This is a genomic window from Nostoc sp. WHI (assembly GCF_015714725.1).
In the GTDB taxonomy this organism is placed as follows: domain Bacteria; phylum Cyanobacteriota; class Cyanobacteriia; order Cyanobacteriales; family Nostocaceae; genus Nostoc.
Genome location: NZ_WBKM01000039.1, coordinates 1 through 52,951 on the forward strand (window position 1 = coordinate 1; position 52,951 = coordinate 52,951).

At 42.9% G+C, this 52,951-nt stretch carries 37 protein-coding genes, 1 tRNA gene and 6 pseudogenes; 25 read left to right on the forward strand and 19 right to left on the reverse strand.

The features are described 5' to 3' along the window. Both F8S12_RS03795 and dprA read left to right on the forward strand, forming a co-directional pair. Positions 1 to 326 (forward strand): annotated as a pseudogene (locus tag F8S12_RS03795) (IS4 family transposase); the annotation flags it as partial. A 332-nt stretch (positions 327 to 658) separates the two neighbouring features. Further along, positions 659 to 1,777, forward strand: coding sequence for a DNA-processing protein DprA (dprA, locus tag F8S12_RS03800; RefSeq protein WP_196514885.1), 1,119 nt, complete (start codon positions 659 to 661; stop codon positions 1,775 to 1,777). 3 nt (positions 1,778 to 1,780) lie between these two features. Here the strand turns inward: dprA and F8S12_RS03805 are convergent, their stop codons facing one another. The 6 genes from F8S12_RS03805 to dpdE all read right to left on the reverse strand — a co-directional run bounded on the left by F8S12_RS03805 (position 1,781) and on the right by dpdE (position 14,442). Further along, positions 1,781 to 1,921, reverse strand: a complete 141-nt coding sequence (locus tag F8S12_RS03805) for a hypothetical protein (RefSeq protein WP_196514886.1) — start codon at positions 1,919 to 1,921, stop codon at positions 1,781 to 1,783. Positions 1,922 to 1,972: 51 nt separating this feature from the next. After that, the gene (locus F8S12_RS03810) at positions 1,973 to 7,360 is read right to left on the reverse strand and encodes an ATP-binding sensor histidine kinase (protein ID WP_196514887.1); all 5,388 of its coding nucleotides are present in this window, start codon (positions 7,358 to 7,360) and stop codon (positions 1,973 to 1,975) included. Positions 7,361 to 7,954: 594 nt separating this feature from the next. Next, a complete protein-coding gene (locus F8S12_RS03815) occupies positions 7,955 to 9,430 on the reverse strand; it encodes a serine hydrolase (RefSeq protein ID WP_196514888.1) in 1,476 nt (491 codons plus the stop codon). A gap of 330 nt (positions 9,431 to 9,760) precedes the next feature. Continuing rightward, the gene (locus F8S12_RS03820; RefSeq protein WP_196514889.1) at positions 9,761 to 10,501 is read right to left on the reverse strand and encodes an RNA methyltransferase; all 741 of its coding nucleotides are present in this window, start codon (positions 10,499 to 10,501) and stop codon (positions 9,761 to 9,763) included. Between the two features lie 244 nt (positions 10,502 to 10,745). Beyond that, positions 10,746 to 11,066 (reverse strand): hypothetical protein, encoded by a 321-nt coding sequence (locus F8S12_RS03825; protein WP_196514890.1) that lies wholly within the window; start codon positions 11,064 to 11,066, stop codon positions 10,746 to 10,748. A gap of 64 nt (positions 11,067 to 11,130) precedes the next feature. Continuing rightward, positions 11,131 to 14,442: a protein DpdE gene (gene dpdE, locus F8S12_RS03830; protein WP_196514891.1), complete on the reverse strand. Its 3,312-nt coding sequence runs from the start codon at positions 14,440 to 14,442 to the stop codon at positions 11,131 to 11,133. Positions 14,443 to 14,728: 286 nt separating this feature from the next. On the opposite strand from dpdE, the gene F8S12_RS03835 reads away from it, so the two are divergent. From F8S12_RS03835 to F8S12_RS03860, 6 genes are all read left to right on the forward strand, one after another. Further along, a complete protein-coding gene (locus F8S12_RS03835) occupies positions 14,729 to 14,980 on the forward strand; it encodes an RNA-binding S4 domain-containing protein (RefSeq protein WP_196514893.1) in 252 nt (83 codons plus the stop codon). 55 nt (positions 14,981 to 15,035) lie between these two features. After that, a complete protein-coding gene (gene arfB / locus F8S12_RS03840; RefSeq protein ID WP_196514895.1) occupies positions 15,036 to 15,452 on the forward strand; it encodes an alternative ribosome rescue aminoacyl-tRNA hydrolase ArfB in 417 nt (138 codons plus the stop codon). Positions 15,453 to 15,591: 139 nt separating this feature from the next. After that, a complete protein-coding gene (locus F8S12_RS03845) occupies positions 15,592 to 15,762 on the forward strand; it encodes a hypothetical protein (RefSeq protein ID WP_196514897.1) in 171 nt (56 codons plus the stop codon). Between the two features lie 558 nt (positions 15,763 to 16,320). Beyond that, positions 16,321 to 17,403: a photosystem II q(b) protein gene (gene psbA, locus F8S12_RS03850; RefSeq protein ID WP_196514899.1), complete on the forward strand. Its 1,083-nt coding sequence runs from the start codon at positions 16,321 to 16,323 to the stop codon at positions 17,401 to 17,403. 466 nt (positions 17,404 to 17,869) lie between these two features. Then, a complete protein-coding gene (gene aroC / locus F8S12_RS03855) occupies positions 17,870 to 18,958 on the forward strand; it encodes a chorismate synthase (protein WP_196514907.1) in 1,089 nt (362 codons plus the stop codon). A gap of 345 nt (positions 18,959 to 19,303) precedes the next feature. Further along, complete coding sequence (locus tag F8S12_RS03860; protein ID WP_331001342.1) at positions 19,304 to 20,878, forward strand: hypothetical protein; 1,575 nt, start codon at positions 19,304 to 19,306, stop codon at positions 20,876 to 20,878. A 160-nt stretch (positions 20,879 to 21,038) separates the two neighbouring features. Here F8S12_RS03860 and F8S12_RS03865 read toward each other — a convergent pair whose 3' ends face one another. From F8S12_RS03865 to F8S12_RS03890, 6 genes and pseudogenes are all read right to left on the reverse strand, one after another. Continuing rightward, complete coding sequence (locus F8S12_RS03865) at positions 21,039 to 22,052, reverse strand: LysR substrate-binding domain-containing protein (protein WP_196514911.1); 1,014 nt, start codon at positions 22,050 to 22,052, stop codon at positions 21,039 to 21,041. Between the two features lie 569 nt (positions 22,053 to 22,621). Then, a complete protein-coding gene (locus F8S12_RS03870; protein ID WP_196514913.1) occupies positions 22,622 to 23,344 on the reverse strand; it encodes a class I SAM-dependent methyltransferase in 723 nt (240 codons plus the stop codon). Between the two features lie 231 nt (positions 23,345 to 23,575). After that, positions 23,576 to 24,187: a hypothetical protein gene (locus tag F8S12_RS03875; RefSeq protein WP_196514915.1), complete on the reverse strand. Its 612-nt coding sequence runs from the start codon at positions 24,185 to 24,187 to the stop codon at positions 23,576 to 23,578. Between the two features lie 230 nt (positions 24,188 to 24,417). After that, complete coding sequence (locus F8S12_RS03880) at positions 24,418 to 25,134, reverse strand: pirin family protein (protein WP_196514916.1); 717 nt, start codon at positions 25,132 to 25,134, stop codon at positions 24,418 to 24,420. A gap of 625 nt (positions 25,135 to 25,759) precedes the next feature. Beyond that, on the reverse strand, positions 25,760 to 26,332 hold the full coding sequence (dps, locus tag F8S12_RS03885; protein WP_196514918.1) for a DNA starvation/stationary phase protection protein Dps: 573 nt from the start codon (positions 26,330 to 26,332) through the stop codon (positions 25,760 to 25,762). A 115-nt stretch (positions 26,333 to 26,447) separates the two neighbouring features. Continuing rightward, positions 26,448 to 26,822 (reverse strand): annotated as a pseudogene (locus F8S12_RS03890) (aldo/keto reductase); the annotation flags it as partial. 188 nt (positions 26,823 to 27,010) lie between these two features. Here F8S12_RS03890 and F8S12_RS03895 point away from each other — a divergent pair. From F8S12_RS03895 to F8S12_RS03925, 7 genes and pseudogenes are all read left to right on the forward strand, one after another. Next, complete coding sequence (locus F8S12_RS03895) at positions 27,011 to 27,430, forward strand: thiol-disulfide oxidoreductase DCC family protein (RefSeq protein WP_196514920.1); 420 nt, start codon at positions 27,011 to 27,013, stop codon at positions 27,428 to 27,430. 236 nt (positions 27,431 to 27,666) lie between these two features. Continuing rightward, positions 27,667 to 28,044 carry a DUF433 domain-containing protein gene (locus tag F8S12_RS03900; protein ID WP_196514922.1) on the forward strand — a complete coding sequence of 126 codons (378 nt, stop codon included), beginning with the start codon at positions 27,667 to 27,669 and terminating at the stop codon, positions 28,042 to 28,044. Next, a pseudogene (locus tag F8S12_RS03905) lies at positions 28,041 to 28,460 on the forward strand (ACP S-malonyltransferase). The gene F8S12_RS03900 and the pseudogene F8S12_RS03905 overlap by 4 nt, the downstream one beginning before the upstream one ends. A 259-nt stretch (positions 28,461 to 28,719) precedes the next feature. Then, positions 28,720 to 30,570, forward strand: a complete 1,851-nt coding sequence (treZ, locus tag F8S12_RS03910; RefSeq protein ID WP_196514924.1) for a malto-oligosyltrehalose trehalohydrolase — start codon at positions 28,720 to 28,722, stop codon at positions 30,568 to 30,570. Positions 30,571 to 30,738: 168 nt separating this feature from the next. After that, positions 30,739 to 30,951, forward strand: a complete 213-nt coding sequence (locus F8S12_RS03915; RefSeq protein ID WP_196514926.1) for a hypothetical protein — start codon at positions 30,739 to 30,741, stop codon at positions 30,949 to 30,951. 6 nt (positions 30,952 to 30,957) lie between these two features. After that, positions 30,958 to 33,744: a malto-oligosyltrehalose synthase gene (gene treY, locus F8S12_RS03920; RefSeq protein ID WP_196514927.1), complete on the forward strand. Its 2,787-nt coding sequence runs from the start codon at positions 30,958 to 30,960 to the stop codon at positions 33,742 to 33,744. A 55-nt stretch (positions 33,745 to 33,799) separates the two neighbouring features. Then, on the forward strand, positions 33,800 to 35,308 hold the full coding sequence (locus F8S12_RS03925; RefSeq protein ID WP_196514929.1) for a trehalase family glycosidase: 1,509 nt from the start codon (positions 33,800 to 33,802) through the stop codon (positions 35,306 to 35,308). Here F8S12_RS03925 and F8S12_RS03930 read toward each other — a convergent pair. After that, positions 35,303 to 35,548 (reverse strand): annotated as a pseudogene (locus F8S12_RS03930) (1-acyl-sn-glycerol-3-phosphate acyltransferase); the annotation flags it as partial. The gene F8S12_RS03925 and the pseudogene F8S12_RS03930 overlap by 6 nt on opposite strands. A 127-nt stretch (positions 35,549 to 35,675) precedes the next feature. Between F8S12_RS03930 and F8S12_RS03935 the strand changes: the two are divergent. The 6 genes and pseudogenes from F8S12_RS03935 to F8S12_RS03960 all read left to right on the forward strand — a co-directional run. Beyond that, positions 35,676 to 36,146, forward strand: a pseudogene (locus F8S12_RS03935) (serine/threonine protein kinase); the annotation flags it as partial. Between the two features lie 115 nt (positions 36,147 to 36,261). Further along, entirely contained in the window at positions 36,262 to 37,632 is a 1,371-nt protein-coding gene (locus tag F8S12_RS03940) for an SDR family oxidoreductase (RefSeq protein ID WP_196514930.1), read from the forward strand. A 200-nt stretch (positions 37,633 to 37,832) separates the two neighbouring features. Beyond that, the gene (locus F8S12_RS03945) at positions 37,833 to 38,015 is read left to right on the forward strand and encodes a hypothetical protein (RefSeq protein WP_196514931.1); all 183 of its coding nucleotides are present in this window, start codon (positions 37,833 to 37,835) and stop codon (positions 38,013 to 38,015) included. Positions 38,016 to 38,218: 203 nt separating this feature from the next. Then, entirely contained in the window at positions 38,219 to 38,932 is a 714-nt protein-coding gene (locus tag F8S12_RS03950; RefSeq protein WP_196514932.1) for an SDR family NAD(P)-dependent oxidoreductase, read from the forward strand. A gap of 86 nt (positions 38,933 to 39,018) precedes the next feature. Then, positions 39,019 to 39,678, forward strand: coding sequence for a VOC family protein (locus tag F8S12_RS03955; protein ID WP_230967769.1), 660 nt, complete (start codon positions 39,019 to 39,021; stop codon positions 39,676 to 39,678). A 194-nt stretch (positions 39,679 to 39,872) separates the two neighbouring features. After that, positions 39,873 to 41,249, forward strand: coding sequence for an epoxide hydrolase family protein (locus F8S12_RS03960; protein ID WP_196514933.1), 1,377 nt, complete (start codon positions 39,873 to 39,875; stop codon positions 41,247 to 41,249). Between the two features lie 284 nt (positions 41,250 to 41,533). Here F8S12_RS03960 and F8S12_RS03965 read toward each other — a convergent pair whose 3' ends face one another. After that, positions 41,534 to 41,785, reverse strand: a complete 252-nt coding sequence (locus tag F8S12_RS03965; RefSeq protein WP_196514946.1) for a hypothetical protein — start codon at positions 41,783 to 41,785, stop codon at positions 41,534 to 41,536. 213 nt (positions 41,786 to 41,998) lie between these two features. Beyond that, positions 41,999 to 42,071 (reverse strand) — tRNA-Ala (locus tag F8S12_RS03970). 71 nt (positions 42,072 to 42,142) lie between these two features. Here F8S12_RS03970 and trhO point away from each other — a divergent pair. After that, entirely contained in the window at positions 42,143 to 43,063 is a 921-nt protein-coding gene (gene trhO / locus F8S12_RS03975; protein ID WP_196514934.1) for an oxygen-dependent tRNA uridine(34) hydroxylase TrhO, read from the forward strand. A gap of 142 nt (positions 43,064 to 43,205) precedes the next feature. Here the strand turns inward: trhO and F8S12_RS03980 are convergent, their stop codons facing one another. Together F8S12_RS03980 and F8S12_RS03985 are read right to left on the reverse strand one after the other, a co-directional pair. Then, entirely contained in the window at positions 43,206 to 43,484 is a 279-nt protein-coding gene (locus F8S12_RS03980; RefSeq protein ID WP_196514935.1) for a hypothetical protein, read from the reverse strand. 223 nt (positions 43,485 to 43,707) lie between these two features. Beyond that, the gene (locus F8S12_RS03985; protein ID WP_196514937.1) at positions 43,708 to 44,220 is read right to left on the reverse strand and encodes a hypothetical protein; all 513 of its coding nucleotides are present in this window, start codon (positions 44,218 to 44,220) and stop codon (positions 43,708 to 43,710) included. A 316-nt stretch (positions 44,221 to 44,536) separates the two neighbouring features. Here F8S12_RS03985 and F8S12_RS03990 point away from each other — a divergent pair, with 316 nt between their 5' ends. From F8S12_RS03990 to F8S12_RS04000, 3 genes are all read left to right on the forward strand, one after another. Further along, the gene (locus F8S12_RS03990; protein ID WP_196514939.1) at positions 44,537 to 45,271 is read left to right on the forward strand and encodes a hypothetical protein; all 735 of its coding nucleotides are present in this window, start codon (positions 44,537 to 44,539) and stop codon (positions 45,269 to 45,271) included. A gap of 117 nt (positions 45,272 to 45,388) precedes the next feature. Continuing rightward, a complete protein-coding gene (locus F8S12_RS03995; protein ID WP_196514940.1) occupies positions 45,389 to 49,615 on the forward strand; it encodes a CARDB domain-containing protein in 4,227 nt (1,408 codons plus the stop codon). 54 nt (positions 49,616 to 49,669) lie between these two features. Then, positions 49,670 to 50,401, forward strand: a complete 732-nt coding sequence (locus tag F8S12_RS04000; RefSeq protein WP_196514941.1) for a PEP-CTERM sorting domain-containing protein — start codon at positions 49,670 to 49,672, stop codon at positions 50,399 to 50,401. 100 nt (positions 50,402 to 50,501) lie between these two features. Here the strand turns inward: F8S12_RS04000 and murJ are convergent, their stop codons facing one another. Further along, positions 50,502 to 52,106, reverse strand: a complete 1,605-nt coding sequence (gene murJ / locus F8S12_RS04005) for a murein biosynthesis integral membrane protein MurJ (protein ID WP_196514942.1) — start codon at positions 52,104 to 52,106, stop codon at positions 50,502 to 50,504. 437 nt (positions 52,107 to 52,543) lie between these two features. After that, positions 52,544 to 52,951 (reverse strand): annotated as a pseudogene (locus tag F8S12_RS40240) (ISH3 family transposase); the annotation flags it as partial.

Genomic DNA, 52,951 nt, shown 5'->3' on the forward strand with positions numbered 1-52,951 from the left:
GTTATAACTTAGAAGATACTAAGGCATCAGGAAAACGGTTAATTTCTCTAATTTTATTAATCTCGCTTGCCTATACATCTGCAACTATATCTGGTCAAGAAATTAAACGTATGGGTGTTCAAAAATATGTCGGTCGAATTAAAGAATCGGGGCGGACAGTTCGCCGTCATAGCAGTTTTTATATTGGATTATATGGAGCTAACTGGGTCAATTTTATGGAAAATTCTTACGAACTGGTGGCGGAGTTAATGACATTAGCTCCTAATAAGCGAAAGTATTATCAACAAGGAGAAAGGGCTATGAGGCTTATTTTATCTGCATTCTAGCCCTTTTTGTCCCCCCGTAAGCAATACTTCACTCCGAACATAGACATTTCCGCTTTTGACAAAACAACCATACCCAATCGAGGGCAGATGTGATCTCAATACGTTTCGGTTAAGGTTTTTTAATGAAAATTCTAGCTCGGTAAGACGCGATAAATCGTCGTCACGACGAAAGATTGATTATTGTAGAGACGGCGATTTATCGCGTCTCTTGCCTTAACCGAAACGTATTGGATGTGATCTCTGGCTGTCTAATAAGCATTTTATTTCCCCTCGACATCAACAGCCAAACCTAAATTTGGGAATACTCAATTTAGTGGCTTGAGGATGAAACTGTGGTAGAAGAAGGTGCATATTGGCTAGCTTGGGCGCAAATTTCTGGAATTGGCCCGGTATTGCTGCAACGACTGCAACAGCATTTTGGCAGCCTGTCAACAGCTTGGAACGCTACCAAGGTACAGTTAGGAGAAGTAGAAGGTTTTGGTTTTCAGACTCTAGAAAAAGTAGTACAACAGCGATCGCGTTTACACCCACAAGAACTATTCACCAAGCATCAGCAAGAAAATCCCCATTTTTGGACACCAGCAGATGCAGATTATCCCCGTTTACTGCTGGAAACACCGAGTCCGCCACCGATTTTATACTATCGCGGTGAAGTCGAACTCCAAGAAAATCTCGGACAAAAACCGATGGTTGGGATTGTCGGAACCCGCCAACCCTCAGAATACGGTATCCGTTGGACTCGCCAAATTAGTACAGCTTTGGCTAAAAATGGTTTTACAGTTGTTTCTGGTATGGCAGAGGGAATTGACACAGAAAGCCACATCGCCGCCATGAAAGCAGGTGGACGCACGATCGCAGTTTTGGGGACTGGTGTAGATGTGATCTATCCACATAAAAATCGGGATTTGTACAAGCAAATTTTGACGGCTGGGTTAGTTGTGAGTGAGTACCCCACAAAAACCCCACCCGATCGCACCCACTTTCCCCGCCGCAACCGAATCATTGCAGGTTTAAGCCGCGCCATCTTGGTAATGGAAGCCCCGTTAAAATCTGGGGCTTTAATAACAGCCACCTATGCAAATGAATTTGGCAGAGATGTCTATGCATTACCTGGAAGACTGGACGATCACCCATCTCAAGGGTGCTTAAAGTTACTGAGTCAGGGAGCTTCTTTCATTCTCAAGGAATTAGACGAACTCTTAACAATGCTGGGAGCAATACCACAAATTGATCGAGTTGATGCTTCTGAAACAGCAGAACAATTAAGTTTACCTGATTTATCACCAGAATTGCAACGGGTAATAAATACATTTGCTTGTGATGCTTTAACTTTCGATTTTATTGTCCAACAAACGGACATGGCTGCTGGCTCAGTTTCCGGTGCTTTGTTACAGTTGGAACTTATGGGTTTAGTTTCGCAACTGCCAGGAATGCGGTATCAAAAAAGTTAAGATTTAGGGACTAATACCAATTCGTAATTCGTAATTCGTAATTCGTAATTCGTAATTAAGTAAGCCGGATGTATCCTGGGTTTGGTGGTTTGGATCTGTTGCTTGATTGTAGAGAATTGGTATAACAAAAAATAAATTATCCAAAATTATTTGTCCATTTTTAGGAAAGCAAGGAATTGAGTTCCTTGAACAGTTTCAAACCCCGATTGCGATCGCAAATTCTGTTCCTTTCCCTACCTCAGACTGCACACTGATTTGACCACCGTGTTCTTCTACCACAATCTGACGGGCGATCGCTAATCCTAAACCCGTTCCTTTACCAACAGATTTAGTAGTAAATAAATGGTCAAATATTTTTTGTTTAACTTGTTCAGTCATCCCCATAGCATTATCAGCAATTACAACTTGAATTTGGTGATCTTTGAGAATGGTTTTAATAATAATCCGGTTGGGATTGGCTTGAATTTCTTTAAAACTGCGTCCATTATTTGATTCTTCTAATGCGTCAATGGCATTCGCCAAAATATTCATGAATACCTGATTTAATTGACCAGGGAAACATTCAATTTGGGGCAAATCACCATACTCAGTGATCACATTAATATCAGGGCGTTGTTCGTTGGCTTTGAGACGATGTTTGAGAATCAAAATTGTGCTATCAATGCCCTCGTGGATATTAAACGGCACTTTATAATCTTTATCAGCACGAGAGAAAGTGCGGAGACCGGTGCTGATATTTTTCAGGCGATCGCACGCCATCACCATCGCATCAATTATTTTGGGTAAATCTGCTAAACTATAATCCAGGTCGATTGACTCGGCGTGGTCGATAATTTTCTCGTCCGGTGATGGTACAGTTTCTTGATATAGCTTCAAGTGTTGACAAATATCAGCAATCATCGGTTTAACTAGTTGGAGACTAGCAGAAATAAAACCCAAAGGATTATTCATTTCATGAGCTACTCCAGCAACCAAATTACCCAATGCAGACATTTTTTCACTTTGGATAATTTGTAATTGAGCTTGCCCGGCTTGTTGGTAAAGTCTGGCATTTTCCAGGGAGATTGCAGCTTGGGAAGACAGTAGATTAATGACGCTGAGGCGATCGCTAGTAAAAACCCCTTGAGTTAAGCTATTTTCTAGGTAGAGAATTCCCACCAAATGCCCTTGATTAATAATGGGTGTACATAATACACTCTGGGGTTGATGTTCCAACATATATTCCCCAATTAACCCAGGAATATCTGTTTTGCAATTATTTATAATAACTGTTTGTTGGCTATTTTTAACGTAATTGATAATCTTTATGGGAATATCTGGACAATAGTCTAGTGATTGTGAACTGAGGATAGTTTGTATTTCCTCATAATTAATAAAAGTAATTGCTTTAACTTGCCAAGTACCTTCTAAGGGAAGAACTAGGACAGACTTTTTCGCGCCAGAGTTTTCGAGGATAATCCGAGTAAGGCTGGTGATGAGTGGATCTAATTCCAAAGAACTAGAAATAGCTTGAGCAGCTTTGAGGACAGAGGTAAAATCTAAAGTATCGGAAATGTTAGTACTGCCAATATTAGAAGCGTGAGTGCATGAAGAAATCACACCAGAGGAAATAGTTTCCAAGGGGTTGAAGTTGATTCGTTGCTGTTGCAGGATGGATTGGAGTAGTTGGGGATAGGTTTTTTCTAGGTGATTAACTTTGGCTTTTGCTCCCCAACGGGCATAGCAATAGTAAGCTTCTTGCATATATACTTGGGCTACCTTTTCTTTGCCCCAGTCAAGGTAGAATTTAGCTGCGAGTTCGTTAGCTAAGGCTTCTTCTTGGATGTATTCGTTTTCCTTGGCAAGAGAAATTGCGCGATCAAATAGCTCGATGGCTTCCGTCTTTTGTCCTAAAAACCGATGCTTTTCTGCTTCAACTAAATGGTATTTGTGTAGAAGATTCATTGGAGCATAAACTGCCCATTTTTTCATCTTCTCCTGATTGGCAGTCACTTGATTTAGCAAAACATCTCGTTCCGAATTTGCTAGATCAGTTAGTAAAGCTAACCGGACTAGAGAATCGTAAAAATGGAATATCGGAACAGCAAACATTCCTATGACTCCATCTAAATATTGTCCTGCTTTTTCAGCATTTTCTAAAGCTAATAAATACTCTCCAAATAGATAGCAAAGAGTAACTTTGTTTGAATAAAATATATGAAGCCCTAGTCGATCATTAGCTTGAGTAATAATCGGCAGTAATAGCTTTTCATCGTAGGCTTCGCCTTGTAAGTAGCACAAATTTGTAGACTCACCTAGCAAGTTCAAAATTAACTGCCGATACATTTCATTCCAAGAAAAGGGATTTTCTTGCCTCAGTTTATGGATAGCATGGCTATAGCTTGCAATATTCCTGTTTGTTTCTGTAAGCTCCTTGCCCATATAGTAAGAATGACAACATTGAAAAAATCCAGAATAAGCTGCAAATTCTAAATCTCCTGTTTCTAATCCGCTTTGATATGCCGATTGCAAGATAGATAATGTAATTTTTAGATGCTCTTTCCAATGTTTGATATAGCCACAATTCATAGAATTAATTTTGGCTTTAAGTTCTGGAATATTTAATTTAAATAGCAGTTGATTTGCCAATTGACCAAATTTATAACCAGAATCAATATCTTGAACGACACCACATAAAATTAGTCCATAGCCAACATAAGCAAATGCCGAGAAAGAAGCATTACCGTATTTAATAGATAAATTTACTTGTGTAAACACAATTAAGGGATATAGAGCCGGAAAAGTTTTAAATACAACAGGAGCTACACTTGTTAATATCTGCATAGCTGCCAAATTTTCTGGAGTAGTCATTTCTGGCAAAGCAATTAATCTTTCTACATTTATTTCCTGCAAATTTACTGATGTCTCAGCTAAACCATTTTGAATATCAACTAATGTTGGCTGCTCAGGAAAAGTTACTCCTAATAAACGCAAAAACTTTAGTCCGATGTTGGCTGATTCTTGGAGTTGGTTTTCTGCTGCATAGAATAAAATTTTTACTTCAAAAACTTTCACTTTATCCAACAAAGTTTTAGCGTATTTGATTACCTCTTCGGCAAATCTATCAATCTGTTCAAAATTAGTACTGAGATAAGCTGTTTCACTTGCTTTTACATATAGAGTTAGGGTTAGATCATAATGAGTTTGCCAGCTATCAGCAGCCAGAAGTTCTATTCCCAAATTTAAATATCTCAATGCAGCAACATAAGCAGTTGCAGCTGTAGCTTTTTTGCCAGCTATTAAATTTAACTGTGCTAATTCGTTGCGTTCCGTTTGCTCAAAAATCAAGCTCACCCCAACATTCAACTGATTAACAATCTCGAAAATATTATCTTCTTGTAGTGTTGCAGGAGTGTTTTGTAGAAGTAACTGCCCAATTCTGAGGTGAGTAACTTGTTTCTGCTCTTCTGGAATCAAAGAATAGGCAGCTTGCTGCACCCGATCATGCAGAAATTTATATATAACTATCTGTGAATCTGGCTTTAACTCTTGTGTTTCTCGTCCTACATAAAACTTGTATATTTCACTTTGAGGTAAGATGAACCCCTCTTGTAACGCTCTCCACAAATCTGATGCAGTTTCAAGTTCTGACTGTTTAGAAATCATTGCTAGATTCGCTAAATCAAATTGATTACCAATACAAGCTGCAAGTTTCAAAACATTTTGTGTTGCTTCTGGCAGCTTTTGCAATTGCAATGCCATAAATTCAACCACATCATCAGTAATACTTAAGGCTTTTAATGCTGCAATATCACATTGCCAGTAACCTTCTTTAGTGTTAAAGACAATCAACTTATCTTCATAGAGAGCCTTGAGAAATTGTGTACTAAAAAATGGGTTGCCTTTACTCTTTTGATAAACAAGTTGAGTTAATGGTTGAGCAGTTTCTAGGAAGCAGCTGAGGGTATCAGCCACCAATTGATTTAAACTTGATAGACTCAAGGGAGCTAATGTAATCGTGTTAATAGTGGTCTTTGCTTTTCTAATCTCCTCTAAAGTAAACATCAAAGGATGGGCAGCAGAAACTTCATTATCTCGATAAGCACCAATTAATAATAAATATCCACTTGCTGATTCACTCATTAGCAATTGCATCAAATTCAAAGATGCTGAATCTGCCCACTGCAAATCATCTAAGAAAATCACTAAAGGATGTTTCTTAGTTGTGAATACTTGTATAAACTTCTGAAATAATAAATTAAACCGATTCTGCGCTGCATTCCCTGAAAGTTCTGGTACGGCTGATTGTTGACCAATAATTTGTTCTAATTCAGGAGTAACCTCAATAATCACTTGTCCGTTCTCGCCTACAGCTTCCAGAATTTTTGATTTCCATTCTTGCAGTTGCTTGTCATTTTCGGTTAACAACTGCATCATTAAATCACGGAAGGCTTGTACAAAAGCCGAGAAGGGAATATTCCGATTGAATTGGTCAAATTTTCCTTTGATAAAATAGCCACGTTGCCTAACAATTGGTTTATGAACTTCATTAACAATTGCTGTTTTACCAATACCAGAAAAACCCGCTACTAACATGATTTCTGTCTGATGATTCGTAACCCGTTCAAAAGCTGCTAATAAAGTTTGAACTTCGTGTTCACGACCATAGAGTTTTTCTGGGATAATGAAGCGATCGCACAAATCCCATTGAGCAATAGGAAAGTATACAATTTTGCCTGTTTCTTTGACTTGAGTCAAACAATTTTCTAAATCATGTTTCAAGCCTAAAGCACTCTGATAACGGTCTTCAGCATTTTTTGCCATCAATTTGATCACGATGTCACAGATAACTTGGGGAATCAGTTCTCCATTTTTGAATTTTGAATTTTGAATTTTGAATTTATCTGGTTGTTTAGCAATATGACAATGTACCAATTCCATTGGATCTTTTGATGAAAATGGTAATTCTCCTGTCAATAACTCATAGAAAGTAACACCTAAAGAATAAAAATCAGTGCGATAGTCAACCCCGCGATTCATTCTGCCAGTTTGTTCTGGTGATAAATAAGCAAGTGTTCCTTCTAAGACATTGGGATTTTTAATTTCCTGGGTTTCTTTAGGTAACAGTGAGGCAATACTAAAGTCGATGATTTTGACTTGCTTTGTCTGGGGGTGAATTAGAATGTTTGCAGGTTTGATATCTTTGTGGATCACCTGGTGATGGTGCAGATGGTTGAGGATGTCGGCCAGTTGTAGGGCGATCGCTAAAAACTCTGTTAGCGCCAGTGGTTGGGTGGGAAAATAGTCCCGTAGTGAAATGCCCCCAAAATCTTCCATCACCAGTGCATAACTATTGCGGTAAAATTCTAGGGTGTACGGCTGAATAGTCCCCGTTATATCTAAATTTTTAGCGATCGTATACTGGTTGCGAAACTGCAATAATTCACTAATGGTTGGGTACTCACGGTTGAGCAATTTGACAACAACTGCAAGCTTGTCTGTTTGGCGAATACCGCGATAGACCACGGTTTTAGAGCCAGTATAAAGCTGTTCTATTAGGTGATATCCAGGAATTACTACCGTCGTATCCACGGGAACGTTCATCTTTACTTACCTCAACACAAAAATTTCGTTGCGGAAATTGATAAGCTTAGTATTCCCGTGGCTTGAGTACTTTATAACGTTTCGTGGAAGTCCCCTACCTCAATATATTCATAGCCTGAGGATTGTGAGCGGGTATTGAAGATTACATAGAATATTTACTAACTTTTTAGCCTACAAACTAGAATGTAATGGTGCAAAGTTAGTTGAGATTGATACTAAGCTAATGTATTTTTAATTTGCATAAGCAGGGCGATTAAGATGCCATTGGTGTCAACTTAAGCTAAAATCCCTTTTAAACCTCGTTTCTAGCCAGAGGCTAGAAATGCTGCTCATCGGGCTGCTGCCGCAAGTCTTGAGGCGGAGCCTCCCGTTAGGCATTCCCAGTCGGAGACTGGGAACGAGACAAAAGATTGATTATTGTAGAGACGGCGATTTATCGCGTCTCTTGTCTTAACCGAACCGTATTGGAACGCTGCCCACCCGACGATATTGGATAATTTATTTATTGTAAATCCCTAATTATTGCGTTCACCCCACACCAATACTTTTCGGATTGAGGTTGGAGCAAGGAAATATCGGTATTTCATCCTTTTTTTATCTTGGGGGATAATACTGCGGATTTATAACTGGAGATTGATAACTATTTGCGGGTACAGGACTAACAACAGGGGGCTGATAACCATTTGCGGGTATAGTGCTTGTGACACTGTTGGGGATCACAGCATTTTGGCTAAACTCTTGGTAGGCAGCACGAGAAATTGAGCTAATCAATTTTTCGGCGCGAGGATCGTTATTGGGGCGTTGTACCATGACAGCAGCTACATAGCGCTTGCCAGTTGGAACAACAATTAACCCTGCATCTGCCAGGATAGTACCAATATCACCCGTTTTATGGTATATTCTCGCGCCTGTTCCCAAACCTGATGGTAGCAGAGTGTCTCTCTGAGTGCGACGCAAGATGTCGAGCATGAGATCACGTGAGGGCACACTCACTAAATTTCCCTGACTCACAATAGCCATCAAATTCGCCAATTCCCTGGGACTAGTGGTGTTTGTCCCTGGTAAATCTGGGAGTTGATTGCGAATTATTGTGGCTGTCAATCCCCAACTGCGGAAACGCTGGTTTAAAGCGTCTATGCCTCCCAATCGGGCAATCAGCATGTTTGTAGCTGTGTTATCGCTAATTGTAATCATTTTAGTGGCAACTTCCAGAGCTGCGTACTGGGTTCCGGGTGGTTTGTATTGCAAATTTCCAGAACCGCCACCTACCATATCCTGTTGCATGGTCAGCATTTCATCCAGGCGGATTTTTCCTGCATCCAAATCCTGAAAAAAGGCAATTAGAATCGGCACCTTAATTGTGCTAGCCGCCGGAAAACTGGCGGAGCCATTGAAATCTACATAATTACCAGTATCTAAATCTACTAAGAAAACTCCGGGTGTAAGATTTGGGTTAGTCGCCGCCAAATTTTGTACGGCATTTTTCAAGGTGATAATTTCCTGGGATAGGTACAGGCTCGAAACTGTAACTGGAGGAGTTTGGGTAGGTTGTGGCTGCGATCGCGCCACATTACTATTAGATTGGAGTGTAGAATTTGTGGTTATCCGATTAGCAGGGTCTAATACTGACAACACCGTGCCAACAATTGCACCCATCCCAACACCGACAATCAACAACCGCACAATATACAACATAGTTTTGGCCATTGGCTTTAACCGCGTCTTCCGCGATGAGCGCCTGCCTATTTTTGGCTCTTCCATCCGCACTGTTTTAACCATCACAGCACCTGGTCGGAAGGGAGGAATTTTTCCCTTTACAGTAGGTATTGGTTTTACTGCCCCTGGCATGACTAAACCCGATTTGACCCTGCGTGTAGCACCAGGGTTTGGGGGAGGACTGATTCGATTTTTTGAGCGTGTTAGCGCCGCTTCTCCTGCCTTCGCACCTGGCTGCTGGCTTTTAACTTTCACTTTCTTTTGTGCCACTTTCTGAACCTTTTGTGGATGCTGGCGGCGATTTAAGGATTGACGCCGCGAGAAAGCTGTTAGTTCGTCACTTGACTCTGACACCGTTACTCCTTGTGACCCACTTGACCCTCCGAATTTTAGATTTTAAATTTTGGATTTTGGATTGTTTTCGGTTCAAGCTCCGCTCCTTGTGGGCGGAATGAATCTAAAATTCCCAAGCTGCAATCCAAGAGTAGGTGCAGTAAATCTAAAATCTAAAATCCAAAATCCAAAATTGTTTGACTGTTTTCTTGCAGACTCCTGACCCAAACCTTAATCTTTAAGCAATATTAATACTTAAATTACACTTTGCCACTAAGTAGCATTTTTGGGTTTAGTTTAAGGCATATTAATTATTTTAGTGGGATGATTGCGTATATATTAAACGAATTATTATAACTTTTCACTACTACTCTGGTTTTTAATCGCCCATTCTACCTGCTGCAAAATTCCTCGCAGCATGGCTACTTCCCCAGTTTTCAGGTGAGCGCGATTATAGAGTTGGCGAAATTTTTCCATGCGACTAGCTGCTGTATGCGGATACACATAACCAATTTTCAGTAATAATGATTCTAATTGCTGGTAGTATGCTTCCACAATATCTAAAGGTGCGAGTTCGGTTTGGGGTAAGGTTTGAGTTTCAGATGGCTGTGCAGATTGCGACAGTTCATAACAGCAGATTCCTACGGCCGTAGCTAAATTTAGGATTAAATAATCTTGATTTGTGGGAATGCAAACAAACCGATGTGCATAATTTAATTCTTCATTGGTTAATCCCCGGTCTTCCCTGCCAAAGATTAGTGCTGCGGGTTTTTCTGGTTCCTCTACTAACCAGGGTAGTGCAGTTCGGGGGGTTTCTAAAGGTGTTTGCAAACTCCGAAAGCGACCGGTAGTAGCGATCGCCCTTACACATCCATGCAATGCTTCTGGTAATGTTGCCACTAATACCGCAGATTCTAAAATTTCCTTAGCATGAACAGCCATCACCAAAGCTTCTGCCGACAGATGATCGCATTGGGGGTTTACTAATACTAAATTATATAGCCCGAAATTTTTCATGACTCTAGCGATCGCTCCGACATTTATCGGCCCAGCTGGTTCTACCAACACAATTCTTAATCCAGCCAAGCTCATTTTTTGCCTCCTGCGATCGCACCAGATAATACTTACAAGCTAATTCTCAACATTATATGTTCTGCTGAAAAATTTCCTTAAGATCATTGTAACTTTGCAAGTAAATGCCTACGGTAGATTCACCAAGTAGGTTACTGAATTTACATCTGAACTCTTCTTTCTACCTTTGCGCCTTTGCGCCTTTGCGTGAGCTTTTCATATACCAGTCGGCGAAGATTAACCGGAATATAGGTTCCACTCACGATCAACTGGTCAAATAAGATAAGTTATCTGCTTTAATCATCACAACTAAGTGTTCAATACGTTCATACTCATCTAGTTCTTTTAACTCTGTGGGTGTAAGTTCATCTGCTTTACTGCGTGTTAACAAGGTATGCAATCGTTCTTGCATTTCGGGGGTGGGTTTAAATTCAGTAATTTGTTCAGGAGTGGGGTTGCTGGCCAGAAAATCCAGGATATATCGGTAAACTTGTGCTGGTACATCTGGTTGTTGGAGGCTCAGATCGCCTACCTGTGCTAATTGTTGAGATAATTCTTCTGATACTTCCAGAATGATTCTCGGCATGGGTACTTTCCTGCTGATTGCATTGGAAATTGACTAAATATGACTACTTAATTTCAAGATAATATCACTCGAAATGCATCAGCGATCGCCCAGATACAACAATAAAACCAACAGAATCAAGCTTAATTTGCGGCTGGCGAATTCCCTCTAAAATGGCTGTATTTAAAGCACTTTCTATTTTCAATTCTTCAGCGAGTGCATTATCTGAAGTTTGCTGGTTTAGACGCAGGCGTAATTGTTCTACTCTATTCTCTAATTTTTTCTCGGCAACCTTAGCAGAACTTTGGCACAAGTCAACAAAATCGGCACTATTGGCAAGTAATGCTAAAGAAGTATTACGCACTTGATAGCAAAAGTTTTGCCATTTACTAGGGTCAACAAAATCGTCAATAATTCCTAAGCGTTCTTTTGCCAGATTGTAATCTCGTTGTTGATTAGTGTTTTTATCTTTATATGGACGTTTCAAGATATTCAACAGCACTTTATCTTCAACAACACATATTGACTCGTTGCGACCATCAACATAGATAGTTTCTATAATTGGCGCAAATAAAGCATCGGCACGTCGCTGCAAGATTTTGAATTGAGAATTATCTAGTTTGTAATCGATTAAAACTTGTTTGGCAATTTTTAAATTTGTCTCGACTACATAATTGTATTGGAAACCAAACCACTCCATCCCTTGTTTAGCATCCCAAGATGCATCAGTGCGCCACATAGCAAAGGCTTGACCTCGATCATCACAGTCTATATAGTTTAAAAGCGCTTCTACAAATCCTTCCCCAACCCGAAATAGTTTAATACCAGAATTCTGATTTGCTATCCTGCGATTGTAAGTACCAAATTGGTCTAGATAACTATCAGAAAAACGGGTTTTTAACTCATTTATGGGAACCAAGGTACGCGTTGAAGGTTGATAACGTCGCATTTCTGATGAATCTGGGTTATTGAGTGCCCTGAATCCCAGGGCGTCACAAATCCAGCCTTCAATTGCTCGCTTAATTTCTAGATGACAAGCATCGTAATTATCTAAATCTTGAAAATACTGAGTTGCAATTTCATCGTTAGCGTCAATTTCATCTAAAGCATTCTGTTCGCTAATCTTTGCTATTTCAGCTTCAATTTGCTTTTGAATTGGCGAAACCATCTCCAACAGTCCAGCAGCACTTGATTGAAACAAAACTGTTTCTAATTCTGAAAGCTTTTCATGCACATAAAACTGTAAACTGGCAATTGATTGTTGGAAAATACCAAACCCATCTTTCAAAACTTGATACCAAGCATTGTGAGGACTATCTGGCAAATAAGGGCCAATCAATACACAAGATTGGATTCCAATTTTGCTACCAATGCGGTCAAGTCTGCCAATTCTCTGTTCTAATTGATTAGGCGACCAAGGAAGGTCAAAATGAATTAACCAATCGGCAAACTGAAGGTTACGCCCTTCTTCTCCAGAGCGATCGCATACTAAAATAAAACAGTTTGGGTTATTCTTGAACCTATTTAAGCCTTCCTCAACCTTCTCTGGTGATTCTCCAAATTGATGACTGGCTACTGTCTCTACACCAAAGCTATCAGACAAATACCGGACAATTTCTGCACAAGTTTGGACAAAATTGGTAAATATAATAAATTTAGGCAGAATATCCCCAGTAATTGGTCTACGAACTCTCTGCTGTATTCTCGTTAGAAACTCGTTTTTATTCTTCCGAACGTTTGCGGGAATTTTGAAATATATCCCTACCTGATTCAGCAGTACTGTTCTCAGATTTTCCGTGCGTTCTCCATCCTCTTGAGGTTGACGAATAATTTTTAGTAATGATTGGAGAATCTCTTCTTCCCCTGAAAATTTGGGGGTTGTAGTTAATATCCGAATATCATCTTCTTTAAACTCTTGGATGAGTTTAGAATGAGGTTTGCCAGTTAAACGTGCGGAAATTACTTGCTCTAAAATGCTTAACCAAGTACCAGAAGCTAGGAATAACAGCAGAAAAATTTGCTGATATTGCTGTTCATGAGGAGCGGTAGTCCGCCATTCATTGATGAGTTCGTAAATATCAGGCGATCGCTCATCCAAATCATACTCTTCTTTCGGCGTAAAGTTGCGGTCAAATATCACATCTTCCACCGCAGCCCGACGGTTCCGAAGCATTCGTCGATGCAGTCGATAAGTATCGCTGATGTGTGTCCGAATCCCTTGGACTATTTGCTCTTGCTCAGTGGAATTTGCTTGTAAACAATTTTCTAAATCATCTGCCAGATTCAATAAATATTTATCCTCAGCAAAGAGGTTTCGCAATTGCTGCAAGTTGTTTTTAAGAACAAGAGGCTCTGCATCTTCTTTAAAAGCAAGGAGAACTTTACCAATTTGCTGACGGCTTTCAATTTTGGTGCGAAAACCTGCTAAATCATCAAGTTTATAGGTTGTCGGGTCGAGCAAATGCAACATTGCCAGAAAATCTTGCTCATGGTTAAGAACAGGAGTAGCGGATAATAAAAGTAAGCGATCGCTTTTATGGGCAAGTTGTTTGCAAGTCTCAAAACGCTGGCGCACCGTTGCATCTTTAGAGGTCGCCATTGCTGCGATGTGATGAGCTTCATCTAAAATTAAGCAGCCTATTTTCGCTTTGAGGTTGACTTTATGGATATTTTCAACCGCCAGCACCGCTACCCGTTTCGGAAAATGAGAGATGTAAAACTTGTTTTCTAACTCCAACTGCCATTGTTTGAGCAAATATTGTGGAACTATGACCACCGCACCTTTTTTCGGTTCATCAAGGAGGAATTGACGGAGAATCGCACCTGCTTCGATGGTTTTTCCTAGTCCCACCTCGTCTGCTAGCAAATAGCGTTGAATTGGGTCTTCCAGCACCCGCCTTACTACTTCAACTTGGTGAGGATAAAGATCAATATTTGCCGAAATTAGTCCCGTCATTCCCCGACTTACAGCGCGTTGCTGAATTAAGGATTTGACGAAAGCCAATCTTTTGTCGTGGAAGTACGGCGTTTCGTGACCCTTCATTGCCAGAGTTTCAATGGGGTCAGTGTTGGGTAAATTGCAACGGACGTAAATTTCTTCTTCAGTAACAATTGCAGTTTTCTTGTCTGGTAAATCAATTTGATACATTTCTGTATCTTCATCCCAGATGAAAATTCTGCCAATTATCCATTGATCTTGGGTTCCCGATCTGATATAACATCGAGCCTGGGGTTCAAGCCTGACTTCAGAGAGCGAACTTAAAGGTAACGTTTTTTGAAGACGTTGCCCTATGGAGCAGAAATACTCAACGATCGCATTGGTATCAGATATTTCCGTAACTTTTCCGATACCCAAATAGTTATTCTGGGACTGTACCAATAAACCAAGCTTAATCATAGATCCAGTCACCTGAACACACTAAAAGAACCTTCCAGACAGTTTTTTAATCCAATCTGGCAATTTTGTCGATCAACATTATAAATAATAAACTGGCATCACAGTTTTATTATGGCGATCGCTCCATGCTTCAGCACATTTTCTCTAAGTATAAAATCTCGCCAATTAGTAACTAATTCTCTGCGTACCTTTGCGTTTCCCTCCGCGCCCCTTTGCGTTAAAATCCCCTTTTAACATTGACTTGATCACGCCACGATACAATTAAAATCATGTATCTTTACAACTTATGAAAATCAGAGACAACACAATTAAGTTAAATCAATATTTAAAATTGATGGGTATAGTACCAACTGGAGGGCAAGCCAAGCTGATGATTCAAGGAGGCGATGTCCAAGTAAACGGTATGCTTGAAACCCGACGAGGGCGGCGACTAGTACCAGGTGATAAAATAACAATAGAAGGACAGACTTTTGAGGTGAATTTGAACAACAGTGAAGACCAAGATATAGTAACAGATTTGCCCGAAGAAACTGAGTAAAATATTTTTCTGCCAAACTTGCAAGTCCCTCTAGTTCTCTTTTGTATTGTGAGTAATGCTACAAATTTCCAACAAAGTTATAATCCCCCAGAGCGATATTGAAATGACTGCGATTCGCTCACAAGGAGCAGGAGGTCAAAATGTGAATAAGGTTTCCACCGCTATTCATTTGCGTTTTGACATTGCGGCTTCATCATTACCGGATTATTATAAACAACAACTTTTAAAGCTGAATGATCGACGCATTACCCAAGAAGGAGTTGTGGTAATCAAAGCGCAGGAACACCGAAGCCAAGAGAACAATCGGGAGTCAGCTTTGAGACGACTTCAAGAACTTATTCAAAGCGCAGTTGTACTGACGAGAAAACGCAAACCCACCAAACCAACTTGCAGTTCTCAAAGAAAGCGCCTTGACTACAAAAGTAAGCATGGACAGATCAAGTCCAATAGAGGACAGGTGACAGATTGCTGATTTATCAATTAAACTTTGACACTCAATTTGGTTACAAAATCTTACCAGAGAATTAAGAATAATTTCTACTATTGACTCTGGTCATTTTTATGATTTAGTTGGTTAACTTGAGAATAGCAACTATTAAAGGTGAAAAAAGATGAATAAGACATTACTAACGATTTTGATGCTTGCACTCTTACTCTTATTCATTATCTCTCCCTTTGCTGCCCTTGCTAGTTTAATGATGATAGTGTTAGTTTCGGCGTTTTTCTCTTTAATAGGAAACTTGTTCCAAGCAATAATTGGTGGTGACACCAACCCAGGGTGAGCGCATCATGTCAATAAGAACAGTTCATTTGTAGTCTGTCTGGTTTTTTGTTTACTGCACAGAATGAATTAACTACAAAAACGAACCCGCATTGCTTGGCAGCCGTCAGCTGCCACAAACTCTCCATATTACAACGATTATCATTCTTATTCGAGTTCCTACCTAATTTTCTGAAACTCTTGTGTGATGGAGTCTTAGAGTATTGCACCTTGATCATTAATCTTTGATATTTAGATGCCTTTGCCCTGGACACCAACCCTAAAGGGAATTATTGTGATGTTACACGAAAAAGCCACTTGCAAGGGGCGATCGCTTTGGTACATTCCTTAAGAACACCGTTGCCTCATGGCGGAATAAATACCTCACTTATATATGGACGATGCCTGGGTTGATCTACATCTAGGCATTTCTAGTCTTTAGATAAGTAAAACTAATACTTTGTATCAGTTTTATCAAAGTAATAAAACTTGATTAAAAATTGTAAAGCAGTGTAAAGTAGTTTCACAGGCGAAAACAAAACCGCCTGATTCATTCACAAATAATCGCACTTATAAAACAATGACAGCAACCATTCAACGTCGCGAAAGCGCCAACACCTGGGAGCGGTTTTGTAGCTGGATCACCAGCACCAACAACCGCCTATACATCGGCTGGTTCGGCGTAGTAATGATCCCTACCTTGTTAGCCGCCACCGCTTGCTTCGTAATCGCCTTCATCGCCGCTCCACCAGTAGACATCGATGGTATCCGCGAACCAGTCGCAGGTTCCTTAATCTACGGAAACAACATCATTTCCGGTGCAGTAGTACCTTCCTCCAACGCTATCGGCTTGCACTTCTACCCAATTTGGGAAGCAGCATCTCTAGATGAGTGGCTGTACAACGGTGGCCCTTACCAATTGGTAGTATTCCACTTCCTGATTGGCGTATTCTGCTACTTAGGTCGTGAATGGGAACTATCCTACCGCTTAGGAATGCGTCCTTGGATTGCGATCGCTTACTCTGCACCAGTAGCAGCAGCATCAGCAGTATTCTTGGTATACCCCATCGGACAAGGTTCCTTCTCAGATGGTATGCCCTTGGGTATCTCTGGAACATTCAACTTCATGATTGTGTTCCAAGCAGAACATAACATCTTGATGCACCCCTTCCACCAATTAGGTGTAGCAGGTGTATTCGGCGGAAGCTTATTCTCAGCAATGCACGGTTCCTTGGTAACTTCTTCATTAGTGCGTGAAACCACCGAAAACGAATCACAAAACTACGGATACAAGTTCGGTCAAGAAGAAGAAACCTACAACATCGTTGCAGCCCACGGCTACTTTGGTCGTCTAATTTTCCAATACGCTTCCTTCAACAACAGCCGTTCACTGCACTTCTTACTCGCAGCATGGCCTGTAATCGGCATCTGGTTCACCGCCTTGGGTGTAAGCACAATGGCGTTCAACTTGAACGGTTTCAACTTCAACCAATCAATCATTGATTCTCAAGGTCGTGTGATCGGTACTTGGGCTGATGTAATCAACCGCGCTAACTTGGGTATGGAAGTAATGCACGAGCGCAACGCTCATAACTTCCCCTTAGATTTGGCTGCTGGTGATGTTGCTCCTGTAGCTCTAACCGCTCCTGCTATCAACGGTTAATTCTCTTTCTTTAGTTAAATAAAAAGCGCTCTCCTAGATAAGGAGAGCGCTTTTTGTTTTTGTGGGTTTTGTTAAGTCAAAAAGTTTCTTTAAATTTTCTATGGTATAGAATTAACTAAGTTAATGGTAAAGAAGGGAAAGCAAATAGTGGCGAATTTGTAGTAAAATTTGATGTATGGGATGATGTTTTTGGTGGTGGTTATCACTTAAATATAGAAAATGGTTCTGAGGAAAAAGAAGAAGTTGATGAACATACAGAGTCGCCAACATTTTCCGTTAATGAATATAAGTTAATCCAGGAGTATTTAAAAAAGCTTGATGCAGCAAAATGGCAAACTAAGTCATTTACCTGAATAAATTAGATTTGATATATCTTAATAGTATAAATTTTAGCTAACCTCTTGGACATTAACTTTTACGAAAACTCTAGATAAAATATTAAACCTCACCCTTTTTACTCAAGATTATGGGCAACACTTTTGGTCATTTATTTCGCATCACTACTTTTGGCGAGTCTCACGGCGGCGGTGTGGGGGTTGTGATTGATGGTTGTCCTCCACAACTAGAAATTTCCGCAGAAGAAATTCAAGTAGAACTAGATAGAAGGCGTCCAGGACAAAGTAAAATTACGACCCCTCGTAAAGAAGCGGATACCTGCGAGATTTTATCTGGGTTATTTGAAGGCAAAACTCTGGGAACGCCTATAGCAATTTTGGTACGAAACAAAGACACTCGTCCCCAAGATTACGACGAGATGGCTGAGAAATATCGTCCTTCTCATGCAGATGCAACTTATGATGCAAAATATGGCATTCGCAATTGGCAGGGTGGTGGTAGGTCGTCTGCGCGTGAGACAATTGGAAGAGTCGCAGCAGGTGCGATCGCTAAAAAAATTCTCCGTCAAGTTGCCAATATTGAAGTTATCGCTTACGTCAAGCGCATCAAAGACTTGGAAGGCGTAGTTGATCCAAATACTGTCACCTTAGAACAAGTGGAAAGCAACATCGTTCGCTGTCCCGATGCTGAATGTGGCGATCGCATGATTGAATTAATTGAAGAAGTTGGTAGACTTGGTGATTCTATCGGCGGTGTAGTGGAATGTGTAGCGCGAAATGTGCCCAAAGGTTTGGGCGAACCAGTATTTGATAAATTGGAAGCTGACATCGCTAAGGGTGTCATGTCTCTCCCCGCTAGCAAAGGTTTTGAAATTGGTTCCGGTTTTGGCGGGACGCTGTTAACGGGAATTGAGCATAACGACGAATATTATATGGATGAAAATGGTGAAGTCCGTACAGTAACTAACCGTTCTGGTGGTATTCAAGGAGGAATTTCCAACGGAGAAAATATTATTTTACGAGTTGCATTTAAGCCGACAGCAACAATTAGAAAAGAGCAAAAGACAGTAACTCGTGAAGGTGAAGAAACGTCATTAGCAGCGAAAGGACGGCATGATCCTTGTGTGTTACCGCGTGCAGTTCCAATGGTTGAGGCGATGGTGGCGTTAGTCTTGTGTGACCATTTGTTACGGCATCATGGGCAGTGTAAAGTCTTGTAGGGACTACGCTAGGAAGTACAGAAAATATTTATGCTTCGGGGGTGAGTTGTCTGACTCGCCCTTTTTTATTGGTATTGCTATAGTAGCGGATAACACATTTAACTACGTGCGATCGCATCTACTATCAATATGGCTAAAGAGTCTCAAAATCGGTCAAAACACTTCGCTGCTTTAAAGTCCAAGTACCAAGCAACTCAATATCAAGATTCATCACCCGCTAGTCTGCTGTATCTCATACTACGAAAACTTGACTTAGGAATTGAACTCACTGACTTAGAATTTAATTGGTTACAAGAGCATGAGCTTTTTGAAACCATTGAAATTATCTGGCTACAACAATTTAGGATGGGAGAATCAAAAAGACTAGAAGCTGAATTTTCTCATCTTAAAGCTAAGTATAAAGTTGCCAAAAATTTGGAATCATCAGTAGGCAGTGTTTTGTATCCGATACTTTGGAAACTTGAATCAGAGAATAGTTTGACTGATTCAGAAGTCAAATTATTGCAAGATAATAATCTTACTCAAATAGTTACAATTGCTCAAGATATAAAACGTTTTGCAGAACTAAAGAAAAAATATCAAGCTACTAAGTATCAAGATTCACATCCTGATAGCCGACTATATAGAATACTAAAAAAGCTAGATACAGAAGCAAGTTTAAATGATAATGAATACGAGTGGCTGTTAAATAATGAACTTTTTGAAGCTATAGAAATTTTTGAAAAACAAGACTCTGCAACACGAGCTAAATTTACCCAGCTAAAGAGTAAGTATCAAGCAAGCCAACACCCAGACACATCCTTATCAAGTCCATTATATCAAATACTGCAAAAACTTGATGCAGACGAAAAATTAATTGATTCAGAAATTGACTGGCTAGAAAGCCAAGGACTTACTGAAACAATTGCTATTGCTGAGGAACTCGAACGAAAACGAGAATATATTGCATTGAAGGCAAAGTATAAAGCTAGCCAATATGAAGATTTATCATCTGATAATTATTTATATGCAATTCTGAAAAAACTTGATTCAGAAACTCATTTAAATGAGCAAGATATTAATTTTTTAAGGCAGTCTCAATTGCCTGAAACAATTAAAATTGCTAATGATAAATATGCTTTTATCTTGAAGGCAAAGATAGTGTCATTAATCGTTATAAGCGATTCAGAAATTGACTGGCTGAAAAATAATGAATATGAAGATATCATTATTTTAGCCCAACACAAGCACTTTGCAGCGCTCAAGAGAAAATATGGATTGGTAGATCCTTTACTTCGGCTAGAGCCATTTTACGCAATCATGGTCAAACTAGAGAAAAAAGAACGGTTAGATCCTAAGTTTGTTTTTCAGCTTATGGAAGAGGGACTATTATCTAATGATGGGAAAATTGCTCTCGCCTATTACAAACTTGAAGCAGAGTTTTATGAGCAAGAATTTCACCGCACTGGACATAAATGGAATATTCCCACCGCTAGTGGTTATTGGCGCAAAGCAGATGAACCACAACAGGCTTTAAAACTTACTAACCTGGACTTAAATAGAGTCAACGACAGTAATCTAAAATCAGCTATTTTAGTCACTAGAGGAGCAGCATTCAGAGATATGGAGAACTTAGCTGATGCAGAAAGTTGTGCGAAAAAAGCTATGGAGTATCAGCCTGATAGTCATCAACCTTATACCTTAATGGGTGCTATATGTTATGACAGATATGACTATGAGCAAGGTAATTATTGGTTTGAACAAGCCATTCAACGTGGGGCTGAAACTGAAGATATAGATGCTGAAATCAAACGAGTAATCAGGAGTACAAAAGATGAGAAAAAACGACATGAAGCAGCAGAATATTTACTGAGAAAAGATGCACAACGCTATGCTTGGGCTAAATCTTATCTCAAAAAATCGCAAGATAATAGTAAATAAACTGGTTTGCATCGCTGAAATTTAAACAAATCACCAGATTGATTGATAGGTTTTGCTAGTGTTTATCATATATCCTTTAAGGGCGTAACGTCAGCGCTGGTAAGAGCGACGATGTTCATCATTTACAACTATTTAAGCCTTAATCCAAACGTATTGGATTTTAACCTTTAATCTTTCCGCTTTTATCTTTTGTTATATGTTGATGTGATTCATCTAACGTGCATGATGTCAACATTTGTTCAAAGACTTTGGAGATGGCAGTTTGAAAACGCTGACGATGCTTAAGTTTGAAAAAAGGTCGAATTATTTCTGCGTAGCTTGGCTCAGTGACCACCGTAGGCATCGTACCATAGCCCTTTCTATTATCAATAACTCGAATTGCTCGCAAAGTTCCCAACTGGATTTCTTTTTTTACCATTAATTCAGAAATTCCAATTGCACCTAAACCATTTTCAATCGCTGCTTTTGTCATCTCTCCACTGTTGAATACTAAAATTACATTGAGTTCACTGAGATTGATTCCCCAATTTTGTAGGGCTTCCTCAAACCTTTGCTGGGTACCAGAACCTGGTTCTCGCATCACCCAGGGAGTTTTAGTTAGTTGTGTTAAATCAATTTCTCCCCACTCAAACCAAGGGTGAGTTTGTCCCACCACAATTTGTAAGCGATCGCTCCCCACAATTTCGTATTCTAGAGTACTCTGAAGCGCTGGCTTAACATCTCCTTCTACCAAACCCAAATCAAACTGCCCTGTCGCCGTTCCTACACAAATCTCTTCTGTATTCGCCAGGCTACAGTTAATTTGAATGCTGGGATATCGACTCTTAAACTCACTAATCTTACTTGGTAGCCAGTAGTTACCAATTGTCAGACTCGACCCTAATTTCAACTCACCCCGTTGTAGATTGTTCAATTCCCGCAATCCCCTTTCAGTCAAAGTTACTTGATCGAGAATTTTCTGCGCTTCCACTTGGAGTAATCTACCAGCCTCAGCAATTTCAACATGGCGGCCAATTCGATGGAACAGTTTCACACCGTATTCTTGCTCTAAGTTGTGGATTGCAGCACTAACAGCAGGTTGTGTAATATAAAGCTCTTCTGCTGCACGAGTAAAGTGTAAGTGATGCGCCACAGCCAAAAATATTTTTAGCTGCTCAAGTGTCATCCCTGCCATTTATGTATTCCTAAGACTTGGTATCTAAATTTTAATCACTTACATTTATCATTTTGGCAAAAAAAAACATTTAATTCTATCGGTAAGTTCTTTTAAAGTATCAATACCTTTGCCAATTTACGAGGGTGAGTTGATATCTGAACTCCCTTTTCTCTGAGGCTTGGCAAAAACAATAAGTCCTAAAAATTCCTTCAAGGTTTCCCACAAGGTTTTTTAACGTATTGTCCGTAGTATCAAGGGTTTGATATTCCAAGCTACCTTATAAGCTAAACGCTTATGTATGGGTCATTTTGCCATTTTTGCCCAAATTTTTGTTGGCTCTTATTTTGGCAAAGGTATTGAAGTATAAATCATGCTTTCGACACGGATTCAAACAGTCAAAGCAGTGAAGTGTGTGAGGCCATTGTTCACCAGAAACAGAAGATATTGAATAAATTTATGAAGTAAAAATAAAAAGATTTTTTTAGGGGACACCCAGTGCGATCGCGTAGCGTCCCGTAGACAAAAAAGGTGTCCTTGTTTGAAACCCCTAAATTTCTTTATGGGTTTCCCTTCTGCGAATGTTCTTTTCAAAACCGAACCTTGTACAACTCGAATAATTCGGTTGATTTCTGCGTTATTACTTTAGCACCAGTAGCTTTAATCGTTTTTTCCCACTCAGCTAAAGGTTCTAGAAACACCTCAGCCCCCAGATAGGTTTCTAAAACAGCCCAATCCTCCGCTAAAGGCTGTTCTGGATTAAGGATGTCAAATACAAAATGGCCACCTGGTTTCAACACCCGCTTGACTTCTATCAGTACAGCATTCCAATATTCAAGGGGAAAATAACAACTAAATCCCGTTGCGATCGCAAGATCAAATTGCTCTGATGAATAGCTTAACTGATCAGCTGCTCCCAATTCAACACCTTTGAACAGCTTGGAATTCAATTGCGGCCCACGGGAGTTAAGGGTATCCCGTGCCACATTACTGATTTCTTGCCCATGAAAAAATGCTTGCCAATCCCGCCAAGGATAAATTAAAAAGCTGATACCACAGCCAATATCTATACAATGCTGATTTTTTTGAGGTTGAGCAATTTCCCAGAAACGGGAAGCAATTCTTCCTGAGAAACTACCTCCAATCCACTCCCGAAATATCGGCATCGCTTGTACTTCTGTTGGCAGTTCAAAGGTTTCACCTTGATACTCTCGGTTAAAGCGATAGGCTATTTGGGCTAATCTTTCGTCCCAGTTGGTTGATTTTTGTGAAGTAAAGAGATTTTGGAACTGCGAATCGGACTTTTTAGACATTTAGGTTTTTGCTGCTCTTTCTAAGGATTGTAGTCAAATTCGCAGTGCGATCGCATCTCCTGCTGCGGTTTGTCCCACTTCGTAGGTGTAGCCAACATCCCAAAAGCTGATACTGTAGTCAGTGCTTGTAGCAAAGCAGAATAAAAATTCTAGATCGGTAAAACGCGATAAATCGTCGTCACGACGAAAGATTGATTATTGTAGAGACGGCGATTTATCGCGTCTTTTGCCTTAACCGAAACGTATTGATTGAAATGGTTGCAACAAAATACCACTAATTTTATCAACATCATTGATGTAGTATTCAACTATATCAATGTATGCTGTTACTCCTTCCAACATTAAAAACCGCCAGTTGGTTCCACTAGTGACAACTCCATAGATTGTCTTAACTTCTTGTTGAGCATTTTGATTGAATAATTGGGCAGCTATCATAGTGGCAATACATTGTCCTAAACCACCTTTGATATTTTCATTTTTTGCCTCAATAATTGTAAGCACAGGCGCTTTAATGTAAAACTGTTCTTCCGAACCACAGAGAATGAAATCACAAAATCCATTCAATCCTTTACTACTATCTACATCAAAATCTGTTCCAGAAAACAGTGATATTTGATAACTTAACTGTCGTCTAACTTCCGTCAGAACTGGCATAATTAGTAATTCTGAACGGGCTTTTTCCGTGTTGATGGCAGTTGCTAGTTGAGTATATTCTTCTAAGAGCGTTGTTAAGCTAGCGGAAGGTTGAATAGGCAATACATCTTTGAATAGATTCCGCTTTTCATCAATTACAAGTTGAAACGTTTCTCGAACTTTGATAAGTGTGAAATCACTGTATGCCATCTGCAACATCCTCAATTATTCACAACTAAACTATAGCGGTTGTGCGGACAATCTGGTTGCTATCTTGAGTAGTTCTTACGTAAGTCCTGCGCTAATCGGTCGTGCTGTTGCAAGATTTCATCAATATACAGTAATCCTATTTGATTTGTAAGAATTGCAAGCCACAGATCCCCGACTTCTCAAAGAAGTCGGGGATCTTGTTTCTGCGCGTTTAATTCAGGATTGCTATATCACGCTAAATCGAAAAGCAAGATTTCGCCGCCGATGTTGGTGCTAATTTCTAGCTGTTCTTCGCCATTGATTTGCACACCATCGCCTGCTCTGAGTTCCTCTCCGTTTAAGTTGACTACACCTTGCGCTATTTGTAACCAGGCGTAACGATGAGGTTTTACTTGATAATTGACAACATCACCATCCTTTAAAACAGATACGTATAAATCAACATCCTGGTAAATTCTTACAGCACCATCGCGCGCATCTTTAGCAGCAATTAAGCAGAGTTTGCCTTGCTTTTCTTCGAGGGAAAAGTTTTTCTGTTCATACCTTGGTTTCAACCCTTGCTGCTCAGGTAAAATCCAGATTTGTAGCAAGTGGAGAGCTTCCGTAGGTGAGGGATTAAATTCGCTGTGGCTGATCCCAGTTCCAGCGCTCATAATCTGTGCGTCACCGGGACGAATCACTGACCCTGTACCCAAGCTATCTTTATGCTCTACTGCACCTTCTAAGACGTATGTGAGGATTTCCATGTCTTTATGACTATGGGTAGGAAATCCAGCACCAGGGGCAATGCGATCGTCGTTGATCACCCGCAGAGAGCGAAATCCCATGCGGTTAGGATCGTAAAAACTACCGAAGGAAAATGTATGATAACTATCGAGCCAGCCTATTTGAGCATGACCACGTGCATTTCGATCATGAATTAGGTGATTAATTGTACTTTGAGCCATAGATTTACCTCGCAGTTAATTATTTTTTAGTAGAGAATTCAAAAGTTAGAATTCTTACTAGACCTCTTGCATAAATGCTTAAATTGTCATGTTAAGCAGAGCTAAACATAGGAGTGAGATTTTTCTCTCTACTGCCTTCCGCTCAGAATGACATTCCTGATTTTTTGATTTTTGCAAGAGGTCTATTGATTAAACGTATTTTTGAACTATTTAGATAGTAAAGCATATACATATCAAATGAAAAGTACGCACTTTAAAGTAACGTACTTACCAAAAAGATACTGTGAGATTTTAAGTTAAATCATTGAATAATAAAATTTTGGACTTCTTAAAGAAACCATTTTGCTAGGATGTGTTAGGCGCATCTTTCGATATAATTTTTCACGAAAGAAAATGTAATCCAATACATTGACCAATCATATACACGAATAACCCTTAATTGAACCGGATTTAAATATAATCAAAGCGCTTAACGTACCGCTATATAATATGGTGCGTTAGGCTGAAGCCCTTCGGGTTTGCCAGTCGCTTCAAGTCTGTAAACCCGCCCACGGCGTTGACCACCATAACGCACCATACTTAAGATTTAACTAAATTTGAGAAAGGCTACTTTTCTCAGAAGTGCTTATTTGACAGCAGCAGGTATCTTTTGAGTTTTAGTAGTATCCGCTTTTCCATTCTCTGCCTTAATTTCTGCTACTTGCAGATGAGCTTCTAAGAACCAGAGTCGTTTATCAATGGTGCGGGAAATTTCGGTGTAAAGATCAGCCGTATCAGCATCATCTAATTCATCAGTTGTAGCGATCGCTCCCCGGATATGTTTAGCATAAAGTGCAAAGCGATCTGACAACGCTGTTACGTGGTCTTTGCCATCCAAAACATCTAAGGCATATTCTGGCAGAATTGAATTACTAGCAGCAGCGCGGACTGTTCCAAAAGCGTATCCACCTAAAGCTGTGATCCGTTCAGCTACCATATCGATGTACTCTTCCAATTCCCCAGCAAGTTCATCAAATAACAGGTGTAGCTGGTAGAAGTCAGTTCCTTTAACATTCCAGTGCGCTTGCTTTGCTTGGGTTTTCAGATCCGAAGTAGCTGCCAAGGTTTGGTTAAGAAGTACTACAATTTGCACTCGCGCTTCGGCAGGAATGTCAATGCGGGTAGGGTATAGACGTGATGAAATGGTGTTGTCGCTCATAATTCTACGTTAGTGGCTTTTACAATTAACTCTACAGATACTTGTGGGCTATGCGAAACTCTCTGACGACAGATGGAATTAACGCTTGAATATGTTAAGGTTTATGACTAGTAGGTTAGACACGATGGTTTTCTATGGTATTGAATGTACCACCGAAAAGGCGTAGGCGCAGCCCGCCGCAGGCATCGCGAATTGCATCACTTTGTAAGAAGTCATGGGGAAAGCCTAGTTCAATTTGACTCACTTCATTTAAGCGTTGCAAATGTTCTGGTGAGAGCGTGACATTTAGAGAAGCTAAGTTGTCTTGAAACTGAGTTAATTTACGTGCCCCAATAATCGGAATAATCACCCCACTTTGAGCGCGTAACCAAGCTAATGCTACCTGTGAAGGTGTGTGTCCAATTTCTGCTGCAACTTGGCTAACTAATTTTGCGATCGCTAAATTTCTGAGATAAATTTCTCCGCCAAAAGTTGCGAGTCGCCCTTGTTCGCCAACTTCTTTCGGATATCTTGCCAAATTTACAACTTAAACTCGACGACATTATACATATTTAACCATCGCCACAGTATCGGAAAGCAAGTGAATAAAGTAGCGATCGCTACGGTTTTCTAAGCTAGAATACCAAAGTTGTGTTTAGACACATCTGACAAGTAAATTGCAAAAGAGCTATTATTTTTATGACTTACTACGTAATCTACGATGGCAATTGTAATCTCTGCGTTACCTCAGTACAATTGCTTGAAACTTTAGACAAAGGAAAGCTGTTTCTCTACGCTCCCATGCAAGACGAGCAGACCCTTTTACAATGGGGAATTACAGCCCAAGACTGTGAACAGGGGATGATTTTAATTGATGGTAATCAACCCCAAAGACGTTGGCAAGGCAGTAACGCAGTAGAAAAAATTGGGCGATTATTGCCAGCAGGAAGCATATTTGTAGACGCTTATCGAGCATTACCGGGGATGAAGTGGGCAGGCGATCGCTTTTACGAACAAATCCGCGATAATCGTTACACCATCTTTGGTAAGCGTTCTAATACTTATCAATCTTCATACTGCGTGGATGGTAGCTGTAAAACAGGTAATGAGCAATTTTGAGCCTGAGCTAGCATTTAGTCCAAATTAGATGGTGGTTTGGATCATTTATTTCTTGGATTACTCTAAGTCAGCAATTGCTGGACAAAACTACACTGAATGATACATTGGAGCAGTTTACAAATACCCAAATCAACTGACCAACTGTACTAGGCTAATTGCGAAGTCGTGGGGTGGGCGTTGCTCACCTTGCTTTTTCTGTAAGATACCATAAAGATAGACTCTAGGAGGTGATGGGTATGACTTCGGCAACCAATCAGCAGGCACTTATTATTCCTACCGAGCGTGGACTCACGATCGCTGGCACGCGCACTAGCCTTTATGATGTGATCGATCTCTTGAAGGCTCATTATCCTCCTAAACTGATTCGTGACACGTTTAACCTCACGGACGCACAAATTAATGCAGCTTTGTCCTACATTAAGGCAAATCAGTCTCAAGTCGAGGCTGAGTATCAGGAGGTTCTTCAAAACAGAGAAGAAATTCGTCGGTACTGGGAAGATCGCAACCGTGAACGCTTTGCTCGAATCGCAACAATGCCACATAAACCAGGGCAAGAAGGGTTTTGGGCAAAGCTTGAGGAGCAGAGAGCGAGACGTGCTGCACAAAAACAATGACTTTCTTAGTTGACTACAATCTCGACGGTTACGCGCTGATTTTTCTCGGTATATTGGCAAAACGTGGTTGGCTAGAGTTCCAATCTGTCCAATTTGTCACCTTTAGAGAGGCTGAACTGTCAATGGAAAGTAGTGATGTCTAACGACAAGCCGCTTCGCGTCTACGCGTAGTCTGGCGTTATGCTCAAGAGCATCAGATGATGATCCTCACTGCTAACCGAAATATGAAGGGTGAGGATTCACTTGAGCAGGTTATGCGGGAAAAGAATACAGAGAACTCGTTTCCAGTGTTGACGATTGGGAATCTCGATCGTTTGAGTGAAGCTGAATATCGAGAGTGTTGTGCTGAACGGCTGATCGAAATCGCTGTAGATCTTGATAATTACAAAGGGGTTGGTCGGCTGTTCATTCCATGATATCGTCGGCTACGCTTAAGAATTAAAGCGATCGCAGTCTTGTCGGTGAGAAGCACGGCATAACATGAGTGGGCGTTAGATGATAAATAGCTAATTAGACAGAATTTGTCTTGATAAAAAATCCGCCTCCAGGTGCTAGCAAAAACTCTGCTAGACCAACCATTATGCTATCTGGCGCGTTTGTAAACATTGTGCAATCAATGACATTTGCGATCGCACCACAATTTGGCATAACACTGAACTGACGGGAGGATACTGCGTGAGAATTGGTGCTAACTACTTGGGTGACGGAGAGTGTGAATTTACAGTTTGGTCGCCGCTACTAGATGGCGTCACGGTACAAATTTTAACCCCAGAACAGCAGCTAATTCCCCTCAAGCCGCAGTCTGAGGGATATTGGCATACAAAAGTCAACGATGTCTATCCAGGTACACTTTACCAATATGTCTTGAATGGTCAAGACGCCTTTCCCGATCCGGCATCGCAGTATCAACCTGAAGGGGTACACGGGCCGTCTCAAATTGTCGATCAACAGTTTGAGTGGACTGATGAAGCATGGGCTGGCATTCCTTTGGAGTCGATGATTTTCTATGAACTCCATGTTGGGACATTTACGCCTGAAGGAAGTTTTACCGCCATCATTCCCCGCTTACCGGAACTGAGGGAGCTGGGAATTAACGCTATTGAAATCATGCCTATCTCCCAGTTTCCGGGAGATATTCATATTGAGGCTTCTTTGACATACCGCAACTGGGGTTATGACGGCGTTTACCATTTTGCTGTCCAAAATTCCTACGGTAGTCCAGCCGAACTGAAGCAACTAGTGAATGCTTGCCACCAACACGACATTGCTGTTGTATTGGATGTGGTGTATAACCACTTTGGACCAGAAGGCAACTATATGAATCAGTTCGCGCCCTATTTTACTAAAAGTTATAAAACGCCGTGGGGCGATGCGATGAATTTCGACGATGCCCATAGTCAGGGCGTGCGAAACTATTTCATTGAAAATGCGCTTTACTGGTTAGGCGAATTCCACATTGATGCATTGCGGCTCGATGCTATTCAGGCAATTTACGACATGGGCGCGAAGCATTTTTTATGGGAACTGGCCCAAGCGGTTCATAATTTATCACAACAAGGGCAAACATGGAAACGCCATCTAATTGCTGAAAGTGATCTGAATAATCCGCAAATAATTCGTCCAGCAGAATTGGGTGGGTATGGAATCGATGCTCAGTGGAATGATGATTTTCACCATGCATTACATACACTTTTAACAGGCGATCGCCAAGGATATTATCAGGATTTTGGGCAATGTGCTGATTTGGCGAAAGCTTATAATGATACTTTTATCTACGATTGGAAGTACTCGCCCGATCGCAAACGATTTCATGGTATACCTTGTGGCGATCGCTCGCCATCACAATTTTCTGTCTGCATTCAGAATCACGACCAAATCGGCAATCAACTCAAAGGAGAACGCCTCAGCCAGCGCATCTCTTTTGAGGGATTAAAGTTAGCTGCTGGCGCTGTGTTGCTGTCACCCAATTTACCCCTGTTGTTTATGGGAGAAGAATATGGGGAAACAGCACCCTTCACTTACTTTGTCAGTCACTCCGATCCCGATTTAATTCAAGCTGTTCGAGCCGGGCGCAAAGAAGAGTTTGAACCATTTCACTATGCCGATGATCCCCCAGATCCCGAAGCAGCAGAAACTTTTCTGCGTTCTAAACTTAATTGGCAATTACGCAATGACGGCAACCACAAAGTTTTGTGGGATTGGTATCGTCACTTAATTAATTTACGCAAGACGCATCCAGTACTTTTGAAGCAAGACCGCAACTTCATCGAAGCGACTAGCGATGAAGATAAGCGGTTGGTTGTTGTGCGTCGTTGGTGCGAATCGAGCGAATTAATATTTGTGATGAATTTTAATTCGTCTCCAGTGACAGTGACTCTGCCAATTGAGCGCAATGCTCATAAGCTATTAGATTCAGCAGGTACCTCATGGTCTGGTACTGGTTCTGAAACTTCTGAATATTTATCTGCGGGACAAGAACTGAGAATAAAAGCCACTAGTATAATCCTGTATGAAGTGGAAAGTTAGAACTTGAAGTTTTGGCGTTGCTGATTGAGAATAGGAATTTGCCGGGCTACGCCCCGCTAACACGCAGAGGCGCCTACAGTGTACACACAAGTCGAAAAAAGCTCGATTTCCTCGTTCCCAGGCTCCGCCTGGGAATGACTGATTAGAGGCTCTGCCTCCAGTCAGACATTGAGCCAGAGACTCAACGAATGCGTTCCCAGGCTCCGCCTGGGAACGAGGAATTTCAGCAACGCCAAAGTTTTAAGCTCAGAAGGTCAACTTCCACCCTCAGAAGGTCAACTTCCACCCTCAGAGGCTCAACTTCCACCCTCAGAGGCTCAACTTCCACCCTCAGAAGGTCAACTTCCACCCTCAGAGGCTCAAACTCCACATTACGAATAAAAAAATATGCGAATTCCTACCGCTACCTATCGAATTCAGTTCACACCTCAGTTTGGCTTTGACAACGCTAAAGCGATCGCTTCTTATCTAGCAGATTTAGGTGTTTCCGATTTATATGCCTCCCCGATTTTCAAGGCACGCTCCGGGAGTACGCATGGCTACGATATAGTAGATGCTACTCAATTAAACCCAGAACTAGGAACTAATGAGTCCTTTGATGCCTTAGTTGCTGAAGTTCAATCTCTTGGTATGGGTTGGTTACAAGATATTGTGCCAAACCACATGGCTTATACCAGCGAAAACGATTATTTAATGGATGTATTGGAACACGGGCCAGATTCCACGTATACCGATTACTTCGACCTTTCTTGGAATGCTCCCTTTGGCGATCGCCAAGAGCGAGTTCTAGCACCGCTCCTGGGAGACTTCTATGGTGCATCCTTAGAAAACGGACACATTCAACTGGAATACGAACAAAACGGTTTAACTGTAAATTATTACAGCTTGAAACTGCCACTGCGGTTAGAGTCTTACACAAAATTTATCACTCATAATTTGGGTAAACTCACCCGTACACTGGGACGCAATCACCCCGATTTTATTAAGCTGTTGGGAATTCTCTACATTCTCAAAAGTGTGCCTTCAGAGGTTGCGGGTAAACAGCGACAAGACCAAATTGCATTTATTAAAGGATTGGTTTGGGAACTCTACACTTCAAACGATGCTATCCGCGAGTTCATTGACGAAAATATTAAAACTTTCAATGGAGAAGCGGGTAATTCAGATAGTTTTAACCTTCTAGATGATTTACTGAATGATCAGTTTTACCGTCTCGCCTTCTGGAAAGTTGGGGCGGAAGAAATGAACTATCGGCGTTTCTTTACTGTCAATGAACTGATTTCCGTTAAAGTTGAAGAACTGCGGGTCTTTAATAATACCCACAGCCTGATTCAAAAGCTGGTTGAGGAGGGCAAATTTACAGGTTTACGCATTGACCATATTGATGGACTTTATAACCCCATCCAGTATCTTCAACGGCTACAGGAAAAAGTCGGCGATGTTTATATCACTGTTGAGAAAATTCTGGAACTCACAGAAGATTTACCCGAAGATTGGGCAATTGAAGGAACATCGGGATATGACTTTTTGAACTATGTAAATGGCGTATTTTGTCAAACTGAAAATCAATCACAGTTCGATAAAATTTACCATAACTTTATTGGTTCAAGAGTAGATTATTCATCGGTGGTGAAGGATAAAAAGCACCTGATATTGGAAAAGAATTTAGCAGGTGACATTGATAACCTGGCTCTTTTGTTAAAGAATATTTCCAGCAAATATCGCTATGGCAATGATTTTACCTTGAATGGACTCAAAAGAGCGATCGCCGAAGTTTTAACTCAGTTCCCGATTTACCGCACTTACATCACCCCCGATGGAATTGGAGATAGCGATCGCGCTACCATTCAAAAAGTAATTCATCAAGCCAAACAACAAACGCCCCTATTGCAGCACGAATTGACCTTTATTGAAAAGCTGATGCTGCTGGAGTTTGATAATTCTCTGACTCAAACAGAACGCGAACAGTGGATATATTTTGTCTTGCGAATGCAGCAATACAGTGGGCCGCTGATGGCAAAAGGCGTAGAAGACACCACACTATATGTTTACAATCGTTTGTTATCGCTGAATGAAGTGGGAGGAAATCCCGGTCATTTTGGCATCTCTGTCGCTGACTTCCACAGTTTTAACCAAAAGCACCAAGAAACATGGCCTCATACCATGAACACCACAGCCACCCACGATACCAAACGCGGTGAAGATGTCCGGGCAAGGTTAAATGTGCTATCAGAAATTCCCGATGAGTGGGAGCAGCAGGTAAATACCTGGAGTGCCATGAATCGACAATATCACAGACAAGGCCACGGATTTGCTATGCCCGATCGCAACGATGAGTATTTTCTCTATCAAACCCTGGTAGGGGCGTTTCCCTTTGCGGAAGATGAACATGCGTCCTTTGTGGAACGGGTGAAAGACTACATGATTAAAGCAATTCGAGAAGCGAAAGTTCATACAGCGTGGTTACGCCCTGATAGCGAGTACGAAGAAGCTTGTACTTCCTTTATTGACAAAGTGCTAGATCCTGCCATCTCAGGGAAATTCCTGGAAGCTTTTCGTCCTTTTCAGCAGCGAATTGCAGACTATGGTATATTCAATTCCCTTTCCCAAACCCTACTAAAGATTACTGCGCCAGGTGTGCCCGACTTATATCAAGGAACGGAACTCTGGGAATTAAGTTTAGTAGATCCAGACAATCGCCGTCCCGTGGATTTTGAACAGCGACGTGCTTATTTAAGCGACATCCGCGAGCAAGTAAAAACAGACATTCTAGAACTGATTCGGGACTTATTAAACCACAAAACGGACGGCAGAATCAAACTGTTTTTAACGCTTCAATTACTCAGAGCCAGGACAAGCTATGTCTCCTTATTCCAAAACGGCGACTATCAGCCATTAGAAATTCACGGAACCCACGCCAATCACATTATTGCCTTTGCGCGGCGTGAAGAAAATCAAACAGCGATCGCGATCGCGCCCCGCTTCCTAACTACCCTCATCCAACCTGGACATCATCCTTTAGGCGAAGTTTGGCAAGATACGCACCTGCAATTACCCCCTGGAACCTGGAAAAACGTCCTAACTCAGCAACCCCTACAAACCACAGAAACATTATCTATCGCCACCGCCCTCACCCACTTCCCCGTAGCCCTACTAATTAACAATGGCGAGTAAAAACTCCGCGTTCCTCTGCGGTTCCCTCTGCGTTCCTTTGCGTTAAAAAAAACATATGACCACACCACCCACCACCGCACAGATTCACGCCGTGCAATCCCACATCAAAAAAACGTGGAAAACCTTAACACGATCGCACGAACACTTATTACAATCTGCCAAGGATACCAAGCTAGACCACAAAAAAGAAACTCCCTGGATAATCTACATTTCACCCTCAGAAAATTGTCCCAACATTCAAGATGTGTTAGAGCGATCGCTATCTGCAAAAGATATGCAACGCCTAGAAATTCGGACTCTACCAACAGAAGTCGAAGCCATTAAAGATCATGGATTGCTGTACCTCCCAGGCCCTTATATCGTACCCGGTGGTCGTTTTAACGAAATGTATGGCTGGGACAGTTACTTTATATTACTGGGACTTTTGCGCGATCAGGAATGGGAGCTAGCCCAAAGCCAAGTTGACCAACTGCTGTACCAAGTGCAGCATTACGGCATCATCCTCAATGCCAACCGGACTTATATGCTGTCGCGATCGCAGCCTCCCGTCCTCAGCATGATGGTTCTGGCGCTATTCCAGCACACCCAGGATCAAGAGTGGTTAAAATCAACCGTACCGCTTTTAGAGCAGTTTTACTATTACTGGGTAGTACCGCCTCACTTGAATGCTGCAACAGGCTTATCTCGATTTTATGCCTTTGGAGAAGGCCCCGCGCCAGAAGTTTTGTTTTCTGAGCGAGATGAGGAAGGAAAAAGCCACTACGATCGCGTCAAGGAGTATTATAAAACTTCTGAGGTTGACGATTATGATGTCAGTCTTTACTACGACCGGGAAAATGACGAACTGACCAGTCTATTTTACAAAGGCGATCGCACCATGCGCGAGTCCGGTTTTGATATCACCAACCGATTTGGCCCCTTCAGCGCTGATATCCTCCACTATGCTCCTGTGTGCCTGAACAGTTTGCTGTATCAGGTAGAACAAGATTTAGCCCAAATTAACCGTATTTTCGGGAACGAACAAATAGAACAGCAATGGCGCGATCGTGCAGATATCCGCCGCGATCGCATCGATCAGTGTCTCTGGCATGAAGAACAGGGACTATATTTAGACTATCACTTCCAGACTGGAAAACGCCGCCATTACGAATTCGCTACCACGTTCTATCCTCTGTGGCTGGGAATTGCTTCTCAAGACCAAGCCCAGCGCGTCGTCGAAAATCTCTCTTTGTTTGAAGCCCCAGGCGGAATCTTAACCAGTACTCGTGTCACCGGCAACCAGTGGGATGCTCCCTTTGGTTGGGCACCACTGACATTAATTGCTGTCCAGGGACTTCACCGTTATGGATTTCATACGGAAGGCGATCGCATTGCGAACAAGTTCTTGGCTATGGTGATTAAGGAATTCGGGCATCACAAGACCATTGTTGAGAAATACGATGTTGAACGCTGTTCTGCTAACGTCTCCGATGAAATCTCTTTTGGATATAGTTCTAACGAAATTGGCTTCGGCTGGACAAATGGAGTTGTTCTGGAACTTTTAGCAGACTTCACAGGCTGCTAAACCGCGTTTGAAAGGTGGTAAAGCATTGATGTCTGGCAAATCTTCCCGGTAAATATAATTCCAACCAGCCTCTTCCAAGCGACGACAGCGATCAATAAAATTACCCTGTGCCTGAACTCCAAAATATTGCTCAGTAACTTGTAAAGACTTATCTAGTAGGCAATGCAGTCGAGCAATCAAAACCTGATTAGGAGTAGCAGATTCATCGATTGAGATGGTTTTTGGAATGTCTTGATGCATACGGGGGGACAAAAAGGGCTGCAATATCCACGCTGCCGATCAAACTCAGCTTTTCGATCGCCGTCTGAATCTCCGTCTCGCTGGCCTCCAGCGATGCCATTGCGCTGCCTAGTGGCGGCGCAATGGCATCAGATGTCCACGAGCCGCCACCAACCGACATGCATCGGCGAGATATAAAATTACCCGTTCCCTGAATCTGGAAGGAGTTGTCAAGGCTTACAGCCAGCAGGATTATCAACGCACTCTGGTGATTCTCTTAGAAGATTTTGGGGGAGAGTCCCTAGAGCAATGGATGCAAAACCGCCCAGATATCTTTTGCCCTATACCTTTATCCACTTTTCTAGGTCTGGCGATCGCTATTTGCGACATTCTGGGCAGAATCCATGCAGCCAATGTCATTCATAAAGATATCAACCCTGGAAACATAGTCCTGAATCTGGATACTGGCGTTGTAAAAATTATTGACTTTGGGATTGCCACCCAATTTAACCGCACGAATCCGACTTTTAAAAGTCCTCATGTTTTAGAAGGGACACTCGCATATTTATCTCCAAAACAAGCAGAACACCTCTTAGCCAATTACAACCGCACCTTAGAGCAACAGGTAGCTCAAAGGACGGCAGCTTTACAGCAAAGCCAAGCAGAACTGCGCGAGCGAGAACAGGAATTACGAGTGATTACGGACGCTCTACCTGTTTGTATCACCTATGTAGATGCCGACCAGCGTTATCGATTTGCCACGGGTTGATCTCTTAGTCAATAATGCCGGGTTTGGCATGGTTACTGCGATCGAAGAAGCCACCGATGCCGAAGTCCGCAAACAGTATGATACCAACGTGTTTGGGTTATTGAACGTGACTCGTGCGGTGTTGCCGTACCTGCGCCAGCAAAAATCCGGGCGGGTCATCAATATCACGTCCTTGTTCGGCTACGATGCAGTTCCGGGCTGGGGATTGTACGGGTCTACCAAATTTGCGATCGAAGGTCTCTCGAAAGGGTTAGCGGTTGAACTAGCACCACTCGGCATCCACGTCACCGCAGTAGCTCCCGGTCTTTTTAGTACCGACTTCCTGAGCGCTGAATCTTATGTAGCCGCTAAAACCATTATCGACGATTACCAGGAAACAGTAGGACCGATGCGTAGCGGAGCCGATGCGCTACACAGAAACCAACCTGGCGATCCGAAAAAGTTTGCTCAGGTGATTATTCAACTCGCCAATACAGAACGTCCGCCACTGCATTTGCCCGTCGGGAAGGATGCGATCGCGATGTACCAGAGCAACGCCGCGAAAATGGCACAGGAAATCGAAGCATGGCTGCCAGTCGCTACCATGACCTGCAACCTTCACACATTATTTCCAAAACTGAAGATGAAAACTCAAGATTCCGTAGTCTTTATTTCTGGCGCTAGTCGCGGCTTAGGCTTGGCATTCGCGCACGAGGCACTTGACCGTGGGGCCAAAAAGGTCTACGCCGGGGTGCGTAGTCCGACTGAAGCCAAAACGCCAGGTATCATTCAGGTCAAACTCGATGTGACCGATCCTACCTCGATCGCTGCGGCCGTGACACAGTGCGGCGATACCACTGTGCTGGTCAACAACGCGGGTATTGGTCGGCTCACCAGCAGTACCCTAGATCCAACCATGATCGACATCGCGCGGGAAGTTTTCGAGACTAACTACTATGGCATGATTCTGGTCAGCCAGGCATTTGCTCCAATTCTTGCCAAGAATGGGGGTGGAGCGGTCATCAATGTTTTGTCGGATGCCACCTGGTATGCACGTCCAATACTTGCAGCGTATTCCGCCTCGAAGTCAGCGGCGTGGAGCTTTACCAATGCCTTACGCATCGATCTGCGGAACCAGAAGACATTAGTGCTCGGTCTGCATGTCAGCTTTATAGATACCGACATGACCAAAGGCTTCGAGATGAAGAAGATCCATCCACGGCAGGTTGCCGAAGCCGCCCTGACTGGCATTGAGGACAACAAGGAAGAGGTACTGGCCGACGACTTCACCAGGGAAGTTAAGCGAAGCCTTGGCAATGAGCAGTCGATATATTTGAATCCGCCGGAAATCGGCTGAACGCAGTTCGTTCGTAAGCACAGGTGTGCAGTCCTTGGGTAAGAACTGGAAGATGAAGCCATCACCAGTAATGCACGCACTGATTGTCAATGATTTTCAAACTGCGTTGGGAAAGGACAACATGCAAAGAAAAACATTCATGTTCTCTGATCTGGAGCTACCTTGATCTGTTTGGATTAGATGAAGTTGATTGATTAGTGTTGGTTGATCAATCTCCGTTGGTCGTTTCGCGATCGCATTGGAACGCTCAAGAAATCGCAGAGTCCAGGGCAGTGTTTACTGCCGAACAACTCAATGCAGCAGTATACACTCTAGAGAATGGCAACGCTGAGGAACTGACTCGAAGCCTTCTCACTTCAATGGTCACGCCAGCTATGTCATAGGAGCAGTTTGAGTGGATCATTGAGTGCAATCAACGCTTGCCACGCGCGTTGGCGAAGCCTACCGTAGGTAATCGCTGCAACGCTACTGTACAACCACGCTCACACCGACTGGCGCGATCAAATTGTCAGGATTCGTAGATCAATCAAAGCATTCCTGAGCTTGATCTGCAACATTCACACATTATTTCCTTAGGAGTTTTACTATGGGCATCGAACAGAAAGTCGCTATTATTACTGGTGCATCGCAGGGCATCGGCGCAGCCCTTGTCAAGGCGTACCGCGATCGCAACTATCGGGTGGTCGCCACCTCGCGCTCGATCGAGCCGTCGGACGATGATGCAATTCTCACAGTACCTGGCGACATCGCCGATCGAAAAACCGCCGAGCGTGCTATTTCCGAAGGCGTGTCCCGCTTTGGGCGCATCGACACGCTCATCAACAACGCGGGTATCTTCATCGCCAAGCCATTTACCCAATACACCGAGGCTGACTACGAGGTATATCTGGGCACTAATGTCACTGGCTTCTTTCACATGACGCAACTCGCCATCGCCGAGATGGAGAAGCAGGGCAGCGGTCATATCGTGCAGATATCGACGAGCCTGGTTGACAACCCGATCGCTGGCGTACCATCTGTACTCGCATCACTCACAAAAGGCGGACTGAATAGCGCGACCAGATCGCTGGCGATCGAGTATGCCAAGCGCGGTATCCGGGTGAACGCGATCGCGCTGGGTAACATCAAGACGCCAATGCACCCTGCCGAGACCCATGCACAGCTCGCTGCTATGCACCCAATTGATCGTATGGGCGAAATCTCTGACATCGTTGATGCAATCTTCTACCTCGAATCAGCCAACTTCGTGACGGGCGAAATCCTTCACGTCGATGGTGGACAGAGTGCGGGGCACTCGTAGAAGAATGAAAAGTAACCAATTTGAACATCAAACTTACTAACCTAAAGGAGAACAAGATGAGTAGCAATCATGTAAACAGTCCAAACATGAAACTCGAAGTTGTGCTGTTCAGCGTTTCCAACGTTGACCGCGCGAAGGCATTCTACGAGAATCTCGGCTGGCGGCTCGACATCGATATCGCGGAGGGCGACTTCCGCGGCGTGCAGATGACGCCGCCCAACTCCGAAGCCTCGATCATCTTCGGCAAGGGAGTCACTGCGGACAATCCTGGCTCGGCGCACAGCCTAATCCTCGCCGTGGACGACCTCGACACCGCCCGCGAAGACTTGATCGCTCGCGGTGTCAACGTGAGCGAAGTCTTCCACTACACCGGCGGCCCCTTCAACAACACCGTGGAGAACCCACGCATCCTCGGGCGTGACCCGCAAGGTCGTTCCTACTTCTCATTTGCCTCATTTGAGGACCTGGACGGGAACGTCTGGCTGCTCCAGGAGATCAAGGAGCGACTTCCCGATCGTGAGTGGGAGTTAACGCAGGCACGCGCCGCGGACGTCGCAACCCTTGCAGATATCCTCCGTGAGACGGCAGAGTACCACGACCACTACGAGAAAACTCACGCCGAGCATCACTGGTGGGACTGGTACGCGCCGTACCTGAGCGCGCGTCAGAACGGCAGCAGTCCAGAAGAGGCCGCCGCGGCCGCTGACCGTTACGTGGAGGATGTTTTTCCTGTTCTTTCCAGATGATGCGGTTAGAGTTGCCACACCCGCCGAGTACGCCGGCGAATAGGTAGCGGCAGAGGCTTACGAAGCCAAGTCGGGCACAACCTGCCGCAAGAAGCGCCGCGGGAGTTTGCCAAGGCCATCGTCGAAGTTGACGGTTACTGATCGGGTTTAGCCTGAGTTGTGAAACGGACAATTTGCAGCAAAGAGAAAACACCATGACCAAACTGAAAAAAATACATTACAAAACCAAAGCCCGCACCGCAGGTATCTTCGTCTTGCTCTCGCGACTCCTCGTCGCGCTCTTAGCGGTAATGGTGTTTCTGGCACCGCCCGCTCGCCTGCTTGCACAGCAATTCGCCCAGATCGGCGCACAAACCCAGGTCGCGGGCAAGGCGATCGCAACTGAAGACAACGCCATCCGTCCCTTCCGCGTCCACGTCCCGCAAGAGGCGCTCGTCGATCTCCGCAGACGCATTGCGGCGACCCGCTGGCCTGACAAGGAGACTGTCGCCGACCAGTCGCAGGGCGTGCAACTGGCGACAATGAAGGAACTCGTCCGTTACTGGGGAACGAAGTACGACTGGCAAAAAGCCGAGGCGAAGTTGAATGCTTTACCGCAGTTTGTAACGAACATCGACGGACTGGACATTCACTTTGTCCACGTCCGCTCCAAAAATCCTAACGCTTTGCCGTTGATAGTCACGCACGGATGGCCCGGATCGGTATTTGAACAGCTAAAGATCATTGGTCCGCTGACCGACCCGACAGCCTACAGGGGACGCCCGGAGGACGCCTTCGACCTGGTTATTCCGTCAATTCCCGGCTTCGGCTTCTCCAGCAAGCCGACGGGCAAAGGTTGGAACCCCGACCATATTGCGCGAGCCTGGGCGGAGCTGATGAAGCGCCTCGGGTACACCCGCTACGTCGCCCAGGGCGGCGACTGGGGGTCCCCCATCTCCAGTGCGATGGCGCGCCAGGCACCAGCAGGATTACTCGGCAACATCAACTTGCCGGCGACGATCCCGCCCGACGTGGCTGCGGTGCTCGCCAACGGAGGGTCTGCGCCTGCGGGACTCTCCGAGAAGGAACGCGCGGCGTTCGACTCACTCGACACGTTAAAGAACAAACGGGCCTACGCCGCGGTGATGGGTACGCAACCGCAGGTAGTCGGGTACGGTCTGACAGACTCGCCAATCGGACTCGCGGCGTGGATGCTCGGGCATCCAGGCTTCGCGCAGTGGACGTACAGAGGTGGCGATTCCGAAAAGTCCCCGACGAAAGACGAGGTGCTGGACGACATTATGCTGTACTGGCTAACGAACAGTGCGGTCTCATCAGCTCGGCTGTACTGGGAGAACAAAAACACCAGTCTCTTGAACGCGGCGGCGCAGAAGACCGCCGATATCTCGCTCCCGGTAGCCATCACGGTATTTCCGGAGGAGTTATATCGCGCTCCAGAGACGTGGGCCCGACGCGCCTATCGCAACCTGAGCTACTTCCATGAGGCTGATAAGGGCGGCCACTTCCCGGCATGGGAACAGCCGCAGCTCTTCTCTGAGGAGATCCGCGCGGCGTTCAAGTCACTGCGTTAGTTGGAGAGAGATCGCAGGTCTGTCTCAATAAAGCATTTTTAACTCTCTCGTTAGAAATTTTTGAAGCGGCGGGCGGCGGCAGACATTTCACATTCATTGAGAATCCAGAAAAATAATGAGTTTTACACGATTTTTTACCCTCGCAAATCCCTCGCTTGACAATTTCTCTTTTTCCTTAACTTGTCACCAATGAGTACCAGCAGGTTAAACTGTTGAGGAATAAATTTCAGTGGTGGTTGAGTAGAGTGAATCGATCTAGGCAAGTCGCTCTCCAGATTGTATTTCTAGCGATTGTACAGCTTTTGCATAGACGCTGAGTCGCTAGTCGTCACTCGTTCTCCTAATATTCTGTCACCGTAAGCAATCCCCAGATTATTTTGCGTCATTGCCCAATCAACAGGAAAGACGCTGCGGGTGTAAACAGTGAGGGCGATTTCGTAGCAAGCGATCGCAATTTCCATGTTGCTGGCTTTGCTACCCAAAGGAAACTGTTGAATCAGATTACCAGTACTTTTTACACAACTAACTTTCCCCATTAACCGAGAAGTATAGCCTCTCCACCACCCCCGCTAACAGTGCAACTTAGACGGAGTGATTTGTCGCAAACATTTTTTGTATTAGTAGTTAATACCAATTGGAAAAAAGAATGCGACAAATAGACCATTTGTAGAGACGCGATGAATCGCGTCTTCACCCAAGGACGTATTGCAATCATTAACTGAGCTGCAACGCCGACTCTGAGCTGACAATGGAGGTTAGCGGACTCGAACCGCTGACATCCTGCTTGCAAAGCAGGCGCTCTACCAACTGAGCTAAACCCCCGTAAAATTAAAATAGCAGGCAACTTTGTTTGTCCTTGTTATTCTAACTTATATTGTTCCGTTACCAAAGGGATGAAGCCAGAAAATATCCAAGTTATCGCAGCATTGTATAAATTCGTCAAGCTGCCAGATTTTGCCGAGAAACGAGATTCTTTGCTATCTTACTGCCAAGCGCAAGGTGTCAAGGGGACAATTTTGCTAGCACAAGAAGGCATTAATGGTACAATTGCGGGTTCGCGTCAGGCAATTGATTCTGTTCTTTGGTTTCTACGTTCTGATTCCCGTCTAGCAGACCTAGAATACAAAGAGTCTTATACTGAAACCCCGCCTTTTGAACGAATGAAGGTGCGATTGAAGCCAGAAATTGTCACTTTGGGATTACCTGAAATTGACCCAAATGAGCAAGTTGGCATCTATGTTAGTCCCCAGGAATGGAATGATTTAATTTCTAATCCAGAAGTAACCGTGATTGATACCCGTAATGATTATGAGGTGAATATCGGTACTTTCCAAGGAGCAGAAAATCCCCAAACTGGCTCATTCCGAGAATTTCCCAATTATGTGCTAAACCATCTTGACCCAACTAAACACAAAAAGGTTGCTCTGTTTTGTACGGGCGGCATTCGCTGTGAAAAAGCTTCATCTTTCATGCTTGCCCAAGGCTTTGCAGAAGTTTATCATCTCAAAGGCGGCATTCTCAAGTATTTGGAAGAAGTTCCAGCCCAAGAAAGTTTATGGCAGGGAGAGTGTTTTGTCTTTGATGAGCGCGTAGCCGTCAGTCATGGATTGGAAGAAGGCAGTTGTGACCGGTGCTTCAGTTGTGGGTGTCCAATTTCTGAGGAAGACAAGGCATCTCCTAAATATGAGAAAGGTATCTCCTGTCCCTATTGTTTTGATAGCCTTACTGAGGAGAAAAGAGCGCGTCAGCAGCAAAAATTGCGGCACTATCAAAGCCAAGTTGCTAACAAAAACCGGGATGTAATACCAATTTGAGAATGCGACAAATAGACCATTTGTAGAGACGCGATGAATCGCGTCTTTACCCAAGCGTATTGGGGTAAGGGACATGAACCGAAATGATTTTTAATCTAAAATCTAAAATTGGCACAGTCAAGAGTCATTAGTTATTCTCCTCCTAACCCTCTGCTACCACTCCCGCACTCACCCTTTCTGATGCACCACCAGGTATTCTCAGTTTGGCATAATCGCCACTGAGTTTAACTTGTGAAGGTGGTTGGTGTAGGACTGCACAGCATCTTTGGACTGCGGCTTGGTACTCTCGCCATTGCTTACGGATTTCTTTACTGGCAGCATCTTGACCTAAGTCTGAAAATTTTAGCCCTGCACGAATTAGCCAAGATTCTACGTCAGTTGTTTCACCAACTATTTCCAAAATGGGATTAATATTTTCCATGAGTAATCTCTGATACATTTATTGAAAATTTATACTTTTAATTTAAGATAAATTATCAATAATAACCAATATCATTTTTTTCTAAAAATGATAAATAAAAATGATTGACAAAACAGTTCACATCTGAGATTGTAAACTCAGATGTGACAGAATAAATCGCGATCGCAGCTGGCAGATATCATTGCTTTAGCTTCCGAATCAGCTGTTTTCTAGCTCGCAATCACTAGAAGCGGTAGCCTAATCCTGCTTGGAAACTGACGGCATCAGCATCACTGTTTCTGTAGGCACCAATGCCCCATTTGGTATCGCCATAAGCAATGACATTGTTCCTAATTTCTGACTCAATACCGAGGGTGACTACAGGTGCATTCTGATTGCCCAACGGGGTTCTTTGACCTTCATCAGTCACAAAAGAATAACCACCACCGAAGTAAAGGTTAGTGTTTCTAGCAATAGGTGCATCATAAGTCACTATGGGCATAATTGCAGCGGCATCACCACCATACAACACAGAACCCCGTACTGAAACAGGTGTTTTGGGAACGGCGTATCGTCCTTGAATATTGCCACCAAGTTGCGCTTCATCGTTTCCTTGTCCGCCATTGGTTGCACCAGCCGCAATACCAACACCGACGTAGTTAGCGTTTGTACCTGCTGTTTGAGCAGAAGCAATGCCAGATGAAAGGATAATGGAAGCAACAGCAAGTGCAGAGGCAGCTAATTTTGTAAGTTTCATAGGATTCTTGTTACCAGAGTTAGTTAAAATCAATGTTCTCTAGTACTAGAATCTCTTTTTTTACAAAATGTAACCTCACGCATCTGGCTCACCCTACTGGCTGAATTATTTCTCATCCATTTGGGTGTACCAACTGAAATATTTAAAATTCTTTAAATCGAGTCGTGGGTGCGATCGCTGCCTGAACTATGCTATTAGAGTTCCACTGCATGCAATAGATATCTCCAGAAATTAAATATGCTTTATCTAGAGAGACGTAATTTTTTAATTAGCTCTACCTCAATTAAAAATTAAACTTGCACAGAGAAAAAAGCAAATGAGCCAAAGTCTAAATGTTCAGGAAATTGCCATTGCGATCGCAGCCAAACAGCACAATCCGACAATCTTAACTCCAGATTTTCTCAAGTATAGTGGCATAGTCCCTAGTGACTGGGAACTGACTCAACAACCGATTCTAACCAATTCTACGGCTCAAGTGGTTTTCCAAAAAGGTATCAGCATAGCTGCACAAGTCAATAGGATTATTTTTTCGGAAGTAATTGCGACTAAAGAATTTACAGAAGTGGAGATTCCGGGTGTAGCTCGCAAATATCTAGAGACATTGGCGCAAGTAGATTATGAAGGGGTGTCCATTAACTTTCGGGGACATGTTTTCTTCAACGAGCAAAACAATACAGCACGCAACTATATATTTGGCACACTGCTGAATCCTGGCCCCTGGCATGAGTTTGGCAAAGCACCTGTGCAAGCTGCGATGCGGTTTGGTTACACCATCGAAGGGGCACAGATGAGTTTGGATATCAATGAAGGAGGGTTACAACTGCCAGATCAAACAGTACAGCCCATCGTGCTGTTCAGCGCCAGTTTTAATCACGCAATTGTTCAAGAAGAACAAAGTCAGCGCCTAGCTGTTCTATTACAAATAATTAGCAACTGGCGAACAGACCTAGAGGCTTATAATGAACTTGTGAACACCAAGTTTCTTAACTTACCACATAACATAAATCTAGTACAAAATGAATCAGTCATCCCCACAGCAACAACTTTTTGATAGCTGTGTGAGGACGAATATAGCAATAAAACTAAATACTACACCCCCACAAGTTCCACCTTGTAAAGCAGAATTCAATTCTGAATTCTTTGTTGTTAAACAATTTGGAGATTCTTTATGAACGATATTGATCTGATAGTGTCTTCTGTAACAGCTCCACTATATGTAGGTGTGAATGAAACGATTCCCGTGTCTTGGACAGTTATAAACCAAGGTACAGTTTCTGCATTAGGTGACTGGTTTGACAGTGTTTATATTTCCGAGGACGAGTTTTTAGACAACAACGATCGCCTCCTAAGTTCACCCTTTCAAGGACAAAATACGCCTTTGGTAGCCGGAGGTAGCTATACAGTCACCCAAAATATTAATTTTGACTACTTCTTAGAAACAGGCGATGTCTACGACGGGCTGCGCCTACGCTACCTATTATTTGTTACTGATGATGTTGATTATACATACAACAACATCAACAGGCAGGTTGAAATCAATGAAACCAACAATGTATTCGCCCAAGCCATCATCCTCACTGGTCCAGATTTAGTCGTTACAGCAGCCAATGCCCCAACCACTGCTAGCTTAAGTGAGAAAATTTCCGTGTCTTGGACAGTTACAAATCTTGGTGTAGGTTCTGCCTTCGCTGACTGGGAAGACGGGATTTACATTTCCGCTGACCAGTTTTTGGACGACAGTGATATCACGATCGCAACCCGCGATACCAAAGAAAATACGCCTCTAGCGTCTGCTGGCAGCTATACAATTACCCAGGATATTACTATTCCCTACTACGCAGAAACAGGCGATGTCTACCTATTATTTGTTGCTGATAAAGTATTTAATATCAGCAACTATCAGACTGAAACCAATGAAACCAACAATGTATTCGCCCAAGCTATCACCCTCACAGCCCCAGATTTAGTCGTTACAGCAGCCACTGCTCCAACCACTGCTGCTCTTGGTGAGACAATTTCCGTGTCTTGGACAGTCACAAACATTGGTACAGTTTCGGCTTTCGCTAACTGGTATGATACTGTTTACTTTTCCGCTGACGAGTTCTTCGACGATAGCGATGTCTTGATCAGCGACTCTTATCCAGGACAAGATATCCCTTTAGCTGCTGGGGAGAGTTATACAGTCAACCGGGACATTTTTCTCGGTGCCTTCGTAGCACCAGGCGATCGCTACCTATTATTTGTTGCTGATGGGGGATACTACGGATACAACTACCCACAGGGCGAAACCGATGAAACTAACAATGTATTAGCCAAAGCCATCACTATAAATTCTTCAGGATATGTCGATTTAGTTGTTACAGCAGTCAATGCCCCAACTACTGCTGCTCTCGGTGAGACAATTTACCTATCTTGGACAGTCACAAATCAAGGTACAGTTTCTACCTCGACTACATTGTATGACGCAGTTTACATTTCCGATGACCAATTTTTAGACAACAGCGATATCCAGATCGCCAGCCCTTATCCAGGACAAAATCCGCCTTTGGCAGCCGGAGGTAGCTATACACTCACCCAAGATATTAGTCTTTATAGCGGAACAGGCGATGTCTACCTGTTATTTGTTGCTGATGGAGGAGGCAACGGCAACAGACAGGGTGAAATAAATGAAGCCAACAATGTATTTGCCCAAGCTATCACCGTCACAGCTCCAGATTTAGTTGTTACAGCAATCAATGCCCCAATTATTGCTAGTTTAAATGAGGCAATTTCGGTGTCTTGGACAGTCACAAACGTTGGTACAGTTGCGGCTTCATCTGACTGGTATGACAGTGTTTATATTTCTAATGACCAGTTTTTAGATCAGAGCGATCGCTCACTCGCCTCCCGTTTTCAAGGAGAAAATACGCCTTTGGCAGCCGGAGGTAGCTATACAGCCACCCAAGATATTTATTTTGACTACTTCTTAGGAATAGGCGATCGCTACTTGTTGTTTGTCGCAGATAGACAGTACAGTGATAACTTCCAGGGGGAAACCGATGAAACCAACAATGTATTCGCCCAAGCTATCACCCTCACAGCCCCAGATTTAGTCGTTACAGCAGCCACTGCCCCAACCACTGCTGCTCTCGGTGAAACAATATCCGTGTCTTGGACAGTCACAAATATTGGTACAGTTTCGGCTTTCGCTAACTGGTATGACTTTGTTTACATTTCCGATGACCAGTTCTTAGACGAAAGCGATACCGAGATTACCTACGCCCAAAGAGGAGAAAATACGCCTCTAGCTCCTCTCCAGAGCTATACAATTACCCAAAATATCGCCCTCAACTCTACCACGTCAGGCGATGTCTACGACGATCTGGGACTACGCTACCTGTTATTTATCACCAATAATAGCAACAACCCAGGGGAAACCAATAAAACCAACAATGTATTCGCCCAAGCCATCACCCTCAGTGCGCCAGATTTACCAGATTTAGTCTTTACTGCCGCCAATGCCCCAAACACTGCTGTTGTCGGTGAGACAATTTCTGTGTCTTGGACAGTCACAAATCAAGGTACAGTTTCGGCTTCATCTGACTGGTATGACAATGTTTACATTTCTGATGACCAGTTTTTTGACAACAGCGATACCCAGATTGCCTTTCGCTGGGCAAGAGAAAATACCCCGATCGCAGCTGGGGGTAGTTATACAGCCACCCAAGACATTTTTCTTGGCTCCAACTTACCAATAGGCGATTTCTACCTGTTATTTATTGCAGATACATCCAACCAACTACCTGAAACCAATGAAACCAATAATGTATTCGCCCAAGCCATCACCCTGACAGCCCCAGATTTAGTTGTTAGTGCCGCCAATGCCCCAACCACTACTACTGTCGGTGAGACAATTTCTGTGTCTTGGACAGTTACAAATCAAGGTACGGTTTCTGCTTTCGCTGACTGGGATGACGGTGTTTATATTTCTGATGACCAGTTTTTAGACGACAACGATATCCAACTCATCAGCCGCCAGACCGGAGAAAATACGCCTTTGGTAGCCAATGGTAGCTATACAGTCACCCAAGACATTGATATTCGTAACTACATAGGAACAGGCGATGTCTACCTGATATTCACCACGGATAGAACACCCTACGAAAACACCAACAACCAGCGTGAAACCGATGAGACCAATAATGTATTAGCCCAAGCCATCACCATAAATCCCGCAGAAGATGTAGATTTAATAGTTTCTGCTGCCCAAATTCCAATCACTGCTGCTCTTGGTGAGAAAATTTCCGTGTCTTTGACAGTCACAAACCAAGGTACAGATTCTGTCTTCACTGACTGGTATGACTTTGTTTACATTTCCGATGACCAGTTCTTTGACGACGGCGATATCAGCATCAGTGGGTGGAGAGAAAATACGCGTCTAGGATCTGGGGATAGTTATACAACTACCGCAGATATTTATATTCCCTCCCAGTACACTAATAACTCCGATGGCTCTAACGTCATACTAATAGGCGATCGCTACCTGCTATTTGTCACCGATGGCAGCAAATCCCAGAGTGAAACCAATGAAAACAACAATGTATTCGCCCAAGCCATCACCCTTACAGCCCCAGATTTAATCGTTACTGCCGCCAATGCCCCAAACACTGCTACTTTAGGTGAGGCAATTTCCGTATCTTGGACAGTCACAAACCAAGGTACAGTTCCTGCCTTCGCTGACTGGTATGACTCTGTTTACTTTTCCGCTGATCAGTTCTTCAACTACTACGAAGATACTCAGCTTGCATCCAGCGAGATCAGAGAAAATACCCCCCTAGCATCTGGGGATAGTTATACAGTCACTCAAAGCATTACTCCTTACGGCTTCGGCGGAACAGGCGATTACTACCTGTTATTTGTCACTGATCATGACGGTTTCCAGAACCAGAACAACCAGGGTGAAACAAATGAAACCAACAACGTCCGGGCGGTAGCAATTAGCCTGTATGCTCAAGACCAAATTTTCAACGGCACATCTGGTCGTGACACCCTAACTGGTAACTATAGCAACAACCTGATCACTGGTTTACAAGGGGCAGATACCCTTACAGGGGGTGCTGGCAGCGATCGATTTGTGTATACCAGTATCCGGGATGCGGGAGATACAATTACTGATTTTGTGGCTGGTACTGACAAAATTGACTTCAGCCAATTATTGCAGAGTTTAAGCCCGGACAGCCTCGACTATGACACTGCAACCACTCAAGGCTACTTGAGTTTTGGAACTCAGGGAACTAATACTACTGTCTTGATTGACCTAGATGGCACAGCAGGTCGCGCTCGTCCAACACCTTTATTGACTGTGCAAGATGTATCTCAAAGCACCCTAACTCAGCGTGATAACTTCGTATTCTAAGTTACCGTGACAACTGTCATTAGTAAATACAAACCTATTTCGTCAAAAAGTCTCATGAACATTTTCACATTCATCAAACATTCAACTTTCAAAGTCGGTCTTGTGAGCCTTGCCAGCGTGGGGGGGTTAGCAATCACTACCACTTCCGCCCTAGCTATTGGGTTAAATTTGAGCAGTTGGCAACAATTTGGCGATGTCAGTACTTCAGGAGGTGGAGCTAATTTATCTACTGCCAGTTTAGAATTTGCAGATGATGCCCCTGTTAGTGCTGGTGCTTTCAACTATTCTGGTATACCCGCAGGTGATGCAGGTTTTTTCTCCGACTTGCAAGACTTTCTCGGTTTAGCTGATTCTTTTGCCTTGGATATTGGAGGATTTGCATTCGAGGGATCTGCAATTAAAAATACCGTCACTGTGTCGCCTGGTGATGCTTTGAGCTTTAACTGGAACTTCCGCACTAATGAGACACTTAACAAGGATTTCGCCTTTTTGTTGCTAGATACTACACTAATTAAATTGGCTGACTTTACTGATACAATCCAACCTTCCAGTCCCTTCCTTCAAGAAACAGGGATTCGTTCCTATACCTTTAGTACTCCTGGAACCTACACCTTAGCCTTTGGAGTGGTGGATGTGGATGATTATGGGACTACATCGGCTTTGGAGGTGAGAAACGTCAAAATAGAGCAAGTTCCTGAACCAAGTACTATCCTGGGTTTACTAACGGCGCTGGGTTGCGGTGCAACTATGGGGCGCTTAAGAAAAAAATGTCTATTTAAGTACTAGAACTCTTTTTTTTACAAAATGTAACCTTACGCACCTGTTACACCCAAGTGGATGAATAATTCAGCCACTTGGGTACACAATTTACAAATTCAAATAACAGTTATTTTTTCAAAAAGCGCTGACGTAGACGAGAGATGAAAACATTCACCTCTGGTATTTTCATCCATGAAGCGATCGCAGCAAACACCGCAATCCCCACGAAGCTAGATATACACAGCTGCAACAGCAGAATCAGTAAACCCGTTTTACCTAGTAACTGCTGCAAACCAACCAATGTCCCATAGCTTGCTATCCCAGCTACCACACTACCAGCAGTCAAACCGAAAATTGGCAAACTCCATTCTCGCCAAGGTAAACCATTGAGTTTGCGATCGAGCAACCACAATAGCATTAACATTGAACTGCAATTGACACCCACTGTTGCTAACACCAAACCGGGAGCGCCAAAAGGACCAACTAAAATCCAATCGAGTGCAGCATTTAGGAAGATGTTAAAAGTACTAATCCGAAAAGGTGTTTGTCCATCGCCTAAAGCATAAAACACCCGTACCAACACATCACGCCCCAAATAGACAAACATTCCAATCCCGTAAAAGATTAGCAGGGATGATACCAGTTGGGTAGCATCTTGCTTAAAAGCACCACGTTCATACACTACCTGGACAATGGGTACAGATAGCGCCACCATCAGCGCTCCTAGAGGTAGCATAGTGACAGCACTAAGCACGAGTCCTTGGCGAATTCGTAATTTGAGATCGTGCCAATTTTCTGGTTCTGCTAGTTTGGCAAATATCGGTAATAGGGGCAGCAAAATGATATTAGAAATAATCCCCAAAGGAGTTTGCACTAACAAATTGGCGTAGTTAAAGCTAGCAGCAGCACCAGGAATAGGACTAGCAAAGTAAAGGACGGTGGCAAAATTAATTGGCATCATGCCTGAGGAAATAGTTGCCGGAGTCATGATTTTAATCACTTCTTGGACGCTGGGAGATTTAAAATCAAACCTCAGCCGTAATGTACCCAATCCTAAGCGCCACTGGACAATTAACTGTACCAACCACTGAAGAATTGCCCCCGCTAAGGTTCCCCAAGCTAATACCATGCCACCGATGAAAGCATATTCTGGCTTAACAATGTCCTTGCCTACTTGCAAAACCATGATGCCAATACCTGCAATAACGGTAACACTAGATAATAAAGGACTAATGGAGAGTAACCAATATTGATTGGCTGCATTGAGAGTACCGAAGCCAATACCAATTAAGCCTGAAAATAAAGCCATCGGCGCCATAATGCGGATCTGTTGAATTGCGATCGCTCTAGTTGTAATATCCAAACCATGACCAACTAAATCAACGATCGCATCCGCCAAGAAAATTTGAGCAACTGTCACCACCAACAGCAATCCAGATACCAGTGTTGTCACCGTTTCCACTAAAGGAGCTGCTTCTTTTCGATTACGCTTGGCTAAAACGCTGACAACTGCACTGTGTAACGGCCCATTTACACCACCTAGTAATATCAATAGAAAGCCAGGAATAATATAGGCATAACTATAGGCAGTGGCAGCAGCACCAACCCCAAAAGCCGCAGCAATGGCTAACTGCCGCACTAAACCAACAACTTTACTAATTAACGTAGCTATGGCAACAATGCCAGCAATTCCAGCGAAAGAACGAGAGGGTTTTTGGTCTTGTTGTGTCACGAATAATACCAGACAATTCTTGCTGAGTGCATATTTTAAAACATTTAACCTGAAATCCCGCAGTCTGTCAGGTAATTTTTGACAAATTAGTCATGAAGGCAGGGAGACGGGGGAAAGATACGCTCATTTCCCCTGCACTCCAAGTTTTTATCCATCTCCGTATTATCTCTCGGTTTTTGAACAACTGAGAAAATCGAAGCCTTGCGTCATAGAGTTTAAAGCCTAGTATACTGAGTAAGATTTAAGTCAGATTCCTCTAGCTATTTTCTAATCTAGAACTTAAAATAGTGGTTAACAGTAAACCAAAAAGTTTTTTCCAAAGAGCGATCGCCAAAAGCTTTGTAGTCTATGATACTTTTTAATACGCAATATTCTAACTAGCAAACATAGTATAGATAATGATTACTTATGATTAGCTGATTGATAATCTATTGATGTTAACCGGATGGAATGTAAATGCTTTCAACTACTTGATATTTACGTTCAATAGCTTGAGATAAAAAAGACAACATCTGTTTGAGTGGAAAAAGTGTGCGATAAATTAATCGACTACCTTTTCTCTTGCGACTGATTCTGAGCCAAAGGAGATTCACCCAGATATTAACTAGAAGAAAAGATATACCAACGAATAGTAATCTTAAGACTGGATTTTTATTATTAGTTTTAATTCGACAAATATTTTTGAGCCGATAACTAGTTTCAATACCAAATCTTTTTCGATAATCTTGATAGATGTAATTTAGATTTGTTTTGACATTGTGAACAACATAAACAAAGTATTGAACTCCATGCTTTTTCCCCTTACCCCTCCTATATTTGCAGACAATCCATAAGTTAAATGTGAC

Bases quoted from the DNA above. Each gene is read 5' to 3' on its own strand.
- F8S12_RS03810 (WP_196514887.1), bottom strand. From the start codon at position 7,360: ATGAACGTTCCCGTGGATACGACGGTAGTAATTCCTGGATATCACCTA.
- F8S12_RS03820 (WP_196514889.1), bottom strand. From the start codon at position 10,501: ATGAGCTTGGCTGGATTAAGAATTGTGTTGGTAGAACCAGCTGGGCCG.
- F8S12_RS03825 (WP_196514890.1), bottom strand. From the start codon at position 11,066: ATGCCGAGAATCATTCTGGAAGTATCAGAAGAATTATCTCAACAATTA.
- dpdE (WP_196514891.1), bottom strand. From the start codon at position 14,442: ATGATTAAGCTTGGTTTATTGGTACAGTCCCAGAATAACTATTTGGGT.
- F8S12_RS03835 (WP_196514893.1), top strand. From the start codon at position 14,729: ATGAAAATCAGAGACAACACAATTAAGTTAAATCAATATTTAAAATTG.
- arfB (WP_196514895.1), top strand. From the start codon at position 15,036: ATGCTACAAATTTCCAACAAAGTTATAATCCCCCAGAGCGATATTGAA.
- F8S12_RS03845 (WP_196514897.1), top strand. From the start codon at position 15,592: ATGAATAAGACATTACTAACGATTTTGATGCTTGCACTCTTACTCTTA.
- psbA (WP_196514899.1), top strand. From the start codon at position 16,321: ATGACAGCAACCATTCAACGTCGCGAAAGCGCCAACACCTGGGAGCGG.
- aroC (WP_196514907.1), top strand. From the start codon at position 17,870: ATGGGCAACACTTTTGGTCATTTATTTCGCATCACTACTTTTGGCGAG.
- F8S12_RS03860 (WP_331001342.1), top strand. From the start codon at position 19,304: ATGGGAGAATCAAAAAGACTAGAAGCTGAATTTTCTCATCTTAAAGCT.
- F8S12_RS03865 (WP_196514911.1), bottom strand. From the start codon at position 22,052: ATGGCAGGGATGACACTTGAGCAGCTAAAAATATTTTTGGCTGTGGCG.
- F8S12_RS03870 (WP_196514913.1), bottom strand. From the start codon at position 23,344: ATGTCTAAAAAGTCCGATTCGCAGTTCCAAAATCTCTTTACTTCACAA.
- F8S12_RS03875 (WP_196514915.1), bottom strand. From the start codon at position 24,187: ATGGCATACAGTGATTTCACACTTATCAAAGTTCGAGAAACGTTTCAA.
- F8S12_RS03880 (WP_196514916.1), bottom strand. From the start codon at position 25,134: ATGGCTCAAAGTACAATTAATCACCTAATTCATGATCGAAATGCACGT.
- dps (WP_196514918.1), bottom strand. From the start codon at position 26,332: ATGAGCGACAACACCATTTCATCACGTCTATACCCTACCCGCATTGAC.
- F8S12_RS03895 (WP_196514920.1), top strand. From the start codon at position 27,011: ATGACTTACTACGTAATCTACGATGGCAATTGTAATCTCTGCGTTACC.
- F8S12_RS03900 (WP_196514922.1), top strand. From the start codon at position 27,667: ATGACTTCGGCAACCAATCAGCAGGCACTTATTATTCCTACCGAGCGT.
- treY (WP_196514927.1), top strand. From the start codon at position 30,958: ATGCGAATTCCTACCGCTACCTATCGAATTCAGTTCACACCTCAGTTT.
- F8S12_RS03925 (WP_196514929.1), top strand. From the start codon at position 33,800: ATGACCACACCACCCACCACCGCACAGATTCACGCCGTGCAATCCCAC.
- F8S12_RS03940 (WP_196514930.1), top strand. From the start codon at position 36,262: ATGCCGACCAGCGTTATCGATTTGCCACGGGTTGATCTCTTAGTCAAT.
- F8S12_RS03950 (WP_196514932.1), top strand. From the start codon at position 38,219: ATGGGCATCGAACAGAAAGTCGCTATTATTACTGGTGCATCGCAGGGC.
- F8S12_RS03955 (WP_230967769.1), top strand. From the start codon at position 39,019: ATGAAACTCGAAGTTGTGCTGTTCAGCGTTTCCAACGTTGACCGCGCG.
- F8S12_RS03960 (WP_196514933.1), top strand. From the start codon at position 39,873: ATGACCAAACTGAAAAAAATACATTACAAAACCAAAGCCCGCACCGCA.
- F8S12_RS03965 (WP_196514946.1), bottom strand. From the start codon at position 41,785: ATGGGGAAAGTTAGTTGTGTAAAAAGTACTGGTAATCTGATTCAACAG.
- trhO (WP_196514934.1), top strand. From the start codon at position 42,143: ATGAAGCCAGAAAATATCCAAGTTATCGCAGCATTGTATAAATTCGTC.
- F8S12_RS03980 (WP_196514935.1), bottom strand. From the start codon at position 43,484: ATGGAAAATATTAATCCCATTTTGGAAATAGTTGGTGAAACAACTGAC.
- F8S12_RS03985 (WP_196514937.1), bottom strand. From the start codon at position 44,220: ATGAAACTTACAAAATTAGCTGCCTCTGCACTTGCTGTTGCTTCCATT.
- F8S12_RS03990 (WP_196514939.1), top strand. From the start codon at position 44,537: ATGAGCCAAAGTCTAAATGTTCAGGAAATTGCCATTGCGATCGCAGCC.
- F8S12_RS03995 (WP_196514940.1), top strand. From the start codon at position 45,389: ATGAACGATATTGATCTGATAGTGTCTTCTGTAACAGCTCCACTATAT.
- F8S12_RS04000 (WP_196514941.1), top strand. From the start codon at position 49,670: ATGAACATTTTCACATTCATCAAACATTCAACTTTCAAAGTCGGTCTT.